Annotated in this window: 51 protein-coding genes (1 of these 51 cut by a window edge); 22 read left to right on the top strand and 29 right to left on the bottom strand. The window is 64.8% G+C overall.

Annotated elements, in window-relative coordinates; translation table 11 throughout:
- The 7 genes from AB4Y73_RS18300 to AB4Y73_RS18270 form a co-directional block, all read left to right on the top strand.
- A partial coding sequence (locus tag AB4Y73_RS18300; protein WP_441873707.1) for an HNH endonuclease signature motif containing protein occupies nt 1-546 on the top strand: 546 nt, incomplete at its 5' end.
- A gap of 218 nt (nt 547-764) precedes the next feature.
- Complete coding sequence (locus tag AB4Y73_RS18295) at nt 765-1,316, top strand: hypothetical protein (RefSeq protein WP_441873705.1); 552 nt, start codon at nt 765-767, stop codon at nt 1,314-1,316.
- Nucleotides 1,317-1,367: 51 nt separating this feature from the next.
- A complete protein-coding gene (locus AB4Y73_RS18290) occupies nt 1,368-2,402 on the top strand; it encodes a LacI family DNA-binding transcriptional regulator (protein WP_441873703.1) in 1,035 nt (344 codons plus the stop codon).
- A 184-nt stretch (nt 2,403-2,586) separates the two neighbouring features.
- Nucleotides 2,587-3,129, top strand: coding sequence for a 2,4'-dihydroxyacetophenone dioxygenase family protein (locus AB4Y73_RS18285; RefSeq protein WP_441873701.1), 543 nt, complete (start codon nt 2,587-2,589; stop codon nt 3,127-3,129).
- A gap of 296 nt (nt 3,130-3,425) precedes the next feature.
- The gene (locus tag AB4Y73_RS18280; RefSeq protein WP_441873699.1) at nt 3,426-4,382 is read left to right on the top strand and encodes an alcohol dehydrogenase catalytic domain-containing protein; all 957 of its coding nucleotides are present in this window, start codon (nt 3,426-3,428) and stop codon (nt 4,380-4,382) included.
- Nucleotides 4,383-4,457: 75 nt separating this feature from the next.
- Complete coding sequence (locus AB4Y73_RS18275; RefSeq protein ID WP_441873697.1) at nt 4,458-5,810, top strand: MFS transporter; 1,353 nt, start codon at nt 4,458-4,460, stop codon at nt 5,808-5,810.
- Nucleotides 5,807-6,637 carry an SDR family oxidoreductase gene (locus AB4Y73_RS18270; RefSeq protein ID WP_441873695.1) on the top strand — a complete coding sequence of 277 codons (831 nt, stop codon included), beginning with the start codon at nt 5,807-5,809 and terminating at the stop codon, nt 6,635-6,637. Before AB4Y73_RS18275 ends, AB4Y73_RS18270 begins: the two co-directional genes overlap by 4 nt.
- A gap of 64 nt (nt 6,638-6,701) precedes the next feature.
- Here the strand turns inward: AB4Y73_RS18270 and AB4Y73_RS18265 are convergent, their stop codons facing one another.
- Both AB4Y73_RS18265 and gluQRS read right to left on the bottom strand, forming a co-directional pair.
- Complete coding sequence (locus tag AB4Y73_RS18265; protein WP_441873693.1) at nt 6,702-7,337, bottom strand: HD domain-containing protein; 636 nt, start codon at nt 7,335-7,337, stop codon at nt 6,702-6,704.
- Between the two features lie 26 nt (nt 7,338-7,363).
- Complete coding sequence (gene gluQRS / locus AB4Y73_RS18260; RefSeq protein ID WP_441873691.1) at nt 7,364-8,263, bottom strand: tRNA glutamyl-Q(34) synthetase GluQRS; 900 nt, start codon at nt 8,261-8,263, stop codon at nt 7,364-7,366.
- Nucleotides 8,264-8,599: 336 nt separating this feature from the next.
- On the opposite strand from gluQRS, the gene AB4Y73_RS18255 reads away from it, so the two are divergent.
- On the top strand, nt 8,600-9,067 hold the full coding sequence (locus tag AB4Y73_RS18255; RefSeq protein ID WP_441873689.1) for an Lrp/AsnC family transcriptional regulator: 468 nt from the start codon (nt 8,600-8,602) through the stop codon (nt 9,065-9,067).
- Between the two features lie 85 nt (nt 9,068-9,152).
- On the opposite strand, the gene AB4Y73_RS18250 is transcribed toward AB4Y73_RS18255, so the two are convergent.
- Nucleotides 9,153-9,608: an Lrp/AsnC family transcriptional regulator gene (locus tag AB4Y73_RS18250; protein WP_441873687.1), complete on the bottom strand. Its 456-nt coding sequence runs from the start codon at nt 9,606-9,608 to the stop codon at nt 9,153-9,155.
- 104 nt (nt 9,609-9,712) lie between these two features.
- On the opposite strand from AB4Y73_RS18250, the gene AB4Y73_RS18245 reads away from it, so the two are divergent.
- Complete coding sequence (locus AB4Y73_RS18245; RefSeq protein ID WP_441873685.1) at nt 9,713-10,366, top strand: LysE family translocator; 654 nt, start codon at nt 9,713-9,715, stop codon at nt 10,364-10,366.
- An 11-nt stretch (nt 10,367-10,377) separates the two neighbouring features.
- Here the strand turns inward: AB4Y73_RS18245 and AB4Y73_RS18240 are convergent, their stop codons facing one another.
- The 6 genes from AB4Y73_RS18240 to AB4Y73_RS18215 form a co-directional block, all read right to left on the bottom strand.
- Nucleotides 10,378-10,737 (bottom strand): nuclear transport factor 2 family protein, encoded by a 360-nt coding sequence (locus tag AB4Y73_RS18240; protein ID WP_441873683.1) that lies wholly within the window; start codon nt 10,735-10,737, stop codon nt 10,378-10,380.
- A 55-nt stretch (nt 10,738-10,792) separates the two neighbouring features.
- A complete protein-coding gene (locus AB4Y73_RS18235) occupies nt 10,793-11,758 on the bottom strand; it encodes a hypothetical protein (RefSeq protein ID WP_441873681.1) in 966 nt (321 codons plus the stop codon).
- 33 nt (nt 11,759-11,791) lie between these two features.
- Complete coding sequence (locus AB4Y73_RS18230; protein WP_441873680.1) at nt 11,792-12,292, bottom strand: DUF456 domain-containing protein; 501 nt, start codon at nt 12,290-12,292, stop codon at nt 11,792-11,794.
- Between the two features lie 143 nt (nt 12,293-12,435).
- The gene (locus tag AB4Y73_RS18225; RefSeq protein ID WP_441873678.1) at nt 12,436-13,635 is read right to left on the bottom strand and encodes an NAD(P)-dependent malic enzyme; all 1,200 of its coding nucleotides are present in this window, start codon (nt 13,633-13,635) and stop codon (nt 12,436-12,438) included.
- 291 nt (nt 13,636-13,926) lie between these two features.
- Complete coding sequence (locus AB4Y73_RS18220; protein WP_441873676.1) at nt 13,927-14,535, bottom strand: TetR/AcrR family transcriptional regulator; 609 nt, start codon at nt 14,533-14,535, stop codon at nt 13,927-13,929.
- A gap of 102 nt (nt 14,536-14,637) precedes the next feature.
- The gene (locus AB4Y73_RS18215) at nt 14,638-15,942 is read right to left on the bottom strand and encodes an MFS transporter (RefSeq protein WP_441873674.1); all 1,305 of its coding nucleotides are present in this window, start codon (nt 15,940-15,942) and stop codon (nt 14,638-14,640) included.
- A 133-nt stretch (nt 15,943-16,075) separates the two neighbouring features.
- Here AB4Y73_RS18215 and rraA point away from each other — a divergent pair, with 133 nt between their 5' ends.
- The 3 genes from rraA to AB4Y73_RS18200 all read left to right on the top strand — a co-directional run bounded on the left by rraA (nt 16,076) and on the right by AB4Y73_RS18200 (nt 20,040).
- Nucleotides 16,076-16,570, top strand: a complete 495-nt coding sequence (rraA, locus tag AB4Y73_RS18210; RefSeq protein WP_441873672.1) for a ribonuclease E activity regulator RraA — start codon at nt 16,076-16,078, stop codon at nt 16,568-16,570.
- Between the two features lie 177 nt (nt 16,571-16,747).
- Nucleotides 16,748-18,397 (top strand): MDR family MFS transporter, encoded by a 1,650-nt coding sequence (locus tag AB4Y73_RS18205; RefSeq protein WP_441873670.1) that lies wholly within the window; start codon nt 16,748-16,750, stop codon nt 18,395-18,397.
- A 203-nt stretch (nt 18,398-18,600) separates the two neighbouring features.
- Complete coding sequence (locus tag AB4Y73_RS18200) at nt 18,601-20,040, top strand: sugar porter family MFS transporter (RefSeq protein ID WP_441873668.1); 1,440 nt, start codon at nt 18,601-18,603, stop codon at nt 20,038-20,040.
- Between the two features lie 82 nt (nt 20,041-20,122).
- Here AB4Y73_RS18200 and AB4Y73_RS18195 read toward each other — a convergent pair whose 3' ends face one another.
- Both AB4Y73_RS18195 and AB4Y73_RS18190 read right to left on the bottom strand, forming a co-directional pair.
- Nucleotides 20,123-20,419 carry a hypothetical protein gene (locus tag AB4Y73_RS18195; protein WP_441873666.1) on the bottom strand — a complete coding sequence of 99 codons (297 nt, stop codon included), beginning with the start codon at nt 20,417-20,419 and terminating at the stop codon, nt 20,123-20,125.
- Between the two features lie 129 nt (nt 20,420-20,548).
- The gene (locus AB4Y73_RS18190; RefSeq protein ID WP_441873711.1) at nt 20,549-21,100 is read right to left on the bottom strand and encodes a GNAT family N-acetyltransferase; all 552 of its coding nucleotides are present in this window, start codon (nt 21,098-21,100) and stop codon (nt 20,549-20,551) included.
- A gap of 125 nt (nt 21,101-21,225) precedes the next feature.
- Between AB4Y73_RS18190 and AB4Y73_RS18185 the strand changes: the two genes are divergently transcribed.
- On the top strand, nt 21,226-22,698 hold the full coding sequence (locus AB4Y73_RS18185) for an amino acid permease (RefSeq protein ID WP_441873664.1): 1,473 nt from the start codon (nt 21,226-21,228) through the stop codon (nt 22,696-22,698).
- 308 nt (nt 22,699-23,006) lie between these two features.
- Here the strand turns inward: AB4Y73_RS18185 and AB4Y73_RS18180 are convergent, their stop codons facing one another.
- From AB4Y73_RS18180 to AB4Y73_RS18150, 7 genes are all read right to left on the bottom strand, one after another.
- Nucleotides 23,007-23,765 carry an iron ABC transporter ATP-binding protein gene (locus tag AB4Y73_RS18180; protein ID WP_441873662.1) on the bottom strand — a complete coding sequence of 253 codons (759 nt, stop codon included), beginning with the start codon at nt 23,763-23,765 and terminating at the stop codon, nt 23,007-23,009.
- Nucleotides 23,762-24,730 (bottom strand): iron chelate uptake ABC transporter family permease subunit, encoded by a 969-nt coding sequence (locus AB4Y73_RS18175; RefSeq protein ID WP_441873659.1) that lies wholly within the window; start codon nt 24,728-24,730, stop codon nt 23,762-23,764. Before AB4Y73_RS18175 ends, AB4Y73_RS18180 begins: the two co-directional genes overlap by 4 nt.
- Before the next feature lie 67 nt (nt 24,731-24,797).
- A complete protein-coding gene (locus tag AB4Y73_RS18170) occupies nt 24,798-25,805 on the bottom strand; it encodes an ABC transporter permease (protein WP_441873657.1) in 1,008 nt (335 codons plus the stop codon).
- Nucleotides 25,806-25,847: 42 nt separating this feature from the next.
- A complete protein-coding gene (locus tag AB4Y73_RS18165; RefSeq protein ID WP_441873655.1) occupies nt 25,848-26,798 on the bottom strand; it encodes a siderophore ABC transporter substrate-binding protein in 951 nt (316 codons plus the stop codon).
- A 293-nt stretch (nt 26,799-27,091) separates the two neighbouring features.
- Nucleotides 27,092-28,255, bottom strand: a complete 1,164-nt coding sequence (locus AB4Y73_RS18160; protein ID WP_441873653.1) for a mannitol-1-phosphate 5-dehydrogenase — start codon at nt 28,253-28,255, stop codon at nt 27,092-27,094.
- Nucleotides 28,255-30,363, bottom strand: a complete 2,109-nt coding sequence (locus AB4Y73_RS18155) for a PTS mannitol transporter subunit IICBA (RefSeq protein ID WP_441873651.1) — start codon at nt 30,361-30,363, stop codon at nt 28,255-28,257. The genes AB4Y73_RS18160 and AB4Y73_RS18155 overlap by 1 nt, the downstream gene beginning before the upstream one ends.
- Nucleotides 30,364-30,412: 49 nt before the next feature.
- Nucleotides 30,413-31,141: a TetR/AcrR family transcriptional regulator gene (locus tag AB4Y73_RS18150; protein WP_441873649.1), complete on the bottom strand. Its 729-nt coding sequence runs from the start codon at nt 31,139-31,141 to the stop codon at nt 30,413-30,415.
- Between the two features lie 160 nt (nt 31,142-31,301).
- On the opposite strand from AB4Y73_RS18150, the gene ptsP reads away from it, so the two are divergent.
- Together ptsP and AB4Y73_RS18140 are read left to right on the top strand one after the other, a co-directional pair.
- Complete coding sequence (ptsP, locus tag AB4Y73_RS18145) at nt 31,302-32,987, top strand: phosphoenolpyruvate--protein phosphotransferase (RefSeq protein WP_441873648.1); 1,686 nt, start codon at nt 31,302-31,304, stop codon at nt 32,985-32,987.
- 58 nt (nt 32,988-33,045) lie between these two features.
- Nucleotides 33,046-33,324: an HPr family phosphocarrier protein gene (locus AB4Y73_RS18140; RefSeq protein ID WP_441873646.1), complete on the top strand. Its 279-nt coding sequence runs from the start codon at nt 33,046-33,048 to the stop codon at nt 33,322-33,324.
- Nucleotides 33,325-33,375: 51 nt separating this feature from the next.
- Here the strand turns inward: AB4Y73_RS18140 and AB4Y73_RS18135 are convergent, their stop codons facing one another.
- Entirely contained in the window at nt 33,376-34,158 is a 783-nt protein-coding gene (locus AB4Y73_RS18135) for an alpha/beta fold hydrolase (RefSeq protein ID WP_441873644.1), read from the bottom strand.
- Between the two features lie 48 nt (nt 34,159-34,206).
- Between AB4Y73_RS18135 and AB4Y73_RS18130 the strand changes: the two genes are divergently transcribed.
- Entirely contained in the window at nt 34,207-34,632 is a 426-nt protein-coding gene (locus AB4Y73_RS18130) for a helix-turn-helix domain-containing protein (RefSeq protein ID WP_441873642.1), read from the top strand.
- Here the strand turns inward: AB4Y73_RS18130 and AB4Y73_RS18125 are convergent.
- The gene (locus AB4Y73_RS18125) at nt 34,629-35,846 is read right to left on the bottom strand and encodes a PucR family transcriptional regulator (protein WP_441873640.1); all 1,218 of its coding nucleotides are present in this window, start codon (nt 35,844-35,846) and stop codon (nt 34,629-34,631) included. The genes AB4Y73_RS18130 and AB4Y73_RS18125 overlap by 4 nt on opposite strands.
- 233 nt (nt 35,847-36,079) lie before the next feature.
- On the opposite strand from AB4Y73_RS18125, the gene ald reads away from it, so the two are divergent.
- Nucleotides 36,080-37,198 (top strand): alanine dehydrogenase, encoded by a 1,119-nt coding sequence (gene ald, locus AB4Y73_RS18120; RefSeq protein WP_441873638.1) that lies wholly within the window; start codon nt 36,080-36,082, stop codon nt 37,196-37,198.
- A gap of 181 nt (nt 37,199-37,379) precedes the next feature.
- On the opposite strand, the gene AB4Y73_RS18115 is transcribed toward ald, so the two are convergent.
- The 7 genes from AB4Y73_RS18115 to AB4Y73_RS18085 all read right to left on the bottom strand — a co-directional run bounded on the left by AB4Y73_RS18115 (nt 37,380) and on the right by AB4Y73_RS18085 (nt 47,219).
- Entirely contained in the window at nt 37,380-38,912 is a 1,533-nt protein-coding gene (locus AB4Y73_RS18115) for a S8 family peptidase (protein WP_441873636.1), read from the bottom strand.
- A gap of 164 nt (nt 38,913-39,076) precedes the next feature.
- Nucleotides 39,077-40,147, bottom strand: coding sequence for a Gfo/Idh/MocA family protein (locus tag AB4Y73_RS18110; RefSeq protein WP_441873634.1), 1,071 nt, complete (start codon nt 40,145-40,147; stop codon nt 39,077-39,079).
- A 133-nt stretch (nt 40,148-40,280) separates the two neighbouring features.
- Nucleotides 40,281-42,002, bottom strand: a complete 1,722-nt coding sequence (locus AB4Y73_RS18105; RefSeq protein ID WP_441873632.1) for an ABC transporter family substrate-binding protein — start codon at nt 42,000-42,002, stop codon at nt 40,281-40,283.
- Between the two features lie 49 nt (nt 42,003-42,051).
- Nucleotides 42,052-44,289, bottom strand: coding sequence for a dipeptide ABC transporter ATP-binding protein (locus AB4Y73_RS18100; protein ID WP_441873630.1), 2,238 nt, complete (start codon nt 44,287-44,289; stop codon nt 42,052-42,054).
- A complete protein-coding gene (locus AB4Y73_RS18095) occupies nt 44,286-45,260 on the bottom strand; it encodes an ABC transporter permease (RefSeq protein ID WP_441873628.1) in 975 nt (324 codons plus the stop codon). Before AB4Y73_RS18095 ends, AB4Y73_RS18100 begins: the two co-directional genes overlap by 4 nt.
- Nucleotides 45,261-45,262: 2 nt before the next feature.
- Nucleotides 45,263-46,246 (bottom strand): ABC transporter permease, encoded by a 984-nt coding sequence (locus tag AB4Y73_RS18090; protein ID WP_441873626.1) that lies wholly within the window; start codon nt 46,244-46,246, stop codon nt 45,263-45,265.
- A gap of 364 nt (nt 46,247-46,610) precedes the next feature.
- Complete coding sequence (locus tag AB4Y73_RS18085) at nt 46,611-47,219, bottom strand: TetR/AcrR family transcriptional regulator (protein WP_441873624.1); 609 nt, start codon at nt 47,217-47,219, stop codon at nt 46,611-46,613.
- A 119-nt stretch (nt 47,220-47,338) separates the two neighbouring features.
- Between AB4Y73_RS18085 and AB4Y73_RS18080 the strand changes: the two genes are divergently transcribed.
- The 5 genes from AB4Y73_RS18080 (at nt 47,339) to AB4Y73_RS18060 (ending at nt 51,346) form a co-directional block, all read left to right on the top strand.
- On the top strand, nt 47,339-47,908 hold the full coding sequence (locus AB4Y73_RS18080) for an NAD(P)H-dependent oxidoreductase (RefSeq protein WP_441873622.1): 570 nt from the start codon (nt 47,339-47,341) through the stop codon (nt 47,906-47,908).
- Between the two features lie 237 nt (nt 47,909-48,145).
- Nucleotides 48,146-48,997, top strand: a complete 852-nt coding sequence (locus AB4Y73_RS18075; RefSeq protein WP_441873620.1) for a GerMN domain-containing protein — start codon at nt 48,146-48,148, stop codon at nt 48,995-48,997.
- A 63-nt stretch (nt 48,998-49,060) separates the two neighbouring features.
- Nucleotides 49,061-50,365: an aminotransferase-like domain-containing protein gene (locus AB4Y73_RS18070; protein ID WP_441873618.1), complete on the top strand. Its 1,305-nt coding sequence runs from the start codon at nt 49,061-49,063 to the stop codon at nt 50,363-50,365.
- A gap of 52 nt (nt 50,366-50,417) precedes the next feature.
- Nucleotides 50,418-50,846: a universal stress protein gene (locus AB4Y73_RS18065; protein WP_441873616.1), complete on the top strand. Its 429-nt coding sequence runs from the start codon at nt 50,418-50,420 to the stop codon at nt 50,844-50,846.
- 152 nt (nt 50,847-50,998) lie between these two features.
- Nucleotides 50,999-51,346 carry a hypothetical protein gene (locus AB4Y73_RS18060; protein WP_441873614.1) on the top strand — a complete coding sequence of 116 codons (348 nt, stop codon included), beginning with the start codon at nt 50,999-51,001 and terminating at the stop codon, nt 51,344-51,346.
- 14 nt (nt 51,347-51,360) lie between these two features.
- Here the strand turns inward: AB4Y73_RS18060 and AB4Y73_RS18055 are convergent, their stop codons facing one another.
- Together AB4Y73_RS18055 and AB4Y73_RS18050 are read right to left on the bottom strand one after the other, a co-directional pair.
- Nucleotides 51,361-51,990: a phosphatase PAP2 family protein gene (locus AB4Y73_RS18055; RefSeq protein ID WP_441873612.1), complete on the bottom strand. Its 630-nt coding sequence runs from the start codon at nt 51,988-51,990 to the stop codon at nt 51,361-51,363.
- Nucleotides 51,983-52,114 carry the final stretch of a 2-oxo acid dehydrogenase subunit E2 gene (locus AB4Y73_RS18050; protein ID WP_441873610.1) on the bottom strand. It continues 1,362 nt past the right edge of the window, so 132 of the gene's 1,494 nt are visible here — the last part of the coding sequence; the start codon falls outside the window, past its right edge — the gene reads right to left on this strand; the stop codon is at nt 51,983-51,985. Before AB4Y73_RS18050 ends, AB4Y73_RS18055 begins: the two co-directional genes overlap by 8 nt.

Raw genomic sequence — 52,114 nt, 5'->3', positions numbered from 1 at the left:
ATCCCCACCGCCATGCGCCAATGGCTCAGACTCCGCGACGGCAAATGCCCCTTCCCCGGCTGCACCAACCAATCCCTGGACAACGACGCCGACCACCTCCTCGCCTGGGCCAACGGCGGAACCACCGGCATCACCAACCTCGGCCAACCATGCCGCAAGCACCACCGCCTCAAACACACCACAACCTGGACACCCACACCCGCCACCAAGAACGAACCACCCGGCTGGACCTCACCCACCGGCCGCCACTACCAAACCGAACACCCCGACTGGGAACCACCCACCTGGCCAGACCAAATCCTGGACCAACTTCCCCACCAGGAGTGTGGTCCTTCCATGCCTGAATCCCTAGTGGAGTCCCCAGCGGGGTCGTTGCCCGAAAAACTGATGCCGGCAGATCCGGTACCTGAGTGGGCGTGGCTGTTGCGGCGTCGTCTCAGGGAGCCCGAGCCGGTTCCGTATGCGTCCATACCGGACCTGCTTTGGCTGACTGAACAGCCGCTGGAGGGAACCGGCGCGCGTTCGCCCGGAGGCGGCACAGGCTGATGAGGTCGTCAGGCAAGTGCTGCATCCCCCGTACGATTGCCTCTGCCCCCGTTCAGTCGACAGGACGCCTCTTTGGGATTCGCTTCGGACTGCGTAGGATCGGCCGCATGGGCATGCCGGGCACACGCAGTCGGGAGAAGTTCTTCCGACGGTGGGTTCTTGCCGTTACAGCCGGGGAAACTCTCGGATTCATCATTCCAGCCGTAGTTGGTGGAGTGTTGACCCTCGTCGCGGCGCCCGCCTCCGCCGTTTACCCCCTGATGATTGCCGCCGGAGCATGCGAAGGAATCCTGCTCGGGTTCGGACAATGGATCGGATTTGGCTCGTCGGTGGTACCGCGTGCTGCCTGGCTCACAGCTACCGGCACAGGTGCTGCCCTCGCGTGGTCCATCGGTATGCTGCCGAGTACTCTCGGTGGCGTCGACTTCGGTTCTCCCGCCGCTCTCCCGCTGATCATCATCGGGGCGGTGATGCTACTGGTCTCGATTCCGACCCTGCAGTGGCTTGTCCTCCGCAGGGTCGTCCGGCAGGCTTTTTGGTGGATTCCTATCAACGCAGGCGCGTGGGCTGTAGGCATCCTATGGACCCTGGCACCGTCCCCGTTCATCGACGAGAACACCGCCTTTCCTACGTTGTTGGGGTCATACCTCCTGGCAGGAATGCTTATGGCTGTCACTGTGGCGTCGCTGACGGGCTTCGCTGCCCGGCGCATCGTACCGGTCACGGGCGACCCGGAAGCAGAAACCCGTGAGGCCGGCTTCCCCGGCTAACGTCCGTCGGTCCGCACGGCACCTTCGTCTTAAACGGATAAGCTGTGGGTTATGGTGACGGCTGCGCGATCAGGTCCAGATAAGAGCGCGCGAGTCACCATCCGCGACGTTGCACAACGGGTGGGTGTTTCATCCGCGTCAGTGTCCTATGCAATGAGCGGGCGGCCCGGGGTTAGTGGCGATCTTCGCGATCGCGTCCTCGCGGCTGCAGAAGAACTGGGGTATCGCCCCAATAAGGTCGCCCAGCAATTGCGCCGCGGACGGACAGATGCCGTTGGCCTGCTTTTCGCCGACATCGCAAACCCGTTTTACCCTGATCTTGCCAGCGGAGTGATCGCCGCGGCCACCGTGGAGGGCTTCGAGGTATTCGTCTCCAACGTCGGCATTAATGGGGAGCGTCAGACCGAAGCGGCAATGGCACAGCTTGACAGGAATTCGGCCGGCCTGCTCTTCACCTCTGTAGCCGATCAGGACCGCGACTTGCTTGAAAGTCTCACCCGACGCGGCGTCCCCTTCGTCCAGTTGCATCGAGTGCTCGAGGGAACTGCCGCCGATTCGGTGGTAGTCGACAATCTGGCTGCGGCCAGGGAGCTAGCACAACATGTGGCGGGGACGGGCCGGAAACGAGTGGCCGTGCTCGGCGGTGCCGGCGCGTCAAGTGTTTCCCGAGACCGTGAGCAGGGCTTCCGGCAGGGCCTGGCGATGGCGGGAGCGACCATTGTGAACGAGGACGGGCTGTGGGGGGCGCTGACCCGGGAATCCGGCGCCGCTCGCGCCCGGGCGCTATTGAGTACCGGGCAGCAGGTTGATGCCGTATTGTGCGGCAACGACATGATCGCGGTGGGTGTACTCGACGTCTGCCGGGAACGAGGGCTCCGGGTACCGGAGGATTTGGCAGTCGCCGGATTCGACGATATGAGCTTTTCCAGCGCCGGCCCGCTGCAGCTGACCACCGTGACGGTCCCCCGCGAAATGATGGGCCGGCGGGGCTTCGAACTGCTGCTTCGCAGAATCCAGGGACACGACGGTCCCCCCGAGCGGGTAGTCCTTCCCCATACCCTTCAGGTCAGGGAGACAACGGGCTAAGCCACACCCGAATGTGACCCAGGCAATAAAAAATCCTCGATTGCCCTTGCGCACCTTGCCAACCGTGTGAATAATTAACTTAATCGATTCAGCAAGCCGAATTCTGGCCGGGCTGGAACTTAATCGATTCAGTTCCTGATTCGATGCGACATCCACATCGGATCCCAAACTTCTAAGGAGAAGAATGACTGCGAATGCTGCTGAAGCAACCCTGGAGGAGGCCGCCGTTCCTTACCGCGGTGAGCAGCCCTATGGCATCATCGACGACGTCATCGTGCCCGGCGCTCTCGACCTGGACGCGGACGAGCGCCTGTGGGTTCCCCAGTCCAAGGACGTGTCCTTCCGCCCGCTGATTCTCTCGGCCAGCCAGGGATATTTCGTCAACATCCTGCGCGTGCGCAAGTCCGGGATCCTCTCCCGCCACAGGCACGCCGGGCCGGTTCACGCGATCACCCTGAAGGGCCGCTGGCACTACCTTGAGCACGAGTGGTGGGCCGAAGAAGGCACGTACGCCTTCGAAACCCCGGGCGACATCCATACGCTCGTCGTCCCTGACGGGGTTGAGGAAATGGCTACCTTGTTCCACGTCACAGGTACCTATATCTACGTGGATCCCGACGGCAACCCGACGGGCATTGAGGACGTCTTCACCAAGATTGCCCTTGCCCGGGCACACTACGAAGCCGTAGGCCTTGGCGCCGACTACGTCGACCAATTCATCCGCTAAGAGGCTTCCTCTCCTCTCGGGGCCCGGAAGGCGATTCCCGGAAGCGCCACTAAACGGCCGCAACCCGGAGCCGAGTCCGGTGCTGCTCCCACGGCCACTACGGCCAGGAGCGGCACCGGACGGCATCCGGATACACCATAGACGCTGTAAACCTGCCCCGCCCTGCGCGGCGCCGACAGACCAGCCGTTATCACCCACTGCGGAACTTCGAAGGAGAAGAAACCGATGAACAAATTCCTGCAAGGCTGACCGTGAAAGTCCTTCGAAAACAAAGCACCTCACCTCAAGACGTGCAAGTGCAGGAACATCCCAAGCCCGAGCCGGCTCCCGGAGAACTCCTCGTCCAGACACTGGCCTGCGGCCTCTGCGGCAGCGATGTGCATGCATGGCGTCAGGACACGGGTTACGAATGGTTGCATTGCCCGGTGACACTGGGGCATGAAGCGGTCGGTGTCGTTGTAGGTACCGGAGCCGGAACAGGTAGCCATTGGATCGGTCAACGCATTGTGCCCATTGCCATCGACGGCTGCGGATCCTGCGATCTGTGCCGCCGAGGAACTCGCCAACTCTGCCTGGACCGAACCGTACTGGGACTCTCATTTGACGGAGCTGCCGCAGATCTTTTCTCCATCCCTGAATACCGCGCCGTGCCGGTGAACAATGATCTACCGGCTGCGGTTCTCGCCCTCACGGAGCCCCTGTCCGTGGCCCTGCGGGCGGTGACACGCCTGGAGCAATCTATACCGGCGCAGGCGCGCGTCATGGTCAGCGGTCCCGGACCGATAGGCCTCATGGCCGCGCTGCTCCTGAACCAGCGCGGCCATCGGGTTACGCTTCTCGGCGCTGCACGCGACGAAGAGCAGCGCCTGCCCCTAGCCCGGTTACTTGGTCTAGAAACCAGCGTGGCAGAGGAGGGGACCCCGGCAGGGCTGCACGGTTGGCTGGAAGCATCGGGCGCGGCCCCGGCGTTGTCCACTGCGGTGGCAAATATCGGCCCGGGCGGAACCATCGTCGTCGCCGGACTGTTCCCGTCTATCCCGGCCGTGGACATCAATGTGCTGGCCAGGAACGAGATCCAACTTGTCGGGAGCTACGGCTCAGTCGCCGACGACTACCGGAACGCGCTGGCAGCGCTGGAGGCAGCGCCTGAGATGTGGGCGTCACTGGTGACGACCTTCCCGCTGATCGAGGGCATTCGAGCGCTCCAGGCGGCCGCCGACGCCGAAGCCGTCAAGGTCGTACTCCTTCCCTAACGCGCCTGCAGGTCAACGCTGACCATAACCAGACGCCATCATCAAGCATCGTGACACATCCAACGGAGGACCCCCATGGTTAACGCACCCACCCAGACGTCCGTCACCGCCGCACGGACACCCATCCGCAAGGTCGTATTTGCCAGCCTTATCGGAACGGCCATCGAATGGTACGACTTCTTCCTCTACGGATCAGCCGCAGCGCTGGTCTTCGGAACGGTATTTTTTCCCAGCCAGGACCCGGCAACCGGAGTGCTCCTAGCCTTCGGCACCTACGCCGTCGGCTTCGTCGCCCGGCCCCTTGGCGGCATCATCTTCGGTCACTTCGGAGACCGGGTCAGCCGCAAGAAGATGCTCGTCATCAGCCTGGTGCTCATGGGGGCGGCCACTTTCGCCATCGGCCTGCTGCCCACCTACGCCATGATCGGAGTTGCCGCTCCATTGCTTCTCGTCTTCTGCCGCCTGCTCCAAGGCTTCGCAGTGGGCGGCGAATGGGGCGGAGCTGTCCTCATGGCTGCCGAACACGGCGACGACCGGCACCGCGGATTCTGGTCCTCATGGGTCCAGGCCGGCGTGCCGCTGGGCAACCTGATCGCCGCAGTCGTGCTGTGGATTCTGGCCGCAATGCAGTCAGACAACGATTTCTTGGCGTGGGGCTGGCGCATCCCCTTCCTTCTGAGCGCCCTGCTGGTGCTTGTCGGGCTATGGGTTCGCCTGAGTATCGAGGAGTCCCCCGTCTTTGCCGAAGCTAAGAAGGCCGCATCCCTGCGCGAAAAGACCAAGGCCCCAATCTTCGAGGTCCTGCGCAAATACCCTCGTGAGGTTGCCATCGCCATGGGCATGCGCCTGGCCGAAAACATCGCCTACTACATTTTCAGCATTGTCGTCATCACCTACATGGTCACCTATCTGGGAATGCGCAAGGACGTCGCTATTGCCGGCGTGCTGATCGGCTCCGTGGCCCAGTTCGTGCTCACTCCGATCATCGGATCCCTCTCCGACCGCGTTGGCCGCCGGCCCCTGTACCTGGCCGGAGCGGCAGGCACGGGTCTTTGGGGCTTCGTCTTTTTCCCGCTCATCAACACCCGTAACGACGGGCTTATCATCCTTGCCATCGTCGTCGGCCTCGTCTGCACCACGTTCATGTACGCGCCACAGGCAGCATTCTTCTCTGAACTGTTCGGCACCAGCGTCCGCTACAGCGGCGCCTCCCTTGGCTACCAGCTGGCATCGGTCTTCGCCGGCGGGCTGGCACCCCTCATCTCCATCGCCATCCTCGGCAGCGTGGACCAGAAAAACACCCTCGGTGTCAGCATCTACCTCGGCGTAGCGGCAACAATCACCTTCATTGCAGCACTTGTGGCAAAGGAAACCGCCAAATCGTCACTGCGGCACGACCGCGTGCTCGAGCCGGAGACCACGAAATGACGCCCGCAGGAACCGGTTCAGCAACAGGAAACACCGCAACCCTTACCGCCGGACAGCCGCTCATGGCGAACCCCTTCTCCCTGCACGGCAAAACCGCCCTCATCACAGGCGCCGGCAGAGGACTGGGCAGCGCGGTAGCCACTGCCCTGGGACGTGCCGGAGCAGAAGTCATAGCGCTGGACATCTCGCCTCTGAACGAATTCAAGGACGAACTGGAGGGGCAAGGCCTCAAGTGCCGGATCCGGTCGCAGAATCTCGGCAATCTCTCGCCGCACCAGGCCGCTGAAATCATCACCTGGGCCAAGGAAACCGGGAAAGGGCCCGATATTCTCGTCAACAACGCCGGACTGATCCGGCGCGGCCCTGCGCTCACAACCACCCTCGAAGACTGGGAATCCGTGATCGGTTTGAACCTGACTACACCTTTTGTGCTCTCCCAAGCGTTCACCCGCTCCCTGATTGACGAGGACAAGCCAGGAAGCATCATTAACATCCTCTCCATCAATGCCTTCCAAGGAGGCGTCGAAGTACCCTCCTACGCGGCATCCAAACACGGACTCCTGGGAGTGACCCGCGCCCTCGCCAACGAGTGGGCCCCGCATGGAATCAGGGTCAACGGCATAGCCCCCGGATACATGGAAACAGAGCTCACTGCAGCCCATCGAGAAGACCCCGCGCGGTACCAGGCCATGCGCAGCCGCATGCCTGTAGGCCGCTGGGGACAACCCGAAGAAATCGGCGGCGCCGCGGTCTACCTTGCGTCCGCGGCCTCCACCTACCTATCAGGAACCGTCATAAACGTCGACGGGGGCTGGCTTTCCCGCTAAGCCGGACGCCAGGCTGTCCAGCACGATAGCGCCGGCTCGCTGTGACGCTCCGGCTACCCGGGAGTCATCTTCGGCGAAATCCCTCTCCTCCGTCCGGGGATTCGTCGAAGGTCAGGTTTTCGTAGTCGGTGTCGTCTTCCTCATCCAGGCGGTCGTCAAGTTCCTCCAGGAGCCACGGGTTTACGCGGGCGAGGATATTGCGGATCTCCTCAGTTTCCACGGCGGCATAAAGCACCGGCCGCGCATCCCGGTACTTGGTGACCGGCGGCTTGTCCGGCCACTTCTCGGCAAGCGCTTTGACGCGTTCGGGCAGGGAGTTGTGGGCGTTGTCCGCGATCTTCACCAGGGCGGCGTCGTGGTCCTCAGCGATGTACCGGATGCCTGCCTGGTAGTCGTCCGGGTTGTCGTGCAGCCGGTTGGTAACCCGCTCAATGATGTCCGCTGCCCGCTCAGAGACACCCATCTCCAGAAGTGCCTGCCGGGTGATGGGAGTGTCCTCCGCGATGTCGTGAAGGTAGCCCGCAATCCGGATGTCGTCGTCGAAATCGGCGAGCGAATCCCCTACAGCAATGACATGGTCCCGATAGGGGCGCTTCAGCTTGTCCTTCTGCCGGTTGTGGGCAACCTCGGCCAGGACCTTCGCGGTCTCAACGGTGAATCTGGGTGTGGCGCTGTGCTCGGGGAAGTCCTGGGGTGACATGGTTCCAGCCTACGGCCCCTCACACCTCAGGGGGCAACGGCCCCCGGCATGCCGCGCCACACCCACGGCTCGCGGGGAAGGTCGGCCGGCCTGAACGCGGAGAGCGCAGCCTCCAGCGTCCCGGCGGGCAGGCCCAAGGACTGCAGGATGAGGTCGCGGACGTTGGCGGCGGTCGCGCCTTCTCGGGAAAGGTCCGCGAGGGTCACGGCACCGTCACGCTTGGCCAGCCGGGCGCCGTCGGAATTCACCACCAGCGGCACATGCGCATATTCCGGAACCGGCATATGCAGCAGGCTAGCGAGGTACGCCTGCCGTGGAGTGGACGGCAGGAGATCGTCGCCGCGTACTACTTGATCTATTCCCTGGGCGGCATCATCCACCACCACCGCCAAGTTATAAGCGGTCACACCGTCGTTGCGGCGAAGGACGAAATCATCCACCACGCCGGTGAACTCGCCGCAAAGGACGTCGAGCACGGTGTATTCCGTGACGTCCGCCCGGAGCCTGATAGCCGCAGGCCGGGTGGACCGTTTGTATTCCAGTTCAGCCGGATCAAGGTTGCGGCAGGTGCCCGGATAGGCGCCCTGCGGTGCGTGCGGAGCCGACGGTGCTTCCTGGATTTCGCGGCGCGTGCAGAAGCACTCGTAGGTGAGCCCCGCAGCGGTCAGCCGCTCAATGGCTGCGTCGTACACCGCTGTGCGGTCTGTCTGGCGAACGACCGCGCCGTCCCAGGTCACGCCGATAGCTGCCAGATCGCGGAGCTGCTCGGCTTCCGCGCCGGCACGTGCACGGTCCAGGTCCTCCACGCGCAGCAGGAAGTCCCGGGCCGTGGAACGGGCGAACAGCCAGGCAAGAATGGCGGTGCGGAGATTGCCTACATGGAGTTCACCGGAGGGGCTGGGGGCGAAGCGCCCGGCACGAGTCATGGATCAACCCTACGCAGAGTGACGGGGTCACACCGACAACACAAGAGCCCCTCAGCTACCGATGACGCCGAAAGATCGGACGCCCGGGAGTTAGGGGCTCTTGTCGTGTTTGCAGAATGACCGTGGTGTGAACAAGTGTCATCAGCGGCGGCCTCCTTGCGGGAGGCGGTGTCCAGTTTCCGGGTGGTGTGCCGGGGAGCCTGTCAGCCAGCGGGACCGGCGGTAGCCGTTTGCCTGCGTGTTGCCACCATTTGAGCAGATACCCTACAGTTGGCACAACCGGCAGTCGAACCAGTAGTCAGACTGATCAATGTATGCCGTAGAAACCGACGGGAAATGATCAGATTGCAGGAACTGGATGCCACGGACAAGCGGATTCTTAACGCCCTCGACGACGATCCCCGCGTGCCGATCATGGTCCTGGCCCAACGGCTTGGCCTGGCGCGCGGGACGGTACAGTCCCGCCTGGAGCGGATGACGGCGTCGGGCGCGCTCCGTCCCAACAGCAGCCGTGTTCTGCCTTCCGCCCTGGGACGCGGGGTGGCGGCCGCCGTGAGCGCCGAACTGGACCAAAGCCATCTCAACGAAGCCATCGCCGCACTCCGTGAGATCCCCGAGGTCCTCGAGTGCCACGCCCCCGCCGGCGACACCGACCTGGTGATCCGCGTTGTGGCAACCAGCCCGGATGACCTCTACCGCGTGTCAGAAGAAATCCGCCTCTGCCCGGGGATCGTCCGCACGTCAACCAGCATGTTCCTGCGCGAGGTCATCCCCTACAGGACCACGAGGCTGCTGAAGGGCTGAACCCGAACCAAGCGGCGGCAACGCGGGGTCACTCAAGGCTCGAAGAAGGGCCTCCGAATGGGCATTAAGTGACCCTGCGTTGCTGTTAGACCGGCGGCCCGGCGTTTGACTTGAGGTTCTTCATCACCAGGGTGGACGTCAGCCGCTCCACCCCCGGCAGCGAGGTCAGCTCCGCGTCGTAGAACCGTTGGTAGGCCGGCAGGTCCTCGGCGATGACCTTCAGCAGGTAGTCCGGCGAGCCGAAGAGCCGCTGAGCCTCCACGATGTTGGGTGTATCCGACACCCGGTTTTCAAAGATCTCCATGGTGGAGCGGTCTACCTGGCGCAAGGTGACAAACACGATCGCCTCGAACCCCAGTCCGACGGCGGCCGGATCGATGTCCGCCTTATAGCCACGGATCACTCCCGAAGCCTCAAGGTCACGGAGCCTCCGGTGGCAAGGAGCCACCGTCAAACCCACCTTGGCGGCCAGTGCCGTGGCAGTCATTCGCCCATCCTCTTTGAGGTGCCGCAAGATATTCCTATCGATATGGTCAATCACGCAATAATCTTACCCAAGAGACGTCAGCAGCGGCGAAATAGGTAAGCACTTATGGCCGCAAAGTTCATAGGCTTTGTCCTGTAGCCATCGGACAGGAGCCCGCCATGAATCCCCAGTTGTTTTTCGCCTTCGTGCTTGTGGCGGCTGCCCTCGCCTGCACCCCCGGGGTGGACTGGGCCTACTCCATCAGCGCAGGGCTGCGGCAGCGCAGCTTTGTTCCGGCCGTGGCCGGACTTTGCGGCGGCTATGTCCTGCACACCCTCCTGATGGTGGTGGGCCTGGCGGCCCTGCTGTCCGGAATGCCCGGACTCCTCGGCTGGCTCACCGTAGCCGGGGCGGGATACCTCCTGTGGCTGGGCATCAGCACCCTCCGTTCCTGGCGCGGAGCCTCCTTCAGTGCGGCAGACGCCGTCGGGAAGCCCGCCAACCAACTCCGCACTTTCCTCCAGGGCATGGGCACCAGCGGCATCAACCCTAAAGGCCTACTCTTCTACGTTGCGCTGGTGCCGCAGTTCGTCAGCCCGGAAGCCACTCTTCCGCTGCCCGTCCAATCCGGGCTGCTGGGTCTGACGTTTGTGGTCCTGGCCGGAGCCGTGTACACCTGCGTGGCGCTGCTGGCCCGCAAACTCCTGAAGTCCCGCCCCGGCGCCGCCCGTGCAGTGACGCTGGCCAGCGGCATCATCATGGTCCTCCTCGGCGCGGCGCTCCTGGCCGAGCAAGTGGTCCCGCTGGTTGCCGGGTTCACGCAGCAGGCCTAGAACTTGCCCTCTTAGACGCCGCGCTCCATGAACCATTCGGTGAACTCGGAGGCACGCCCGTCAGGTTCCAGCCGGATCACCCACAGGTTGTCATAGCTGGGCCGGTCACCCAGGTAATGCGTGAAGCCCTGAACGAAGGCCAGCCCGCCGTCGGTGCCCAACAGGCTCCAGTCAAAGGTCCATTCGTCGGGCTCGTCCCGCGCCGTCAGCCAGCGGTCCACAATCTGCTCGCCGCCCCGCCACGGATCCTTGTCCTCAGGCCGGGTGGCGTAAACGGCGTCCTCGGTGAAGAGCGCCCGGATATCGTCGGGCTCGTTGCTGGTCCACGCGGCGATGTACTTTTCCACCCAGGACCTGGCTGCGTCGTTCATGCCTCCGTTGTACCCCTGCACGGGGAACCCCACAAGGCGCCCCCGGGTTTGACGCCTATTTCCCGTCCAGGTTTTCCCACTCCTGCTCCCACAGCCGGCGCTCGTCCACGTCCTTGCGGATCACCTCGAAGGTTTCCAGCTCCGCGGGCCGGCCGCGCAGCCAGTCCCGCGGGTTGAGGGACCTCCGGCCGTTGTCCAGCACCAGCAGGGCCCGATCCGTCAGGGCGTCGTTGCGGAGTACTGGGTCCGTCTTGCGACGGCGGAGCACCTCCTGGAGCGCCTCCTGCGCCTTCGCGTGGGCGCCAAGCCGCCGCAGTGCACGGCCGCGGAGCAGCAGCAGCGCAGCCGACAGGTCATCGGAATTCAGCAGCCCCTCAGTCCAGATCACTACTTCCTTGTCCCGCCCCAGCGCGAACGCCAGCGCGCACCGGGCCAGGGCTGACGGCAATGACGGCGGCAACCCGGTTACCGTCTGCAGCGCCGCTTCCAGCTGCCCCGTTTCCCGCAGCGAGTGCGACAGCGCCAGGAAGACGGACTCCTGCCCGAACAGCACCGGGACCTGGATGCGTTCTGCGACCTCCACCCGGGTGACCACCCGCGTCAGGTAGGTTGCCGCGTACTGGTTGGCGTCGTCGTTGTTCCTGATGGACAGGCCCCGCTGGAGGAGCTCGGAAGCGCGCAGGTAGCCGCCGTGCTGGTAAGCGAGGAGGCCGGCCATGACGGAACAGAGCCCCGCCCAGCCGGGGTAGGTGCGGCCCAGGACGATCAGCCTTTCGGGTTCCTTGCTGTTGAAGATGGCGTCATGGACTGCCCTGACCGCCTTGCCTGGCATCAGCTTGAGCCGGGGGACGTCGCCGTCCACGGCCAGGAGCGCCGCATCCCGCCCGCCCAGCACGCCGTGGATCAGCCCGCCCACACTGCCTGCGAGCTCCCGGACGGGCGTCTGGAATTGCACGTTTCCGAATGGCGTCAGGTCACGGGTATCCCGGTAAATCGGTCCTCTGGCATCCCCCACGCTCATCCCTCCATGCTACGTGGCAGCCCTGCCCGGACCCTACGTAACAGCGGCGATCCAGAGTCCGATCACCCAGGTGCTGGCAGCCAGGCAAGCCAGCCCGAACTCGGCAAGCATGCCCAGGCCGGTGGCCTTCAGGGCGGCCCAGCTGGTGGTGGTTGCCGTGCGGAGCTGCCGGGTCCGGCTCAGCTCGCTGAGCAGCAGGCCGGCAGCGAATCCGACGAAGAGCCCCACCACGGGGATGATGAACATGCCGATCACGCCCGCAATCAGGCCCACCACCACGCTCCGGCTGGGAATGCCGTGTTGCTTGAGCTTCCGGCCGGTCAGCACGGCGCTGGCCGACATGCCGGCGACCACAAAAACCATTCCCACCGCGAAGATCACCCAGCCCAGCGTTCCGGCGCCACCCCAGATGGCCCACGCCAGCAGGCTAAGGCCGATCAGGAAGCTGCCCGGCAGCACCGGGATGATGGTGCCGGCGACTCCCACCAGGATGGCAACGCCACAGAGGATGCTTACAACGGTTTCGGAGTTCATGAGCCCCAGTTTAGGGTGGCCCGGTCAGGCTACCGGAACCCGCCTCCCAGGCTCGCCGCGCGCCTTAACCACCGACGGCGGTGCCTCCCCTTCGAAAGGGAGGCACCGCCGTCGGGCGTTATGGCAGTGTGTCGCGGCGGAGGTTACTCAGCTTCCACAGCGGCGGCGACGGCGGCCGTTACCGCCGGTGCAACGCGCGGGTCCAGCGGGCTGGGCACGATGTAGTCCACCGAGAGATCGGCTTCGGCGAGTTCGGCGATGGCGCGGGCCGCAGCCAGCTTCATGGCCGGCGTGATCCGGCGGGCGCCGGCGTCCAGCGCGCCGCGGAAGATTCCGGGGAATGCCAGGACGTTGTTGATCTGGTTGGGGAAGTCGCTGCGGCCGGTGGCCACAACGGCGGCGTACTTGGTGGCCACCTCGGGAAGGACTTCGGGGTCCGGGTTGGAGAGGGCGAACACGATGGAGTCGGCGTTCATCAGCTTCAGGTGCGCCTCGTCCAGCTTGGAGGAGGAAACCCCGATGAACACGTCCGCACCGAGCAGCGCTTCGCCCGGTCCGCCCGTGACGCCGCGCGGGTTGCTGCGCTGTGCCATCTCCGACTTCTTGCTCTGCGCGTCGGCCGCGATGTCCGCCCGGTTACGGTTGATGACGCCCTTGGAGTCGAGCAGGACAACGTCCTCGATCCCTGCGGTGAGCAGGATTTCGGCGACGGCGATGCCAGCTGCGCCCGCGCCGGAAACCACTACGCGGAGCTCGGCGAGTTCGCGGCCGGTGACCTTGGCGGCGTTGGTCAGGGCGGCGAGTGCCACCACTGCGGTGCCGTGCTGGTCATCGTGCATGACCGGGCAGTCCAGCGCCTCGATGAGCTTCTCTTCCAGCTCGAAGCAGCGCGGGGCCGAGATGTCCTCGAGGTTCACGGCGCCGAAGCTGGGGCGGAGGCGCACCAGGGTTTCCACGATCTCGTCAACGTCGGTAGTGTTCAGGACCAGGGGAATGGAATCGAGTTCGCCGAAGGTCTTGAAGAGGGCGGACTTGCCCTCCATGACGGGCAGTGAGGCGCTGGCGCCGATGTTGCCCAGGCCAAGCACTGCGGTGCCGTCGCTGACCACTACCACCAGGCGCTGCGCCCAGGTAAGGGTCTTGGCGAGCTCCGGGTTGTTGTGGATGGCACGGCTGACATCGGCTACACCGGGGGTGTAGGCGATGGAAAGGTCGCGCTTGTTGGACAGCGGGACTGTGCTGGTGACCGACAGCTTGCCGCCCTGGTGGGCGTCGAAGATCTCAGCTTCGGTCAGCGCTGTGGCTGCGGAATTGTCGGTCGGTGCGATTGCGTCAATGGACACTTCATTGTCTCCTGGGGCTAGCCGTGGGCGCACGGCGCAGAATGGCTCAAGCGCAGGGAGGCTCAAGATGGTGGGGTTCGGCGCTTCGCGGGCCCAAGGGTAACGGGTCCGGGGTGAAGTCCTTGCAGCTGCGGGTTGCCAGCCACTCCGGTATTGCAATAGTAAACAGCGCTGGAGGTCGAAAACGGCGATGAAATTGGTACCGCCGCGTACTAAATCGATTTAGCGGCCTACTTTGTGATCTACATCACCCCATAAAGGCGTATTTAATCGTCTATTGGTCTAGACCAGTTACGCCGATCGGTGGGCTGCGCGGGCGTTCGGCGTCACCGGAGCAAGCAGGGTGCAGGCCTTCTTCAGGTCCTCTTCGGCCTCAAACAGCGAGAGACGGCGGTTGCGGACGGACTGGACCAGACCAGTGACCGTCAGCAGGAGCACGCGGGCCGCCACGGCGTCGTCGGAAGCTATGGCTACCGCCTTCTCGCTCAGCTCGTCAATCTCCTGCAGGAGGTCAGTGGTGTCCTTGCCCTTGAGGTACACGCCGCGAGTCAGGCACTGTTCGACCGCCGGCTGCATGACCCGCATGTGGAAAATCTCCATGACCACGCCGGCGAGTGCCCGGCCACCGAAGCTGGCAGCGGAAGTGCGCACCCTCGCCTGGAGCTCATCCAACTGCTGGCGGTACAGGGACAGCATGAGGTGGGTTGGTGACGGGAAATACCGGTAAACGGTCCCCAGCGGGACGCCGGACTTTTCCGAGATTTCCGCGAGGTCCACGGACTCCAGTCCCTTGCGGGCAAACCCTCCGGCGGATTCGAGGACGCGCGCATAGCGCAGCCTCTGGCGCGGAGTGGCGGGGCGGGCGGCCATGGGCGGATGGTCGGGAAAGGTCTCGGGCATCAGCATTCCGGGGTAGTGAATTTATATTGCAGCGGCCGGTTGATCCCCATCCCGTGCCGCCCTGCAGTCCGCCTCAACTATACGGCACCGGGCAATGGCGCCTTAGGCAACGCTTCTGATCTTGACCACGAACACGGCTCCCAGCAGGCCGATGACAGCCGCCGTGGTGAACAGCGTGACGTACCCGCCAAATTGCGTCACAGCGAGGAAAGCCAGGCCCGTCGCGAACACTTGCGGCAGCGAGGCGGCCACGTTAATGACCCCCATATCCTTGCCACGGTCCGCCGCCCGCGGGAGCACCTGCGTCAGCAGCGCAAAGTCAACGGCAAGGTAGGCGCCGAACCCCACGCCTAGGATGGCAGCGCCAACCAAGGCGCCGGTCCACACGGGGAAAAACGCCATGGTGAGGCCTGCCATGGCGATCATGACTGAGGAGCCGATCACGAAGGGCTTGCGCTTGCCCACCCGGTCGCTCCACGGCCCGGCGATCACCGCAGTAACCATCACCAACACCGCATAAATGCCGGTCAGGATCAGGACTCCCAACGCCGGGTTCTCAAGCTTGAGGACGTCGCCGAGGAAAAAGATCAGGTACACAATGGTCAGCTGGTTGCAGACGTTGACCAGGAAGCGGGTGAGCCAGGCCCAGGCGAAGTCAGGGTGGCGGGCCGGGCTGATCCAGAAGCCGCGGAGGAAGCTGCCCCACGAGAACGGCGGGCGGAGCTCCCTGGGCAGCGGCGGGTCATTCCGGTGGAACAGGTACGGCACCACGGAGAAAAGCAGGGCGGCCGCACACATGGTGTAGCCCACCATGAAATTTCCCGAAACCACCGCCCCGAAGACTGCGCCCAGGAGGATGCCCGCCGTCTGGCCCAAGGCCGCCAGTCCCCCCACTCCACCGCGCTGCAGCACCGGCACCCGGTCCGGGATGGCGGCGGTGATGGCCGCATAGGCCGCATTGGCGCCCAGCTGGACCAGACACCAGAACAGGACCATCAGGGCAACAGCCGTGGCACCGGACATCCCCAGCAACGCAGCCGTGGCCAGGACGGCACCGGCCAGGACCCAGGGGGAACGACGGCCGAAACCCGAGACTGTCCGGTCGGACAGCGCCCCGAAGAGCGGATTGGCCACCAGGGATACGGCAGCACCGCACCCAAGCACGAGGGAGGCGATGGCTTCCTTGTTGGTTTCGTCGATGCCAATGGCCTGCTCGGCGATAAAGACATTGATGGGCCCGAAGAAGGCGGCATTGATACCCACGTTGACCAGCACCAACCCGGTCACCCATCGCGCGGTGACCTTCTGCGTCGGTTCGGCGAGCGCCGCCGTCGGACTTTCCGCTGCTGCCCGCGGATCCGACGCCGGGCTGGGATCCGGTGCGGCGGGTGTGTCGGGCAGGCTCATGGCAGGTTCCCCCTGGAACGGTTGGTGATGCTGCGAATCAGACTATCGTGGGCTTCATCGCCCCGCTTGTCATATGTCACACGCGGGCAGTGGGGCGCCCCGAACATGACACACCGGACACTTGGAGACGCAAATGAACGCACCCGCACCGAGCCCCAACAAGACGGTCAACACTGCCGACCTCTACGACGAGCGCGGCGATGAACTGGCATCCGTGCCCCTCCAGTTCCAGTCCCTGGGCGGCCGTTCACACTTCAGCGGCCCGGTCCGGACCATCCGCTGCTATCAGGACAATGGCCTGGTGAAGTCCACGCTGGCCACGCCGGGCAACGGTGCGGTCCTGGTAGTGGACGGCGGCGGGTCCCTGGGCACAGCCCTGATGGGGGACATGATTGCCGAGAGCGCCGTCGCCAACGGGTGGGCCGGCGTCGTTATTAATGGCGCCATTCGCGACCGCGAAGCGATTGCTGCGCTGGACCTCGGCGTCAAGGCGCTGGGCAGCAATCCGCGCAAGAGCGCCAAGGCAAGTGCCGGCGAGGTTGATGTGGATGTGGTGATCGACGGCGTGACTTTCCGTGCCGGCGTCACCGTCTGGTGCGATCCGGACGGCATCCTGGTGGAGCGCTAGTCCCCTTCCTCATCCAGTGGCGAGATCTCGGCGCTTTGGCGCCTGCTTGGCGCGGAGATCTCGCCACTCGATTCCGGGCGGACAGGAAATACCGGGCTCCCGGGAACAAACAGGGAAGTAACATAGTTACTGAAAGCAACTATAAGCTTTGATCCCGTTTTCTTCCTTGGAGAAGCCATGTCCAAAACATCCGCTGTGCGTGCCGCCGGCGAAACCCTGACCCAGCGTCAGATCGTCACCGTGATGGTGGGTCTTATGCTGGGCATGTTCCTGGCATCCCTTGACCAGACCATCGTGTCCACCTCGATCTACACCATCGCCAACGACCTCGACGGGCTGTCCCTCCAGGCGTGGGCCACCACGGCCTACCTGATCACCTCGACCGTCAGCACGCCGCTCTACGGCAAACTGAGCGACATCTTTGGCCGCCGCCCGCTGTACCTGACCGCCATCCTGATCTTCCTGGCCGGGTCGCTGTACGCCGGCTCGGTGCACTCCATGACGGAACTGGCCATCGCCCGCGGCGTGCAGGGCCTCGGCGCCGGCGGCCTGCTGGCCCTCGCGCTGACCATCATTGGCGACATCGTGTCCCTGAAGGACCGGGCGAAATACCAGGGCTACTTCATGTCGGTATTCGGCATCTCCTCGGTCCTGGGCCCCGTGGTGGGCGGCGCGTTCGCCGGGTCCGCCAACATCCTGGGCTTTGACGGCTGGCGCTGGGTGTTCTTCATCAACCTGCCCATTGGACTGGCTGCCCTCACCGTGGTGTTCCTGTTCCTGCACCTGCCGGCCAAGCACGTGAAGCAGAAGATCGACTACTGGGGCGCGGCGGCCATTACGCTCGCCATTGTGCCGCTGCTGCTGGTGGCTGAGCAGGGACGCAGCTGGGGCTGGGCATCGCTGAATTCCTTCCTCTGCTACGGACTCGGCGTTGTGGGCATTGTTTGGTTCCTGCTGGCCGAAAAGCGCGCCGGCGACTACGCCCTGATCCCGCTCAGGCTCTTCCGGAACACCACGTTCGGGCTGTCCTCGCTGCTGAACTTCATCATCGGCATCGGGATGTTCGGGGCGATCGCCATGCTCCCGATGTACCTCCAGCTGGTCAAGGGACTGACGCCCACACAGGCCGGACTCATGATGATCACTTTCACCGTGGGCATCCTGACAGGTTCCATCACCGCCGGACGGACCATCTCGGCGTCGGGCACGTACCGGATCTTCCCCATCCTGGGCACGGGCATCCTCACCGTTGCCGCGGTGACGATGGGCCTGTCCCTCGGCGTGGACACCGGTCTCTGGGTTCCCGGCGTGATCGCAGTGTTCTTCGGCATGGGGCTGGGCTTCTGCATGCAGCCGCTCACTTTGGCCATGCAGGTTTCCGTGCCGCCGAAGGACATGGGCGTGGGCACTTCATCCGCGGCGTTCTTCCGGTCCATGGGCGGCGCGGTGGGTACTGCCGTGTTCATCTCCATGTTGTTCAGCCTTGCGGCAAGCCAAATCGCGGACAGCATGAAGTCGGCCATGTCCAGCGCCGACTATCAGGCCGTCCTCAGGGACCCGGCCGTGGCCGCGGACCCCGCCAATGCCAAGCTGTACGAGTTCTTCCAGAACGGCGCGTCGAACGATTCGCTGAACGACACCAGCTGGCTCCACTCCGCCAACAGCGTGCTCACCCGTCCCATCACCGAGGGTTTCGCCTACGCGATCGACACCGTCATGATCACCGCCGCCGTGCTCACGGGCATCGCATTCCTCATCAGTTTCGCGCTCCCGAAGAAGAAGCTGACGGACCCGAAGGCGGCCAAGGAGCCGGTGTCAGCGCACTGACACCCCTGTACCGGACCTGAGGAGCACGACGACGGCGGGCCGGCCGCCGTCGTCGTGCTGCCTTTCCGCGGGAGGGCCGCCAAGTGGAACGCCGGGCGGTGTCGTGCCACACTGTTTAGCGCGCGTGCGCCGGTCATTCGAGCCGGTACCGCAGCCGACGACGTCCGCACCGCGACCACCCACCCCCAAACCCAGGGAGCAGTATGCCCACCGTCCAGGAGCAGACAACCGCAAAAATACCGCAGCGGGTGATCTGGCTGGCACTCGCAGGTGCGGTGGGCGGTTTCCTGTTCGGCTTCGACTCCTCCGTGGTGAACGGGGCCGTGGATGCCATCAAGGATGAGTTCGCGCTCTCCGAAGCCGTCACGGGTTTCGCCGTGGCAGTCGCTCTGCTGGGCTGCGCCGCCGGCGCGTTCCTTGCGGGTAGGGTTGCCGACCGCTACGGCCGCATCCCCGCCATGAAGCTCGGCGCTGTCCTGTTTCTGATCAGCGCGATCGGGACGGGCTTTGCGTTCGGCGTTTGGGACCTGATCTTCTGGCGGCTGGTGGGTGGCCTGGGCATTGGCCTGGCATCGGTGATCGCGCCGGCCTACATTTCCGAGATCTCGCCGCGGCAGGTCCGTGGCAGGCTGGCCTCACTGCAGCAGTTGGCCATCACCACGGGTATCTTCGCCGCGCTGCTGTCCGATGCCCTCTTTGCCACGACTGCCGGCGGCGCGGACCAGGCGTTCTGGCTGGGCATGGAGGCCTGGCGCTGGATGTTCCTCGCCGCCGCTGTTCCTGCCGTGGTTTACGGGGTAATCGCCTACACCTTGCCGGAATCCCCGCGGTTCCTGGTGATCCAGGGCAAGGAGGATGAGGCCCGGAAGGTCTTCGACTCCATTGCCCCGGCAGAGGACACCGACCGGCACATCCGCGAGATCCAGGACGCCATCGAAGAGGACAAACTGGCCGGCCAGAAAGGCTCGCTTCGCGGCAAGACGTTCGGCCTGCAGGCCGTGGTCTGGGTGGGCATCATCCTCTCCGTCCTGCAGCAGTTCGTGGGCATCAACGTGATTTTCTACTACTCCACCACCCTGTGGAAGGCCGTCGGCTTCCAGGAGAAGGACTCGCTCACCATCTCCGTGGCCACGTCCGTCACCAACATCCTGGTGACCCTGGTAGCCATCGCCCTGGTGGACCGGATCGGCCGCCGCCCCATTCTCCTTGCCGGCTCGATCGGCATGGCGGTCTCACTGGGCGCCATGGCGCTGGCCTTCTCCTCGGCAGTGGGTTCCGGCTCGGAGATCTCGCTGCCCGGGGCCTGGGGTCCCATTGCCCTCGTGGCGGCGAACGTTTTTGTGATCAGCTTCGGTGCTTCCTGGGGACCCCTGGTGTGGGTCCTGCTCGGAGAGATCTTCCCGTCCCGGATCCGCGCCCGCGCCCTGGGCCTGGCAGCTGCTGCGCAATGGGTGGCCAACTTCGCCATCACGCTGAGCTTCCCGGTCATGGCCGCCGCTTCACTGCCGCTGACCTACGCCATGTACGCGCTGTTCGCGGCGGCATCGTTCTTCTTTGTGATGTTCAAGGTGCCGGAAACCAACGGCATGTCCCTCGAGCAGGCCGAGACTTTGTTTGTGCCGAAGGGTTCCATGAAGGCGTGACCGCGGCCCTACGCGCGGCTCTCTCACGTGCTGCGCGACGGCGCGTGCCCGCCTGAGGCAGCCACGCGCCGTCGGACTGTCTTCAGGCGCCGTTCCCGGCGGTGAAGTAGTTGTGCACCTCGTGGAAAGTCATCTTCGGCGGACCAGCAAACCCGGCCTCCCCGGTGAGCGGAACCATCTTGTCCCGGGCAAAGGCATCGAACTTCTCGCGGCTCTCCCAGACGTCCGTGACCTGCAGGCCTTTGTCCGTCATCGTTGCCCAGTGAGAGATGGATCCTTCAGGGCCGGGTCCGCCCGGGGTGAGCCCCATTAACCTGTTGACCTGGTCATATTGGTCAAGGGTGGTGCCCTCAAACTCCATGATTATTGCGACCGCCATAACGACTCCTTTGTCGGACAGGCCCGCCCACAATGGCAGCCTGCGAACGGATAGATAGAGCCTTGTCTACGCCGGGTGCCCCGCACCGTCAAGAGGCGGCGAAAGCCGCTGCACCCCACCGCGCCCGGGTCAGATCGTGAGCTTCATGCCCTCATGGCTGGCATCAAAGCCGAGGCGCTCGTAGAACCGGTGGGCGGCCGTCCGTGACTTGTGCGTGGTCAGCTGCATCAGCGTGCAACCACGACGCCGGGACTCCTCGATTGCCCACCGCACCATCAGGTTCCCGATGCCCAGGCCGCGGCGGCTCCGGGCCACGCGGACGGCCTCAATCTGCGAGCGCCAGGCACCCTGCCGTGAGATACCGGGCAGGAAACTCAGCTGGAACGTGGCCACCACGGGACCTTCTCCGGTGCCGGGTGCAACGGTCCCGTGCGCACCAGTCCCTTGCGCAGTGGTCCCTTGCGCAGTGGTCCCTTGCGGCACCAACTCGCCGACCACCAGCAGATGCGACGGGTCGGCGTCGATCGCTTCGAAAGCACGCTCGTACGGCGCCATGTCCTGGCCCTGTTCACGGGTGCTGCCCATGGCATCATCTGCCAGCAGGGCAACAATGGCGGGCAGGTCGGTGGGTGACGCAAGGCGGAGGCGGAAGGTGCCGCCGTCGACGTCGGCGGTCAGCAAAAAGGTGGGCGCATCAGGGTTCCGGGTCACGCCACCAGCATTCCACAGCCGTCGGTGTACGGTGGTAAAGCTGATTTTGTAACCGCCGTCACCCTTACCGGCGGACCACACGAAGGATTTTGCACATGTCTGACCAGACAACCACGGGGCAGAGAACTGCCTCCAGCCGGGACAGCGAACCCCACCTTTCACGCTCGCTGAGCAACCGGCACATCCAGCTCCTGGCCATCGGCGGCGCGATTGGCACCGGCCTGTTCATGGGCTCCGGCAAGACCATTTCCGTGGCCGGCCCGTCCGTGATCTTTGTGTACATGATCATCGGCTTCATGCTGTTCTTCGTCATGCGCGCCATGGGCCAGCTGCTGCTGTCGAACCTGAACTACAAGTCCTTCAGTGACTTCGCCGGCGATCTGCTGGGCCCCTGGGCCGGCTTCTTTACCGGCTGGACCTACTGGTTCTGCTGGGTGGTGACGGGCGTCGCCGACGTGATTGCGATCGCCGGCTACGCCAACGAGCTGTGGCCCGGTATCCAGCTGTGGATCCCCGGCGTCGCCACCATCGTGATCCTGCTGCTGCTCAACCTGCCCACCGTCAAAGCGTTCGGTGAGACCGAGTTCTGGTTCGCCCTCATCAAGATTGTTGCCATCGTGTCGCTGATCGTTGTGGGCCTGGTGATGATCTTCACCGGCTTCACCTCCAGCGCAGGCACAGCAAGCTTCACCAACCTGTGGAGCCATGGCGGGTTCTTCCCCAAGGAGTTCATGGGCTTCGTGGCCGGCTTCCAGATCGCCGTCTTCGCGTTTGTTGGCATTGAGCTCGTCGGCACCGCCGCCGCCGAAACCAAGAACCCGGAGCACAACCTGCCCCGCGCAATCAACGCCATTCCCCTTCGCGTCATGCTCTTCTACGTGGGCGCCCTCATCATCCTGATGTCCGTCACGCCGTGGACCGAGTTCCGGGCCGGCCACAGCCCGTTCATCGGCATGTTCTCCCTCGCCGGGCTTGGCATGGCCGCGATGGCGGTCAACCTTGTGGTGCTGACCTCTGCGATGTCGTCCGCCAACTCCGGAATCTACTCCACCTCGCGCATGGTGTTCGGACTGGCCCAGGACGGCGACGCCCCGAAGCTCTTCGGCCGCCTCTCGAGCCGCAAGGTTCCGCAGAACGCCTTGTTCCTGTCCTGCGTGCTGCTGCTTGCCGGCGTAGCCCTGCTCTACGCGGGCAAGGACGTTGGCGTGGCGTTCGACATGGTCACCACCGTTTCCGCCGTCTGCTTCATGTTCGTGTGGTCAATCATCCTGGCCAGCTACCTGGCCTTCCGGAAGCGCCGGCCGGAACTGGCCAAGGCCTCAACCTTCAAGCTGCCCGGCGGGATTCCGATGGTATGGGTGGTCTTCGCGTTCTTCGCCTTCCTGCTTTGGGCTCTCACCACCCAGCCGGACACGCTGACGGCACTGCTGGTGACCCCGGCCTGGTTCGCAATCCTGGGCGTGGCGTATGCCGTGGTCCGGCGGACGCCGCTGCACCAGGCGCGCGTGGCTGAGTGGAAGGCAATGGCCGACGCCGAAACCTCCGCCGCCGCCATGTCCGCAGCCTGACCCGAACCCTCACCCCACCCCACCCCATCCGCGAACGCCCCACCCGCGGACGCTCTCTCACTTAATGTGGGTTTTCCGGCAACCCTCTCTCACTTCCCGTGAGAGGGGGTTTGCCGTTTTCACTGGACGTGCGGCGTCTGCTGCTGCCCACGGACCTGGCCCCGCCGACTTCGGCCAGAAACGAAGCCGACGTCGGCACTCACGTAAGTGCCGACGTCGTGCGTTTAAGTGCGAGAGCGTTACCGTAAAACCCGCATCGAGTGATAGAGCGTTACCGGAAAAGCCGCATTAAGTGAGAGAGCGTAGGGTCAGGCGAAGTAGACCCCGATGCGGTTGCCGTCGATCTCTTCAATGCGGATGTCGATGTCGTAGACGTCGTGCAGCATTTCGGCCCGCATGATCTGCGCCGGGCTCCCCTGGTGGACAAGGCGGCCGTTCTTCATGACCAGGATGGTGTCCGAATAGCAGGACGCGAAATTGATGTCGTGGACCACCAGCACGATGGTTTTGCCCAGTTCGTCGGCCAGCCGGCGCAGCAGCCGCATCATCTCCACGGAGTGCTTCATGTCGAGGTTGTTAAGCGGCTCGTCCAGGAGCAGGTATTCGGTGTCCTGCGCCAGAACCATGGCGATGTAGGCGCGCTGCCGCTGGCCGCCGGAGAGCTCGTCCACAAACTTGTCCGCCATGGTGCCCAGGTCGAGGTGCGCAATGGCTTCCTCCACCTTGGCCAGGTCCTCCACGGTGGGCCGGCCGCCCGAATGCGGGAACCGGCCGAACGCCACCAGGTCGCGGACGGTCAGGCGCATGGTCAGGTGGTTCTCCTGGCGAAGGATCGCCATGGTGCGGGCCAGGTCTCGGCTGGGGGTGGCCGCGACGTCAAGGCCCCCCACACACACCGCGCCGCTTTCCAGCGGCTGGAGCCGGCTGATGAGCGAGAGCAACGTGGACTTGCCGGCGCCGTTGGGGCCGATGATGGACGTGATGCCGCCGCGGGGAATCACGCAGCTGACGTCGTCGAGGACCTGCTGGCCGCCGTAGCTCTTGGAGACGTTCCGGACGTCAATCATTTCAGCGAGCCTTTCAGCAGGAGGTAGAGGAAGAGGATGCCGCCGGCGAACTCGATGACCACGCTCAGCGCGGTGGCAAAGCCGAACACCCGCTCCAGGATGAGCTGGCCGCCCACCAGTGCCACAGCCCCGATCAGCACCACGATGGGGATGAGCCGGGCGTGGTTGAAGCCGCGGCAGAGCTGGTAGCCGAGGCTGACCACCAGCAGGCCGAAGAACGTCACGGGGCCCACCAGCGCGGTGGACACGGCAACCAGCAGGGAGCAGGCCAGCAGGATCCGCATGACCACGCGGCGGTGGTCCACCCCCACGTTGATGGCCAGCTCACGTCCCAGTGCCAGGACATCCAGCGTGTGCCGGGCGCGCCACACGGCGACGCAGACGGCAGAGATAATCACGGCGGAGACACCCAGCAGCGCGGGATCCACGTTGTTGAAGCTGGCGAAGAACAGGTCCTGCAGGATGATGAACTCGCTCGGTTCCATGAGCCGCTGCAGGAGCGAGGAGAAGCCCCGGAACAGGCTGCCCAGGATGATGCCCACCAGCAACAGGAGGTGCAGCGACCGGGTGGCGCCGGTGAACATCCAGCGGTACAGCAGCGCGCTGAAGGCAACCATCAGGACAACTTCGACGGCGAACTGCAGCGTGGGAGGCGCTGCGGTGACCGCCGCGGCACTCACGGTGAAGACGAGCGCCGTCTGCACCAGGATGTAGAGCGAGTCGAAGCCCATGATGGAGGGCGTGAGGATCCGGTTGGCGGTGACGGTCTGGAAGAGCAGTGTGGAAACGCCCACCGCCACAGCCACCAGCAGCATCGCGGCCACCTTGAGGGCGCGCCGCGGAAGCACGTAGCCCACATTGCCCTTGAGGTCGCTGAACAGGAAAAACACGACGGCGGCGAGAGTGGCGGCGAGCAGTATCCCGATCACCACCCGGGGCGGGGCGTTCCGGATACGGTTTCGCAAGCGCGCTCCGGGACGAATGGCGGGTGGCTTCCCGCCAGTCCGGGCTGGGACGGCGGGAACGGCTGTTTCAGGCATTGCGTTTCCTCAGGATCAGGATGAGGAACAGGATGGCTCCCACTACGGACATCACCATGCCCACGGGGACCTCATACGGGTAGCGGATGGTCCGGCCGATGATGTCGCAGACCAGCACAAATCCCGCTCCGAAAAGGGCTGTCCACGGCACCGAGCGGCGCAGGTTGTCGCCAAACAGAAGCGAGACAATGTTGGGGACCACCAGGCCGAGGAACGGCACGGCGCCCACGGTGGTCACCACTACGGCGGAGATCAGCGACACTATGACCAGTCCCAGCCGCATGGTGCGGTTGTAGTTCAGGCCGAGATTGGTGGTGAAGTCCTCCCCCATGCCGGCCACGGTGAAGCGGTCGGCGGCGAGCAGCCCCGCGAGCATAAGGGCGGCCACAATCCACAGGAGCTCATAGCGCCCGCGGAGTACCCCGGAGAAGTCGCCGATCATCCAGTTACTCAGGGTCTGCAGCAGGTCGTAGCGGTAGGCGAAGAACGTGGTGATGGCCGCGATGACCCCGCCCAGCATGATGCCCACCAAGGGGATCAGGAGGGTGTTCCGGGTGGGCAGGCGACGCAGGATGGCCAGAAACAAAGCCGTGCCCAGGACAGCGAAAACGCTGGCGACGCCCATCCGAAGGAGGATCGGCGCCGTCGGGATGGCAACTGTGACCACCAGGATGCCCAGCGTGGCGGATTCGACGGTGCCCACGGTGGAGGGCTCCACAAAACGGTTCCGGGCCATCAGCTGCATGATCAGCCCGGCCACCGCAACCGCCATGCCGGCGAGGACAACGGCCAGGCTGCGCGGCACCCGGGAGATCCAGAAAATCTCGACGGCGGCCGTGTCGCCCGCGAGCAGTCCGGGCAAGGACACGTCGCTGACGCCGACAAACATGCTGACGATGGCGAGGGCCAGCACAGCGGCGGCGGCCGCAGCCAGCCCCGCGTACTCGCGGGACCGGCTGCGGCTTACCGGCGCGGTGGTCCGCACGGCCGTGGCTGTCATGATCGAAGGTCAGTCTCTACAGGCTCAGTCAGTGGCGGGGGCTCAGGCCACCGACTCGGCGACGGCATTAACCATTGCCCCCACGTTGTTCAGGCCATAGCCCACGATGTACCAGGCAGCGGGGTCCAGGCTGATGATCTTGTTGTTTTTGGCGGCGTTGGTGGACTGGACCAGTTCGTTGTCCAGGACTGGGTTGGCAGCGGCGGCTTCGGAGCCGATGGCGGTGTCGCGGTTGATCACATAGAGGAGGTCCGGGTTGACCTGCTTGATGTATTCGAAGGAAACGGACTCGCCGTGGCTTCCCTCGGCCTTGACGTCGGCCGCGGTGGGGACGCCCAGGACGTCGTGGATGAGGCCGAAGCGGGAGCCGGCGCCGTACGCGGTTACTTCGCCGCCGGAGGTCAGAACGATGAGGCCCTTGCCGGCATCAGCGGCCTTCGTTTTGGTTTCGGCGATGGTGGCGTCCACGCCGGCCAGCTTGGCATCGACTTCCGCCGCCTTGTTGAAGATGGTGCCCAGCTTCTTTGTTTGGTCCTTAAAGCTTTCCATCGGGTTCGCGGCAGCGATGGACAGGTCGATGGTAGGGGCGATTTTGCTCAGTTCCTTGTAGGCCCCGGCGGTGCGGCCTGAGATGATGATGAGGTCCGGGGCGCCGGCGCTGACGGCTTCGAAGTCGGGTTCCTTGAGCGAACCGATCTTCCCGTACTTGGCATCCGCGTATTTCGAGAGCGATGCCGGGTAGCTGGCCTCGGGCACGCCCGCAGGCTCCACGCCAAGCGCATCGAGGGTGTCCAGGACGCCGAGATCGAACGTGAACACCTTCTTCGGGTTGACCGGCACGTTGGCCGTGCTGCCCTGGGCGTGCTCCACCGTGATGCTGGCAGCGCCCTCGGAGGCGGGCGTCGCGGTGGCGTTGCCGCCGCACGCGGTCATGGTCAGAAGCGCGGCTCCCGCAGCCAGTGCCCCCAGGTAGCTCGAAAGCCTTTTCTTCACGTCAATCTCCAGTCCGCTAATAAGGTCACGTATTTGTTGCCTAATGCCCTTGAACTCTATAAGTAAGGTAAGGCTAACTTCAAACGCCAGCCAGCGAGGGGACAAATCGTGAGCGGCATCACAACGCACGACGCCGGCACTCGGGTGAGTGCCGGCGTCGTCCTTCAGTGCGAGAGGGTTCCCCGAAAACCCGCGTTAACTGCGAGAGGGTTGCCGAAAAAGCCGCATCAAGTGAGAGAGCGTTCGTGGGTGGGTTGGGGTGGGTTGGGGGTGGTGGGGGGTGGGTGGGAGCGCTAGGCCGGGGCGTTGGCCCCTTCCGCCTGGCGCTCCTCCACCAGGGTGGACACCGCAGCGAACAGCGGGTGTTCGGGCGCCAGCCCGGTGATCCGCTCGGTGGCTTCAGCTGGCGAGGATGACGCCAGGATCTGCGCGAGTTCGGTGGCCTCGACGTCGGCGGGATCATTGAAGCGCAGGGCCGCAGCGATGGCACCCAGCAGCGCCTCCGGGACGATCCCGCGCTCCGCCAGCTCAGCAGCCGGGCCGATGAACCGCTCGTGCCGGCTGAGTTTCCGCATGGGCGCGCGGCCCACGCGGGTCACGGTATCTGGCAGGTGCGGGTTGGAGAACCTGACCAGAATCTTCTGGACGTAGGCTTCCTGCTCATCGTTGCTGAAGCCGTGTTTGGCCACGAGCAACTGCTTGGTCTCCTCCAGCACCGCCCGGACATCCTCCGCAACGTCCTGGTCGGCCATGGCATCGGAGATCTTCTCCAGTCCGGCCTCGAACCCGAAGTACGCCGCGGAGGCGTGCCCGGTGTTCACGGTGAAGAGCTTCCGCTCGATGTAGGGCGAGAGATCGTCCACGAAGGTGGCGCCCGGAATGACCGGCGACGCATCGCCAAAGGCACTCCGGTCGATGACCCACTCGTAGAACGTTTCCACCGTGACATCCAGGCCCTGCCCGGGTTCCTGGTTGGGAACGATACGGTCCACGGCGGTGTTCGCAAACACCGCCAGGGAATCCAACGAGCCAGCGGCGGCGTCCCAGAGCCCAGCCACTTCCGCCCGCAGGATGTCCGTGGCATTGATGGCATTCTCACAGGCCATCACCTGCAGCGGCGACAACCCGGCGTCGCGCGCGGCGATGCCCTTGGTGATGGCGGGCGCCACGAACTTCAGGATGTGCGGACCCACGGCGGTGGTGACGATGTCCGCCGTCGCGATTTCCCGCACCAGCTCCGCTTCCTGGGTGGCTGAATTCAGCGCCCGGAAATTGTCCACGGTCCGGACGGTGGGGTTCTCCCCCACCTCGTTGACGTTGTAGCTGTCGGCTGCCGCCAGTTGCTCAATGAGGGCCTCCGCGACGTCGGCGAACACCAGCTCATACCCGGCCTGATGCAGCAGCAGCCCCACGAACCCGCGGCCGATGTTCCCGGCGCCAAAATGTACGGCCTTCACTATGCGTTGACCTTTCCGAACAGGTCCAGGACTTCGTCCACGGTGGTGGCCGCCTCCAGCTGGGCCACCTGGGCCTTGTTGGTGAAGACCTTGGCGATGGAGGACAGGATGTGGAGATGCTCGTTGTTGATACCGGCCACGCCCACCACAAACTTCACCTGCTTCCCGTTCCAGTCGATTCCGTCGGGGTAGCGGATGACGGACACAGCGGACTTCATGATGTGGTCCTTGGCGGCGTTGGTGCCGTGCGGGATGGCCAGGAAGCTGCCCATGTAGGTGGAAACGGACTCTTCGCGTTCGTGCATCGCTGCGATGTAGTCCTGGTCCACGGCGCCGCGGTCCAGCAGGAGCCGGCCCGCCTCGTCGATGGCGGCGTCGCGGCTCGTAGCCCGGCCGTTGAGAATGACGCTGTCAGCCACCAGGATGTCCGACGGCGCTGCTGTCTCCTCAGCCTCGGCCGGCGCGGTCCCGCCCTCGGCAGCAGGTGCTGCGTCAACCGGGGCGTCGGCCACGTGCGCTCCATGGCCCGCCGCGGCGGCGCCTGCACCCATACCGGCAACACCGGCACCTGCTGCGCCGGCAACTCCGGCAGTGTCAGCACCGCTGCCCGCGGCCTCCGGTGTGTTGCTTTCCCTGACCAGCTCCACGATCTCGTCGTACCGCGGGCTGTTCATGAAGTTGTCCACGGAGAAGTGCGCGGCACTGGCGGTAGCCGGCTTGGCGCGTTCGGTGAGGTCCTGGTGGGTGATCACCACGTCGTACGTGTCACTCAGGTTGGCGATGGCCGAATTGGTGACCTTGACGTCCGGGAATCCGGCAGCCTTGATCTTGTTCCGCAGCACCGAGGCGCCCATCGCACTGGAGCCCATGCCGGCGTCGCACGCAAACACGATGTTCTTGATGGGACCGGCCAGGACGGCCGTACCCACGCCGCCACCTGCACCGGCGCCCGTCAGGACCGAGGAGACGGAGCTCTTCTTGCCCTTCATGGCCTCCATCTTGGACGTTGCGTCGTTGAGATCCACCTCGTCGCTGTGCTTGGTGGTCTTCAGGATCACGGAGGCCACCAGGAAGGAAACCGTGGTGGCAAGAATTACCGCGAGGATCACGCCGACGTAGCTGTCACGGGATGTCTGGGCGAGCACGGCGAGGATCGAGCCGGGGGCTGCCGGCGCAACAAGCCCGGAGCCGGTGATGGCCAATGTGGCAATACCGGTCATTCCGCCTGCGATCGTGGCCAGGATCAGCAGCGGGCGCATCAGGACGTACGGGAAGTAGATTTCGTGGATGCCGCCGAGGAAGTGGATGAGCGCCGCGCCGGGAGCTGAAGCCTTGGCCACACCCTTGCCGAAGAACATGTAGGCCAGCAGGATGCCCAGGCCCGGGCCGGGGTTGGCTTCGAGCAGGAACAGGATGGACTTGCCCTGCTGTAGCGACTGCTGGATGCCCAGCGGGGTCAGCACGCCATGGTTGATGGCGTTGTTCAGGAACAGCACCTTGGCTGGCTCGATGAAGATGCTGGTGAGCGGGAGAAGGCCGTTGTTGACCAGGAACTGGACCACGTTTCCGGCGCCCGTGCTGAATGCCTGCACCAGCGGAGAGATGCCATAGAACCCCAGCATGGCCAGGAATGCGCCCCAGATGCCGGCTGAGAAGTTGTTCACCAGCATTTCGAAGCCGGGCCGGATCTTGCCGTCCCACAGGGAGTCGATCTTCTTCATGGTCCAACCGCCGAGGGGACCCATGATCATGGCGCCGATGAACATCGGGATTCCCGCACCAACGATGACGCCCATGGTGCCGATGGCGCCCACCACGCCGCCGCGGACGTCATAGACCATCCGGCCACCGGTGTAGGCGATCAGGAGCGGCAGCAGGTAGGTGATCATGGGACCAACCAGGCCAATGTTCGGCTTCCCGTCGGTTTCGCCGAAGCCTCCCAGCCCCGGCACCGGGATCCAGCCCTTTTCGATGAAGAGGGCGGTGATGAGGCCCCAGGCGATGAATGCACCGATGTTGGGCATGATCATTCCGGACAGGAACGTCCCGAACTTCTGGACGCCGACCCGCACGCTGGTGCGGGGTTTTGCAACTGTCTCTGTTGCCATGTGATTTCCTAACCGTCATTCCTGCTGCTGCGCAGGATGGGTCCGATATTTACGACGACGAGCTGGTGGAGATTCGATGGAGCCATTCGAGGAACAACTTGAGTTCCGAGCTGGATAGCTGGTCTGAGTGCGATGCCTGGAGTGCGGCGTTCAGGGCGATCGCGGCCACCACCACCGAGGACCTCCCCGAGTCTTCCGGGGATGCTCCTGCGGCCTGCTCCGTGGATACCGCAAAGATCATGGCGTCCCGGGTCATGGTGGACAGTTCAAGGTTCCGTTCAGCCGCGGGCTCCGCTATCAGCATGAGTGTCACGCCAACGTTGGCGGCCAGGATGGACCTGGCTGCCTCCCGCGGCTGGACGTTCAACTGGCCCGCGGCAGCTGCCTTGGTCAGCATTTCCTCCAGCAGCGCCTCGGCATCGGCAACGATGGCGGGGCGGCTTTCCGGGCGGATATTGCCGAACATGACCAGGTAGAGTTCCGGTTGCTTGAGCCCGAACAGGACGTGGTTGTCCCACATCCGCCGGATATCCTCCAAAGGCTGTCCGGACGGGGCGAAATCTCTCTCGCCCGCAACATACTCCTCAAAACCCGCGGCGACTACGGCGTCGAAAAGACCTTCCTTGTCACCGAAGTGGTGGTACAGGGTGGGCGCCGTGACACCTGCCAGCTGCGTGATCTGGCGGGTGGAAACGGCTGCCCCGGCTGAATTTGCCAGCAATTCGGCTGCTGCTTTGAGCAGTCGCATTTTGGGGGGAAGCTGGCCATCCAAACTCATAGCCGCTACCCTATCACCTATAGCATTGCTATATGAACTGAATCACATACAATTTTTTCAGGCACGTTTCCACCGCCGCACGCAGTAGTCGCGGCACCCCGGCATGGCGCCGGGGCTGTTCCGGGGCGCGCCTGCTACCGGCAGAGAATGAGGACCTTCAGTGCAGACCTTTTCAGGAGTAGGCGTCAGCCCCGGCCGCATCATCGGCACCATCCGCCAGATGCCCAAACCGATCAGCGAACCCCCTGCGGGCGAGCAACTCGCGGCCGGTACTTCCGCCGAAGAGGCCACCGCAGCACTGAAGGCGGCGTCCCAGGCCGTGCACGACGAACTGAAGGCCCGTGCCGCCCATGCCACCGGTGACGGCAAGGCGGTCCTGGAAGCCACTGCCCTGATGGCCAAGGACACCATGCTGATCAAGGGCGCGGCCAAGCTCGTGGCCCGCGGCACCTCAAGCGAGCGTGCCATCTGGGAGTCCGGTTCCTCGGTTGCGGAAATGCTCCACAACCTCGGCGGCTACATGGCTGAACGCGCCACCGATGTCCTGGACGTCCGCGCCCGCATCGTGGCCGAGCTCCGGGGCGTGCCCGCGCCCGGCATTCCCGCCTCCAACACTCCCTTCGTCCTGGTGGCAGAGGACCTGGCACCGGCCGATACCGCCACCCTGGACCCGAACAAGGTCCTTGCGCTCGTCACCGCAGGCGGCGGCCCGCAGTCCCACACCGCCATCATCGCCCGTTCCCTGGGCCTTCCGGCCGTCGTTGCCGCGGTAGGCGTGGACGAACTTCCGGACGGCATCGAAGTGTTTGTGGACGGCGCCGCCGGTAGCATCACCTCAGAGCCCGACGACTCCTTCCGCGCAGCAGCGGAGGCATGGGCAGCAACAGCTTCCCTGCTGTCCGAGTTCACCGGCACGGGCACGACGGCGGACGGTCACCTGGTGCCGCTGCTCGCCAACGTCGGCGGCGGCAAGGACGCGGAAGCCGCCGCGAAGCTGGGAGCCCAGGGCGTAGGGCTGTTCCGCACCGAGTTCTGTTTCCTGGAACGCGACACCGAGCCCAGCGTGGAAGAGCAGGCGGCTGCCTACAAGAGCGTCTTTGACGCCTTCCCGGGCAAAAAAGTGGTCCTGCGAACCCTCGATGCCGGCGCTGACAAGCCACTTCCGTTCCTGACCGACTCAACAGAGCCGAATCCTGCGCTCGGCGTCCGCGGCTACCGCACAGACTTCACCACCCCCGGCGTCCTGGACCGCCAGCTGGAAGCAATCGCACTGGCGGAAAAGCAGTCCGAGGCGGACGTGTGGGTCATGGCCCCCATGATCTCCACGGCCGAAGAGGCAGCACGCTTCGCCTCCATGTGCGCAGACGCCGGCATCAAGACCCCCGGCGTCATGGTGGAGGTTCCATCCGCCGCGCTCACCGCCGAAGCCATCCTTCGTGAAGTGGGATTCGCGAGCCTCGGCACCAACGACCTCACCCAATACGCCATGGCCGCAGACCGCCAGCTGGGCCCGCTCGCCAACCTAAACACTCCGTGGCAGCCGGCAGTCCTGCGCCTGGTGGGACTCACCGTGGAAGGCTCCCGCGCGGAAGGCAACAACAAGCCCGTGGGCGTCTGCGGTGAGGCAGCCGCCGACCCCGCCCTCGCCGTCGTACTGACCGGGCTGGGGGTCAACACGCTGTCCATGACGGCGCGGTCCCTCGCCGCAGTGGCCGCGGTCCTGAAGACGGTCACTCTCGCCGAGGCGCAGGAACTGGCCAAGCTGGCGCTGTCCGCACCGAGCGCTACCGAGGCCCGCGCCTGGGTGCGGGAGAAACTTCCCGTGCTTGAGGAGCTCGGGCTTTAAGCAGCGCTCCGACACCGTGCCGTTGCCCACCATCGCCAAAGCATCAACAGGAGGAACCATGCCTGAACGCATTGCCACCATAGCCAGCCGCTCCGGGCTGCACGCCCGCCCCGCCGCGCTCTTCGCCGAGGCGGCCGGGGACGTGGGAGTGGAGGTCACCATTGCCATGCAGGGCGAGCCGGAAGAGGAGGCGCTGGACGCTTCCAGCATCCTGTCCCTCATGACGCTGGGGGCGGCCAAGGGCGACGTGGTGGTGCTGCGGGCCGACGGTGACGGTGCCGACGCGGCGCTGGATTCGCTGGTGAAGCTCCTGGAAACGGACCTCGACGCCGAATAGATCGCACCAAAAAGGATTACGACGCCGGCGCTCACCCGAGGCGGGTGCGCGTCAGGCGGTGACGCCGAAACCTTCCGCGGCCCTGGCCCAGCTGGTGATCGCTGCGGCGGTCGGGCCCGTGGCGGTGTGCTGGAAGACGTGGCCGTGGCCCGGAATCTCGGTGAGGCCGCCTTGGGGCGCCTGGGCTGCGAGCCGCTGGCACCACTCGCGGCCGGCCACGGGATCCTGGCTGCCGCGCAGCACCAGCAGTGGCTGGTTGACCCCCGGAACCCGGGCCTCCATGGGGTACTGCATCATCACGGGCAACTCGGTGAGGTACCAGCGGGGGCCTGCACGGAAGTAGTCGGAAAAGACAATGGCATTTGAGGACAGGCTCTCGCTGAACATGGCATCGCGGGTCAAAGCCAGGGCCTGCCGCGCAACCGACTTGCGGCGAGGGTCCACTACCGGGCCCATCAGCACCACTCCGCCCACAAGGTCGGGTTCCTGCAGTGCGAGCTCAACGGCATGCTGGGTCCCCATGGAATGACCGATCACCACGCAGGACGTCACGCCGGCATCGGCAAGCGCGGCACGGACAAAGGCCGCGTATTCCCCAACCGGGACCTGGCGCGTGGGCCTGGGCGCATCGCCGAACCCCGGCAGGTCGAAGGAGTGGACGTCGGCAACCAAAGCCAGTTCCTGGTGCAGGCGCGCGAGGTACCGGTGGGAAACGCCGATCCCGTGCAGCAGGACGTAAGTCCTTCGGGGAGTATCGGCGGCAGGCCCCACTGACGAGTACAGCCGGCCTGTCAGGCCGCCGGCCTCAATATCCCTGCCACCAGTGAGTTTCACCCAGCGAGCATACCGCCCGCGCCTGCCGCTGCCGGTTAGGGTGGGGGCATGGCACTGATTGCTCCCCGGATGACGGCCGGCCTGCCGGCGGAAGATGCAGGCAAGCTCCGGCAGGCGCTGGAAGGCGGCCACGACATCACCGTCTTCGTGGATGGCACTGTCCACCGGCTGACGCCCCAGGCGAGGGACGCCGTCGTCGACCTCCTCAGCCGGTTCGGCCGCGGCGAAGCGGTGACCGTCAGCAGCGTGGAGGAAATGCTCACCACCTCCCAGGCCGCCGAACTCGCCGGCATTTCGCACACGTATTTGCGCAACATGACCGATCGCGGCGAGATTCCGGTGGAATACCGCGGCACGCACCGTCGTATCAGGCTGGCCGCCATCATGGCGTGGCTCGAGCAGCAGAAGCACGGCGAGCAGGCGAAGCAGGCTGGGCAGGTCAGGAAGACCGGGCAGTCCGCCGAAGCCAGTTAGATCCGCGGACGTTCCGCCCAGCGGCGCATTTTCAGAGCGGCGTGGAGTTCCAGCCGGGGCATGCCCTTCAGGGGGTCGACGCCGAGAAGCTGGCGGATGCGGCCCAGCCGGTTGTAGACGCTGCTGCGGTGGAGGTGGAGTTTGGTGGCTACGTCCTGGACTGAGCCGTCGTTGTCGTAGATGAGCTCCAGGACGGGGAGGAGCTCGTTGTTCCGGTCGTGGTCTTCCAGCATCCGGACGTAGACGGATCCGGTGTCGGTCCAAGCGCCGGCTCCCCCGCCCGCTGATGCCAGCAACTGGTAAACGCCGGTGGCCCGGCAGTCCACCAGTTCGCCGAGCTGCGGGTCCACGGCGGCCGCCTGGGCTGCCTGCCGGGACTGCCGGTAGGCCTCGGCGAGCTCGCGCGGCCGCGCAAACCCCTCGCTGATGCCCAGGATGATGCGGTGCACCGGCCGGCCGGAGCGTTTGGCCAGCTCAAGCTGGTAGTGGACCAGGACCTGGGCATGGTTGGCGCGCCCCACAGACTCGGTGAACAGCACCACCGAGTGGGTTTCCGTGCCCGCGCTGAACAGCGCCATGTCCACCCCCACGGTGGCCTGCAGGGCTGCCGAGCGGTGGATCAGCGTGGAGGCAATGGGGTCGGGGCCGCCGGCCCAGCCATCGGCGTCGAGCACGGTCACCATCTGCCAAGGACCCTTGCCTTGGATTTCCTTCCAGCCCGCCACGGCGGCCACCGCGTTGGCCTCGCCGGAGCAGGCCGCCAGGAATTCCCGTTCACGGCTGCGCCTGAACTCCGACTCGGCTGTGTTGGAATCCAGGAGGAGGCCGGAAAGCAGCTCGATCTCCCGGGTCACCTCCGGCAGTTGGGAGACGATCACCGCCGGGTTCTCCTCGGCCGAGTCCTGCTGCACCCAGAGGTAGCCCACCCGGAACCCGCGCACCATCAAGGGAACACACACCCGGCCCAGCATGCCCAGGTCAGCATTTGCGGGGATCACCACCGGGCGGACCGCCGTCGCAATGCCGTGGGACAGCTGCCACGCACTGACATCTGCCGGCACTCTCTTGCTCAACAGGAAGTTCACCCGGACCTGGTCCGCGTGCGACTGGTTGGAGCTGTAGGCGAGCAGCAGGCCGTCCAGGTCTTCCAGCGAAAGTCCCCGCCCAAGCTTCTGGGCCACCTGCTCCACCAGCTCTTCCACGTCCTGCTGCATGGGCTAACAGTACTGCCCTATGGCTCCTTCGGGCGAACGGACACGAGGCGACACCTGACGTTCTCACGCTCGTCATTTGTCGAACTTCAGATTTGAAAATCGCCGGAATGACGCGGCGATCCAATGCTCGCGAATCCGGATCGCTGTCAGCTGGATCACAGCCGGATTTATTCTGGAATCACAACCTTCCCCGCAATTTCAGGCCTACCCGGTCCGAGAACATGGAGCCCAAAATGATCATCGGTGTCCCCAAAGAGATCAAGAACAACGAATTCCGCGTCGCCATCACTGCCGCCGGTGTTCACGAGTTCCGCACGCACGGACATACCGTCCTGGTTGAGCGCGGGGCAGGGCTGGGTTCGGGAATTACCGATGAAGAATACGCCATCGCCGGCGCGGAGATCGTGGCCGACGCTGACGACGTCTGGGCCCGGGCCGACATGGTCATGAAGGTCAAAGAACCCATCAAGGCCGAATACCACCGCTTCCGCAAGGGCCTGATTCTCTTCACCTACCTGCACCTCGCGGCAGAGCCCGAGCTGACCCAGGAACTCATCAACTCCGGCGTCACCGCCATCGCGTACGAGACCGTTCAGGAAGGCCGTGCGCTGCCCCTGCTGGCCCCCATGTCTGAGGTGGCCGGTCGCCTTTCCGTGCAGGTGGGCGCCACCTCCCTCATGGCGCCGGCCGGCGGCAAGGGCGTGCTCCTCGGCGGGGTACCGGGCGTCCGCCCGGCGAAGGTGGTAGTCCTGGGTGCCGGTGTTGCCGGCACCAACGCCGCGGCCATGGCCCTGGGACTGGGCGCGGACGTGACCATCCTGGACATCAACATCAACCGCCTCCGCGAACTGGACGCCCAGTACTCCGGCCGCCTCAAGACCGTGGCCTCGAACAAGTACGAGATCGAAAAGTCAGTGGTGGATGCGGACCTGGTGATCGGCTCCGTCCTGATCCCGGGCGCGAAGGCCCCCAAGCTGGTCAGCAACGAACTTGTGGCCCGGATGAAGCCCGGCTCCGTGCTAGTGGACATCGCCGTGGACCAGGGCGGTTGCTTCGAGGACACGCACCCCACCACGCACCAGGAACCCACGTACAAGGTGCACAACACCATCTTCTACTGCGTGGCGAACATGCCCGGCGCCGTGCCCAACACCTCAACGTACGCCCTGACCAACGTCACCCTGCGCTACGCCGTGGCACTGGCCAACCTCGGCGTCAAGGCCGCTTTCGACCGCGATCCCGCCCTCGCCGCCGGCCTCAACATTGCAGGGGGCCACGTGGCTCACCACTCCGTCTCCGAGGCCCACAACCTGCCCCTCGTGGCGGACTGGCACGAGCTGGTGTCCGCGTAGTCCTCGCCGTCCTGCTGCGCGGGACGACACACATCCTCTGCGTGCTGCTCCTTCGTCGCTTTGACGCACGCTGCCGGATGCCTGTCGTCCCGCGCCAGTCTCCACACGCAGCGGGTCCCCGGCCTGACCTTCCAAACCGGAAGCCCGCCGTCGTGCATCAGACTCTTCGTTCAGTTGGAACCTAGCCGCCGATCGCGCGGAGGGCGTTTACCTGACCGTGACCGTTGAACGAGTTGTAGCCCGCGCCGCCATTGCAGACTTGGGGTGCACCGTTGTCCACTGCCGGGAACGGCGCGTAGACACTCATGTCCGCCGGGCAGGCCAGGTTGTCCGCGGTGTTGGTAATGCGGGACGCCACAGCGCCGGGCGCGCTGATTCCTGAGCTGACCACCAGCGCCGCAACACCGGCTACGTGCGGTCCGGCCATGGATGTGCCCTGCAGGTAACAGTAGCGGGCGCCGCCATCCACCACCGGGCGTGAGCACGGTGCCGTTGCCGGCCATGCGGAGAGCACCCGGCCGTTCGGAGCGGCGGCGGTCCGCTGGAGCATCGAGTCGCCGCCGGGAGCGATCACACTGATCGCACCGGAGCCATAGCTCGAGTAGAACGACTTAAGCAGCTTGTTCCCGTTGGCGCTGACGCCAATCACGCCAGGGACCTCCACCGGAACCACGGCACAAGCATTGGTGATATCGCGCGCCACCGGGGTGGTGTCATCCGGGCTGGTGCGGTCCTGGGTGGGATGGGCGAGGTCGTCTGACTGGTTTCCGGCCGAAGCCACGATGGTGGTGCCGTTTTGCTGGGCGAACTTGATGGCACGGCGTTCGGCCTCCCAGATGGCCCGCTGGCCTGGGTCATTCTTGCAGTTGAAGAGCCAGGGATCCGCAAAGTAGCTGTTGTTGGTGACCTGGATGCCGTTGGATCCGGCCCACATGAAAGCGCAGACTACTGCCTCGGGGTAGAAGAGGCCTGCGGCGTTGCCGGCCTTGATCCCCGCAATCTTCACGTTGGGGGCGACCCCCACCATCCCGATGCCGTTCTTGGCCGCGGCGATGGTTCCTGCCGTGTGGGTTCCGTGGCCGTTGTCATCCATCCATGCCGCGGGGCTGGTGTTCGGTACGCCGCCCACGCAGGAGACACTCTTGGAGAAGTCGACGTTCGGGGCAAGGTCCGGGTGGGTGTAGTCCAGCCCGGTGTCGATGTCGCCGACCACCACCGAGCTGCTTCCAGCGTTGATGGCGCGGGCTGCCGGAGCCTGGATCTGGTTCATGTCCCACTGGAGGCCGCCAAGGGCGTCTTCTCCCGGTGCGGGCGTTCCGGGTTCGATGGCCGCGGCGTCCGCGGTGTCCTGGTCAGCTTCGACTGCCACCCCGAGGCCGGCAGTGGAAGCGGCTCCCTGGACTGCAGAGTCTGCCCCTCGCAGGGCGGCGTCAAAACCGGCCCGGTCCGACTTCACAATCGCCACGCCGATCTGGGGATAAGCCTGGACCACAGTGCCGCCGGCGTTGCGCACCGCCGACAGTGATTTGTCCGCCACGCCGTTGCCTTTGTACAACACGATGTAGGTCTGCATTCCGCCCTGCGCCGTTGTCAGGGTTCCGGCTTGTGATGCCTGCCCGTCGGCCGAGACCGCCGCGGGGGCTGCGGCGGCCGACAGGCCAATGGCAAGCGCCAAAGCCCCAGCGGAAGCCACAAATTTGGTGAATCCTTGCATGGTCTAGCTCCATTTCTGCCAGCGGCAAAAGCGGTAGCCACGTCCACTGGCAAGAGTCCTGGTTCACGATCCTGAGGGCTGTTGCCCGGATCCTTACGGGTACCCCGCCCAGCAATGGGGTAACACCCGCAACACCAGACCCTAGTGACTCACCTCACACAATTTCAAGGGTTCGCGGATGCGGCTTCGCGGGCTGACTCGATGATTGTCAGGACGTCGACGGCGTCTGCCGGGTTTACGGGCAGCGGCAGCGCGGACCCTGCGCCGCCGTCGAGGATTTTTTCCGCGAGGATCCGGTAAAACTCCGGGTAGGCACCTCGCTCCGTCGGCAGCGCGTCGAGGTGGCCGTCACGGCCCAGCTTCCCTGACCACTCGGGTGCCTCGACGCCGTAGTCGGCATCCAGCGGCCCTCCGCCGGCCACAATGTAGGGCTCCTGGGGATCCACGCCATGTTTGGTGAAGGCCCCGGTGGAGCCCAGAATGCGGAACCTCGGGCCCTGTTGGGCGCACAGCATGTTCATGGCCAGATGGCTGAGGACTCCCGACTCGTGCCGCAGGACGACGAACGCGTCGTCGTCGGCCTTCTCCTCGGGGCGCCGGATCTCAAGTTCCGCATGAACCACCCTGGCCGGGCCGAACAGCTGCAGTGCCTGATCGATCAGATGCGTGCCGAGGTCGAACAGCACGCCGCCGCCGTCCGCCGCCGTGGCACTGGCCTTCCATGCCTTGGAAATCGCCGGCGACCAGCGCTCGAAGCTTGACTCGAAGCGCGCGACACTGCCCAATGCTTCCCCGGCCAGGAGCTTACGGACAGTCAGGAAATCGCCGTCCCAGCGCCGGTTCTGGAACACCGTGAGCACCCGGCCCAGCCGCTCCGCCACGGCGATCAGTTCCCGGCCCTGGGCGCTGCTGATAACGAATGGCTTGTCCACCACAACGTCCAGTCCCGCCTCCAGCGCCGCCTTCGCCAGCGGAAAATGGGTAGCCGGCGGGGTCCCCAGCACCACAAGGTCAAGATCACCGGCGAGCTCAAGGACAGCATCGCCGTCGCGCACTGTTTTGACGCCCGGGTACCGCTGCGTCGCCGCAGACTGCCGGCCGGCGTCGGACGTTGCGATGACGTTCAGCGAGTAGCGGGGATCCGCCGCAATGAGCGGCGCGTGGAAGACGCTGCCCGAGAGGCCGTAGCCAACGACGGCAGTCCGGATGGTGCGTTCAGGTTCAGTCGAGGTCATAGGCAGTACCGTACCCCTAACGCCCTCTCACATAATGTGTGCTAAAACCAAACGCTCTCTCACTTTCGTAAGGAAAGTGAGAGAGCGCCGGCAGAAACCCCACATTAAGTGAGAGAGCGTTACAGGGAGGGTATTACTTCTTCTTTTCCCAGCCGAGGGTGCTCCAGTCCGGCACCTGGGACAGGCTCTGGAACAGGGACGGGCCGTAGTTGGCCAGGCCGGTGCGGACGAAGGAGATCTGCGGGCCGTTCATCACCACACCCATGGAGAAGTACTTCGCCATGTGCTCCTTTTCAACGTCCATCGCTGCCTTGTTACGGGCGGCGTTGTCCTCGATGGAGGCCAGGTCGGCGATCTTCTTGTCCAGTTCCGGGTCGCCCAGCTTGTTTTCGTTGACCTTGGAGTCGTAGTACTGCTTGACGGCATCGGTCGCATCCGGGCCAACCGTGTAGCCCGAGATACTCATGTCGAACTCACGGGAGCCCAGGACCTTACCAAAGTCAGCGGAGGCGCGCTGGTCGATTCCCACGTCCATGCCGCCGGCTTTGAGCTGGTTCTGGAGGGTCTGCGCGAAGGCCAGGGTGGTGGGGTCGTCGCCGAAGTTGCTGATCTTGAAGGCCGCGGGCTTGCCGTCCTTCTCCATGACGCCGCTTGCGTTCGCCTTGTAGCCAGCGTCCGTGAGAACCTTCTTGGCGGCGTCCGGGCCGGTTTCCTTAACGGGGTAGTTGTCCTGGTAGTAATCGGAGAAGGGCAACAGCATCATGGAACCTGAGCTGGGCTCTTCCCAGTTCAGGCCGTTGAAGCGCACCTTGCGGAGGGCCTCACGGTCGACTGCCGCGAAGATCGCCTTGCGGACGGCCACATCCGAAATTCGCTGAGCGTTGATGTTCATGCCGCCGGCGAACAACCGCTGGCCGCGGCGGACCTCAGAGTTGGCGCTGCCTTCAAGCTGCTTGTACAGCGCGATGGTGTTCGCGGACATGGCATCGATCTCGCCGTTCTTGAAGGCCGCGATCTGGGCGCTGGTTTCCAGCTGGCGGAACACCACCTTTTCCAGGACCGGCTTGGTGCCCCACCACTTCTCGTTGGGAACCAGCGAGACGGTCTTGGCCGCGGTGTCGTACTGCTCCACCTTAAAGGGACCGGCCATCCACTCCGGATGCATGTTGCCCACAAAACCTTCGTTGAAGATTGCCGGGGTGTTCACTGCCGGGTGGATAAGGCCAAAGAAGAGCGCGTCCAGCGGGTATACCGGCTGCTTGAGCTTGACGATCACTTCCTTGGCGCTGCTGCCGGCCTCTACGGACTCAACAAATTCGTAGGCTCCGGAGCTGACAATGTCGTAGCCGGCATCCGGGCTCTTGAGGACGTTCCAGGTGTTCTGGAACGCCTTGACATCAATGGGGGTGCCATCGTTAAAGGTGGCCTTGTCATTGACCTTGATGGTGATGGTCTGCTTGCCGTCCACCACCTTGCTTTCCACAGATTCGCAGAAGTCCTTGTTGGGGGAGGACTTGCCCTCGAAGTTGACCTTCCAGCAGCCGCCGATGCCGCCGCCCGTCACCGCCACGGGGTTGATCGAAGCCATCAACGCCGAGTTGTCGGAGCTGTTGCCGTTGTTGGAGAAGCCGTTGAAGTCCGGCCCAATGTTGCCCAGCGGCAGGGTGACCTTGCCGCCCTGCTCAAGATCCGCGGCTGGTTTCTCGTTGATGCTGATGAGCTTGGACAGATCGCTGCCCGCTTCCTGCCCCTTGGCCGTTTCCGGGCCGGAGGGAGTGCCCCCGCCGCCGCAGGCCGTCAGCGTCAGGGCTGCGGCAATGGCCGCGGCTCCGCCGATCTTGGTCAGATTCCTCATTGTTGTCCCTTCATAGGTGCGGGTGGTGCTTGTGATGGGTCTGTTAAACCTAGGGTGCACTGGGGTCCGCCGCCTCGTGGACCACGAGCATGTCCTCATCCAGTTCGCCGTCCGGGTAGAAGCAGGCGAACTGCTGGTCCAGGGCAACCGTGGGGCCGGCTTCCAGGGCTTGCACTGCCGGCGAGGGCCGGACAGCTTCGAGTGGCGGCTCAAGGGTCAGGCACTTTTCCTGTTTCGCCGCCGGAAGTGCCGCGAAGACGGGGCACCGCGTGGCGAAGTTGCAGCCCTTGGGGGCATCCAGCGGGGACGGCAAATCCCCCCTGAGGATGATCCGCTCCCTGGTGCGCTCGAACTGAGGGTCCGGAACGGGGATGGCGGACAGTAGCGCCCGGGTGTACGGGTGGCGGGGGTTGTCAAAGACCCTGTGCACCTCGCCGATCTCCACAATCTTGCCGAGGTACATCACCGCCACCCGGTTCGAGATGTGCCGGACCACCGAGAGATCGTGGGCCACCATCAGGTAACTGAGGCCCAGTTCGGCGCGGAGCTTGTCCAGCAGGTTGATGACTCCGGCCTGCACGGAAACATCCAGCGCGGACACCGGCTCGTCCAGGACCACCAGCTTCGGATTCACGGCCAGGGCCCGGGCAATGCCCACGCGCTGGCGTTGGCCGCCGGAGAACTGGTTGGGGAAGCGGTTGACATGGTCAGGCTGCAGCCCCACAAGCTTCATCAGTTCCATGATGCGCTTCTTAATGGCCTGTTTATCCATGCCCGCGTTCTGGAGCGGCTCGGCCAGGACCTCATAGACCGTGAAGCGGGGATCGAGTGCCCCGGTGGGGTCCTGGAAGACCATCTGCATTTCCCTGCGCATGGCACCCTTGGACTTGGCATCGGCGGCCTGTTTGTTGCTGATGCCGCCGATGACCACCTCGCCGTCCTGGTCCTGGTGGAACTCCATGATTTCCAGGAGGGTGGTGGTTTTCCCGGAGCCGGACTCCCCCACGATGGAGAAGCACTCCCCTTCCCGGATGTCGAAGCTCAGGCCGTCCACTGCTTTAACCGTACCGATGCGCCGTTTGAGGAGGGCGCCCTTGGTCAGCGGGAAGTGCTTCCGGACGTCCTTAAGCTCCAGGACGGTTGAGCGTTCGCTGCGGGGGATGGCGTCGAACCGGGAGACGGGAACCGGCGGGGCCGAGAAGATTTCCAGGACGTTGACACCTGCGCCGAGTTCTTCGGACCTGATGCAGGCGGCCTTGTGCGCGGCGTCGCCGTCGGCGGGCAGCAGGGGCGGCTCCCCGGCCAGGCAGGCGTCGGTCACCAGCGGGCACCGGGGGGCGAAGGCGCAGCCGGTGGGGGTGTGGAGCAGGTTGGGCGGGATGCCGTCGATGGGTACCAGCGTGGATTTCTCCGATACGTCAACCCTGGGGACGGCCCCGAGCAGGCCCATCGTGTAGGGCATGCGCGGGTTGTAGTAAATGTCGTCCACGCGGCCGGTTTCCACCGGCTTTCCCGCGTACATGACCAGGATGTCGTCGGCCATCCCCGCCACCACGCCAAGATCGTGCGTGATCATGACGACGGCGGCGCCCGTCTCCTCCTGCGCCGTATGCAGCACCTCAAGCACCTGGGCCTGGATGGTGACGTCCAGTGCCGTCGTCGGCTCATCAGCGATCAGGACGCGCGGGTTGTTGGCGATGGCGATGGCAATCATCACGCGCTGGCGCATGCCGCCGGAGAACTCGTGCGGGAAGGCCTTGAGCCGGTTCTTCGGGCTGGGGATGCCCACCATGGCCAACAGTTCGACGGCGCGTGCCTCTTTAGCCTGTTTGCTCATGCCGGGGTTGTGGATGGTGAGGGCCTCGGTGATCTGGGCTCCGACCGTGTAGACCGGGGTCAGGGAGGACAGCGGGTCCTGGAACACCATGGCGATGTCATTGCCGCGGTAGGCGCACATGGCCTTGTCGCTAAGGCCCAGCAGTTCCCGGCCCTTGAGCCGGACTGAGCCGGAGATCTCCGCGGTGGACGGCAGCAGGCCCATGATAGCCAGCGACGTGACCGACTTGCCGGAACCGGACTCCCCCACGATTCCCAGCGTCTTGCCGGGCATCAGGTCAAAGTCGACACCGCGGACCGCGTGCACTGAGCCGTTTTCGGAGTTGAAGCTGACCTTCAGCTCCCGGACGGAGAGCACAGCGTCCGACGGCGAGTGGAGACCCGCGACGTGAAGCCGTTCGGCCGTTGCGCCGGCCGGGTCAGCCGGGCCGATGGTGGTTTCGTTGCTCATTTGCCGGTCCTCTGTCCGCTCTTCTTTTTTGCCCGGCCAACGGAACTGGAGCTGGGGTCGAAGGCGTCACGCAGGCCGTCGTTCATCATCGCCAGGGACCCCGTGAGCAGGAACATCACCGTCAGCGGAACCCAGAACATCCATGGGAAGGTTTGGACCTGGGATGTGGCGCCGCCGATCAGCACGCCCAGGCTGACATCGGGAAGTTTGATGCCGATGCCGATGAAGGAGAAGGCCACCTCCGCGAGAATGGCGCCGGTGACGCCGCGGGTGATGTCCAGGACAAGCAGCGAACCGATGTTGGGAACCAGGTGCCGCCAGACGATCCTGCGCGGCGGGACGCCCATGTACTGGGCGGCCTTGACGAAGTCACGCTGCATGAGTGACATGGACAGGGAACGGATCAGCCTGGCCGTGCCCATCCAGCTGAAGACCAGGAGCACGATGATCAGCAGGAGCCAGCTGGGGAGGTTCTTCTTCAAAGTGTCCCCGCCACCGCTGGTGGCCACGGCCACCACCAACAGGGCCGGCATCATGATGAGCGCCTCAAGGACAAAGAGCATCACTTTGTCCACTTTCCCGCCGAAGTAGGCCATGGTGCAGCCGTAAACGGCAGCGATCAGGACGGACACGAGGCCCACAATCAGGCCGATGAGGAGGGAGATGCGGGTCCCCTCAACGGTCATGGCGTAAAGATCGATGCCTGCCTGGGAGGTGCCCAGGAAGTGGTCACCGGAGGGCGGCATGCCGATGTTGAAGGGATCGATGGTTTCTTTGTCCCACGGTGTGAAATAGCCGCCGACGAAAGAGAAGATGGTCAGGGCCAGGAAGATCGCCAGCCCTGCGACCGCGGTCCTGTTCCGCATAAAACGGCGGAAGATGATGGTGGATTTGCCGATGACGGCGTCGGCGCTCTCCAGGTGTGCGTCCTGCGCGACGGCTGCCGCATCAACGGCATTGAGGTTGGTCATGGCTACTGCACCCGCACTCTCGGGTCGACAAGCGTTGTGGCGAAGTCCGCGAGGATGGCACCGATGGCGAAGATGACGGAGCCGTAGGCCAGGGTGGCCGTTGCGGCATTGACGTCCTGCAGCGAAATGGCGTCGATGCTCCACGAGCCCACGCCGGGCCAGGCAAAGATCTTCTCCGCGAAGAAGCCGCCGGCGAAAATGGCGGGGACGGTGAAGGCGATGCTTTGGGCCACCGGGATGAAGGAGACCCGAAGGGCGTGCCGGGAAATGGCCTGATTACGGGTCAGCCCTTTGGCTCGGGCGGTACGGACGAAATCCGCGTTGACGTTGTCCAGCAGGTACTGCCGCTGCGCGATCTGGTAGGAACCCCAGCCCACCAGCGTGATGGCAATGGTCGGAACCGCATAGTGCGCCAGCATGTCCACAAACTGCGCCCAGCCCGGTGCCATGCCGGGCGTGGAGATGCCGGTGACGAAGAAGACGCGTGCGCCCACAGTCTCGTTGATATTGATGGCACCGAGCTGCACCAGGAAGTAGGCGATGGGTGCCGGCACGATGTACGCGAGATAGCTGTAGGAGGTGATCACCCGGTCCTGGAATTTGTATTGGCGGGCGGCCGAGTACACACCGAGGGCGACGCCGATGACCAGCGTCAGGATGATGGCGGCGAGGAACAGCCGGGTGGATATCCAGACGCGTTCGCCGAACTCAGCGTTAATAAAGGCGCCGTTGGGGCTGCGTCCCCAATCCCAACGCGTGACGATCGAGGTGAGCCACTCAAGGTAGCGGTCCCAGGGGCTGAGATCCGGGTCCAGGCCCTTCAGGCGCATGGAATTGGCCACCTGCTCGGGGGTGGGGCGGGGAATCCGCTCCTGTTCCAGCAGGGCCGGTTTGAGGGAACTGACCGCCAGGAAGTATCCGGCCGAAGTGGTCAGGAAGATCATAAAAACGTAAGTGATGCCGCGTTTGGCTAGGTACCGGAGCATGTGCGGTCTACTTCAGGCTCGAAGCCGCCGCCTGGACTGCGCAAGAACATCCCAGGGGTTCGCCCCGGGTTGGCCACCGAGTGCTTGCCTTGACTGCATCCATGTTCCAGATCCTTCCAATTTCCCGGCCGCCCCGCGGGTCTCGCGGCTCCCGGGTGTTCACCAGCGCACCGCTGGCCCCCAGCGACCGTCGCAAGCCAGCCCGGGTAGTGGACTATGTTGCGGGTCACATTCCAGAGGAAACTACCACATAGACGAAGCCGGAAAGACGCTAACTGACGGAAACCGCCCGCCCCGTATCAGATCGTTATGAACAACTCAGGAGAATCGATTTGACTGGACGATGACAGCCAATGTGGCTATTCTAACGGCCGCCGACAACCCGCGTGACAAGTTCACGCCACGTAGACATGAGCCGCTCGGGCGCCAAGCCCTGCACCCGGACCGCATGCAGCAGCCGCTCCGGGTCAAGGGTGGAGATGAGCGTCATGGCCATCAGCGCAGGGTCCGCCGCCATGCCTTCCTCGCGCAGCAGCACTTCGACATGGCGCTGCCACAGCAGTGCCGCGGGCACCTCATACCTGCTCTGCACTGAACTTTCCGCAGCGCGCACCAGATCCCCGTGCTCAAGGACGTACTCGATCCGCGCCGAACCAAAGGCGATCAGCCTCTCCAGGCCTGGAGCCCCGGGCCCCAGTGGTGGCGGACCAAACATGAACCGGGCCTGGAAAGCGGCTTCGGAGTCGCTCAGCAGGGTCATCATCAGGCCGGTCCGGCTACCGAACCTTCGGAAAACAGTTCCCTTGCCCACCCCCGCCCGCCCGGCCAGCCTGTCCATGGTGAGGGAATCCACGCCGCACTCGGCGATCAGTTCACGGGCAGCATCCAGCAGGCGCTCCCGGTTCCGCGCCGCATCGCTCCGCTCCGTGACTGGGCCGGCAAGCGATCCTGGCCGCAATGGGATGTAACTCACAGTCCACATCCTAGCTGCCGGGAATATTAATCGGACCGCAGTCCGTTTAGATCTCAGAGGCAGTAAAGCCCCCTTACCACCGGCCGGTGGCCCACCCCGGCCCGACTACAGGAGTTCGTATGTCAAAGAACACCGTCCTTACCCTTGTTGGCAGCCTGCGCGCCGAATCCACCAACCAGAAGCTGGCAGAAGCCATCCAGCTCAACGCTCCGGAGCAGGTTGACGTTGTCATCCACGAAAGCCTGGGCAACATCCCGTTCTACAACGAGGACATCGACGTCGAGGGCCAGGTTCCCGCAGCAGCAGCAGCCCTGCGCGCCGCAGCCAACGAGGCCGACACCCTCCTGCTGGTCACCCCGGAGTACAACGGCACCCTGCCCGCAGCACTGAAGAACGCCATTGACTGGCTGTCCCGCCCCTACGGCGCAGGCGCCCTCACCGGCAAGCCCACCGCCGTCGTGGGTTCCGCGTTCGGTCAGTTCGGCGGCGTCTGGGCCCAGGACGAAGCCCGCAAAGCCGTCGGCATCGCCGGCGCCCAGGTCCTCGAGGACGCCAAGCTCGCCGTTCCCGGCTCCCTGGTCCGCTTCGCCGAACTGCACCCGAAGGACGACGCCGAAGTTGTTGAACAGATCAAGGGCGTCTTCGATGTAATCACCGCCGCGCAGCCGGCAGCCCAGCCCGCAGCTTAAGACTTCCGCTGGCGCGAGCCAGAATGCCGCCGATGCCCCGGACACCACCAGGTGCCCGGGGCATCGGCCTGTCCTGACGTCTCTTGTTACCTCGCAGGCGTCCGCTACGTGACCAACTCTTGGCCGAACCGATACCGGGCCTGCACTCTCACGGCCAGGAGACCGCCGTAGCGTTAATTGCACGGTACGCAGCGGGTAGGTGCTCGTGATGCAGGGTGATGGGAATACGGCGCGGACATGGCAGGCAGGCGGAGGGCCGGGGGGCTGATTGCGACGACGGCGGTGCTGACGCTGCCCCTATGGCTGGGCTCTTGCACTCCGGGCCCGGCTCCTTCCGTCGGTGGCGTCCCCGCCGGGATCACCGCGGTTGAACCCATAGAGACGCCCGGGGCAGTTCCGGTACCGGCTCCCCAGCCGCAGGCACCTCCCCCGTCCGTGGCAGCGTCGACTGAAACCGGGACCGCCACGCCGCAGTTCCCCAACCAACAGTCCCCCTGGCCCTCCGGCCGCGCGGGCACTCCAGAAACCGGCAGCAGTACAGGCCAAGCGCCCGCGGCGGGGACTGGACCCGGCGCGGGGACTGGACCGGGCACGAACGCCTCCACCGCACCAAGGCCGTCGCCCGCACCTGAGGTCTCCGCCCCGCCGCCGGCCACATTGTTCGAGCGTCCGGATGCCAAGCAGGCCACCGGCAGGCCGGTCACCGCTTACTACGTACTGCTGGATGACGGCGGTGCGAAAGGTGTGCGCTTTGGCTGCAATGACAGCCTGGCAGGCCTGCGCCGCTCCGCTGCCGGACCGGCCGATCCGCTGCCCGCCGCCATGAATGCGCTGCTGGACGGATCCGCCGAGCCTGCGCCCGGGCTCTATAACGCCCTGTCAGCCTCAACCCTGACGTTCCTTTCCGGCACGTTCGACGGCTCCACCGTTACCGTCTACCTCTCCGGCGTGCTCCGGCCGGGCGGAGTGTGCGACATCCCCAGGGTCGAGGCGCAGCTCACGCAAACCGCCGTGGCGGCAGTCGGCGCCATCCGCGCGGACGTCTACGTCAATGGCGTGGGACTGGCGGACGCCCTCAGCCTCAAGTGACGCGTCGGGCATCTATGCAACAGATGTTGCCCTATTAGCAACCTGCGGCTGTATCCTGAGCATGTGACCCACGAAACGCTTGACGCTGCAGCAGCGCCGCTTCCAGCCGAAGCCATTGACGCCATCGAGCGCGCGGCAACGTCCGCCCACCGCTCGGCCCACCCACATGAGGCCCTCTTTTCCGCGCGCGCAGCCAACATTAAGCAATCCGCTGTCCGCGACGTTTTCGACATCTCCCTGCGCCCGGGCCTCGTGTCCCTCGCCGGGGGCAGCCCCTATCTGCAGTCCCTCCCCCTGGAACGCCTGGCCGCCACCGCTGCCAACATCATCGCCAAGGACGGCCTGACCGCCCTGCAGTATGGCGGCGGCCAGGGCACGGAAGAACTCCGCACCCAGATCTGCGAGGTCATGGCCGCCGAGGGAATCCTGGACGCCCTCCCGCAGAACGTGGTGATTACCGCCGGCTCCCAGTCAGCCCAGGACGTGGCCACCAAGCTCTTCTGCAATCCCGGCGACGTAGTGCTGGTGGAGAACCCCACGTACGTGGGAGCCCTCAACACCTTCGAGGCGTACCAGGTGGAGGTCGCCACCGTTGAAATGGACGACGACGGCCTGGTGCCTGAGCTGTTGGAGGCCAGGATCGCAGCACTCCAGACTGCCGGGAAAAACGTCAAGCTGCTGTACACCATTCCCAACTTCAACAACCCTTCCGGAATTACCCTGGCCGCGGGGCGCAGGCAGCGGATAGTAGATATATGCCGCAAAGCGAATATTATTGTGCTTGAAGACAACCCGTACGGTCTCCTTCGGTACCAGGGCCAGCCGCTGGAGCCCCTCCGCGCAGCCAACCCCGCCGATGTGATCTACCTGGGCTCCTTTTCGAAGATCTTTGCCCCGGGCCTGCGCATCGGTTGGGCACTGGTGCCCGAACACCTCCAGCGGCGCTACTACCTGGCGTCGGAGTCCGTTACCTTGTGCCCGCCCGCGTTCAATCAGATGCTGGTGTCCGCCTACCTGCGGGACTATGACTGGAGGGGCCAGATCGAAACCTACCGGGGCCTGTACGCCGAACGCTGTGCGGCGATGCTGACTGCCCTCGAAACACACATGCCCCCAGGCGCTACCTGGACCAGTCCCGAGGGCGGCTTCTTCGTGTGGGTGACCCTGCCGGAAGGCGTGGACACCTATCCCCTCCTGCAGCAGGCCATCGACGCCGGCGTCGTCTTTATCCCGGGGGCTGCCTTCACTCCGTCCGATGAACCCTCCAACAAGCTGAGGCTGGCCTTCAGCGCGGTCCCCCCGGCCGCCATCGAGGAGGGCGTCCGACGCCTGGCCGGGGTACTGCGGGAAAGCCTCGCGGCGTTGTAACGTTGGCGAGACTGAGTACGGCCAACTTCATCTCTAGCAAGGAGTGCAAAGCATGAGCGGAATTATCGTTGTAGGCGTTGATGGCAGCGGAACTGCCAAGAAGGCAGCCGAATCGGCCCGGGATCTGGCCGTCGCCATCGGAGGCTCACTGCACGTGGTCTCAGCCTTCGACAGCGACCGCACCGAAGTTTTCGGTTCCGGCAGCGATCAGTGGATCGTTTCCGACGCCGACGGCGCTGAACACGTGGCCAAAACTGTGGCCGATTCCCTCGCTGGTAGCGTCAAAGTGACCTACTCTGCCGCCCGCGGCAAGCCGGCAGAAGCCCTGATCAACGAAGCCGAACGCCTCGGCGCCAAAATGATCGTGGTGGGAAACCGCCGGATGCGCGGCATCGGCCGCGTGCTGGGCAGCGTCGCCAACAGCGTCGCGCACAACGCCACCTGCGACGTCTACATCGCCAACACCTACGACGCCGACTGACAGGCAGCCGGACACCATGCACCGCCACCGCGCACGTGCATGGTGTCCGTTCTCACCCCTTTTCGGCCGGATTCAGCCACCACCGGACGATAAAATGGAAGTGCCCTCAACGGAGCGGACAATCACTTTCCACTTCAGTAAAAGGGGCCCCCTTGCTCACTCTCCAGCGCCGGCAGCTTGTTGGCCATGACATTCTCCTCGCCCGTCACGGCAATCACATCTGCTCGATGCGCCTGGACCGCGGCACCGGGCGGGTCGTTGCGCTCCTGGATGACGGCTCCGTGGACAGCGCGCCCAACCTCATCGCCCCGGACCTCCGCCTGCCGGCCACCATCCGCAGTGTCCTGTACGAGGACCGGAAGTTCTTTGCCGGCGTCGCAACCGTCGCCGTGATCCTCGGCGGCCTGCTCTTCGGAACATCGGCGGCCCTGACCGGAACGTGGGCGGGGAGCCCCGAAATGCTCGAGATGCTCACGGCCTACTCCGCCTACGGGTACTAAATAACGGCCCTCAGTTATAGAAGCCAGCCCCGCAGGATCACCCACAGTCCGGCCATCACCAGGCCGCCGAACAGGGAGCCCGCAACCACCTGGGCGAGGGTGTGGGCGCGCAGGACAACTCTGGACCAGCCGACGGCGGGAATCAGCACCATCAGCGGCAGCCACGCCGGACCGAGCATGAGAACGAAAATTGCCGCCGCGGACGACACCGCGGCTGCGTGCCCGCTGATCTTCCAGAACGGGCTGACGGCTGCCAGCACAACGATCCCCGCCACGATGCCGAGCACCATCACCACGACACTGCGCGGCGACCCGACGGCAGCCAACACCACCAGTCCGGCGATGACACACACCAGCGCCATGAGCAGCACGGGCGCCCGCTGGTGACGGTCGCTGACATGGTGGTCCGTGACCTTGCCCAGCCGCACGAGGATGAGCAGCAGGAAAAGAGGCAGCACACAGACAAAGAGGGCAGCAAGTGCCCCGTAGCCAATGGTCCCCGGGAAACCCGGCTCGATCACTGGGCTGACGAGCAACTGCAGCGTCACCACCACCGGCGGCTGGAACACCTCGGTCAGCCATCTTGCGGCCCGGTTCCTGGCACGGATCGAGGCCGGGCTCGCTGCCTTGGAATCCCTAGTCAAGGAGGAGCGCCGGCTCCTCGAGGATGGCAGCGACGTCGGCCATGAAGCGGGCGGACAGGTCACCGTCAACCACGCGGTGGTCGAATGACCCGCCCAGGGTGGTGATCCAGCGCGGAATGACTTC

It is taken from the genome of Pseudarthrobacter sp. TAF60_1 (assembly GCF_052113505.1).
Lineage (GTDB): Bacteria > Actinomycetota > Actinomycetes > Actinomycetales > Micrococcaceae > Arthrobacter.
The sequence above is the reverse complement of the archived record's forward strand: the minus strand, read 5'-3'. Positions and strand labels throughout refer to the sequence as shown.

Bases quoted from the DNA above. Each gene is read 5' to 3' on its own strand.
- AB4Y73_RS18290 (WP_441873703.1), top strand. From the start codon at position 1,368: ATGGTGACGGCTGCGCGATCAGGTCCAGATAAGAGCGCGCGAGTCACC.
- AB4Y73_RS18285 (WP_441873701.1), top strand. From the start codon at position 2,587: ATGACTGCGAATGCTGCTGAAGCAACCCTGGAGGAGGCCGCCGTTCCT.
- AB4Y73_RS18275 (WP_441873697.1), top strand. From the start codon at position 4,458: ATGGTTAACGCACCCACCCAGACGTCCGTCACCGCCGCACGGACACCC.
- AB4Y73_RS18270 (WP_441873695.1), top strand. From the start codon at position 5,807: ATGACGCCCGCAGGAACCGGTTCAGCAACAGGAAACACCGCAACCCTT.
- AB4Y73_RS18265 (WP_441873693.1), bottom strand. From the start codon at position 7,337: ATGTCACCCCAGGACTTCCCCGAGCACAGCGCCACACCCAGATTCACC.
- gluQRS (WP_441873691.1), bottom strand. From the start codon at position 8,263: ATGACTCGTGCCGGGCGCTTCGCCCCCAGCCCCTCCGGTGAACTCCAT.
- AB4Y73_RS18255 (WP_441873689.1), top strand. From the start codon at position 8,600: ATGATCAGATTGCAGGAACTGGATGCCACGGACAAGCGGATTCTTAAC.
- AB4Y73_RS18245 (WP_441873685.1), top strand. From the start codon at position 9,713: ATGAATCCCCAGTTGTTTTTCGCCTTCGTGCTTGTGGCGGCTGCCCTC.
- AB4Y73_RS18240 (WP_441873683.1), bottom strand. From the start codon at position 10,737: ATGAACGACGCAGCCAGGTCCTGGGTGGAAAAGTACATCGCCGCGTGG.
- AB4Y73_RS18235 (WP_441873681.1), bottom strand. From the start codon at position 11,758: ATGAGCGTGGGGGATGCCAGAGGACCGATTTACCGGGATACCCGTGAC.
- AB4Y73_RS18230 (WP_441873680.1), bottom strand. From the start codon at position 12,292: ATGAACTCCGAAACCGTTGTAAGCATCCTCTGTGGCGTTGCCATCCTG.
- AB4Y73_RS18220 (WP_441873676.1), bottom strand. From the start codon at position 14,535: ATGCCCGAGACCTTTCCCGACCATCCGCCCATGGCCGCCCGCCCCGCC.
- AB4Y73_RS18215 (WP_441873674.1), bottom strand. From the start codon at position 15,942: ATGAGCCTGCCCGACACACCCGCCGCACCGGATCCCAGCCCGGCGTCG.
- rraA (WP_441873672.1), top strand. From the start codon at position 16,076: ATGAACGCACCCGCACCGAGCCCCAACAAGACGGTCAACACTGCCGAC.
- AB4Y73_RS18205 (WP_441873670.1), top strand. From the start codon at position 16,748: ATGTCCAAAACATCCGCTGTGCGTGCCGCCGGCGAAACCCTGACCCAG.
- AB4Y73_RS18200 (WP_441873668.1), top strand. From the start codon at position 18,601: ATGCCCACCGTCCAGGAGCAGACAACCGCAAAAATACCGCAGCGGGTG.
- AB4Y73_RS18195 (WP_441873666.1), bottom strand. From the start codon at position 20,419: ATGGCGGTCGCAATAATCATGGAGTTTGAGGGCACCACCCTTGACCAA.
- AB4Y73_RS18185 (WP_441873664.1), top strand. From the start codon at position 21,226: ATGTCTGACCAGACAACCACGGGGCAGAGAACTGCCTCCAGCCGGGAC.
- AB4Y73_RS18180 (WP_441873662.1), bottom strand. From the start codon at position 23,765: ATGATTGACGTCCGGAACGTCTCCAAGAGCTACGGCGGCCAGCAGGTC.
- AB4Y73_RS18170 (WP_441873657.1), bottom strand. From the start codon at position 25,805: ATGACAGCCACGGCCGTGCGGACCACCGCGCCGGTAAGCCGCAGCCGG.
- AB4Y73_RS18155 (WP_441873651.1), bottom strand. From the start codon at position 30,363: ATGGCAACAGAGACAGTTGCAAAACCCCGCACCAGCGTGCGGGTCGGC.
- AB4Y73_RS18150 (WP_441873649.1), bottom strand. From the start codon at position 31,141: ATGAGTTTGGATGGCCAGCTTCCCCCCAAAATGCGACTGCTCAAAGCA.
- AB4Y73_RS18140 (WP_441873646.1), top strand. From the start codon at position 33,046: ATGCCTGAACGCATTGCCACCATAGCCAGCCGCTCCGGGCTGCACGCC.
- AB4Y73_RS18130 (WP_441873642.1), top strand. From the start codon at position 34,207: ATGGCACTGATTGCTCCCCGGATGACGGCCGGCCTGCCGGCGGAAGAT.
- AB4Y73_RS18125 (WP_441873640.1), bottom strand. From the start codon at position 35,846: ATGCAGCAGGACGTGGAAGAGCTGGTGGAGCAGGTGGCCCAGAAGCTT.
- ald (WP_441873638.1), top strand. From the start codon at position 36,080: ATGATCATCGGTGTCCCCAAAGAGATCAAGAACAACGAATTCCGCGTC.
- AB4Y73_RS18115 (WP_441873636.1), bottom strand. From the start codon at position 38,912: ATGCAAGGATTCACCAAATTTGTGGCTTCCGCTGGGGCTTTGGCGCTT.
- AB4Y73_RS18110 (WP_441873634.1), bottom strand. From the start codon at position 40,147: ATGACCTCGACTGAACCTGAACGCACCATCCGGACTGCCGTCGTTGGC.
- AB4Y73_RS18105 (WP_441873632.1), bottom strand. From the start codon at position 42,002: ATGAGGAATCTGACCAAGATCGGCGGAGCCGCGGCCATTGCCGCAGCC.
- AB4Y73_RS18100 (WP_441873630.1), bottom strand. From the start codon at position 44,289: ATGAGCAACGAAACCACCATCGGCCCGGCTGACCCGGCCGGCGCAACG.
- AB4Y73_RS18095 (WP_441873628.1), bottom strand. From the start codon at position 45,260: ATGACCAACCTCAATGCCGTTGATGCGGCAGCCGTCGCGCAGGACGCA.
- AB4Y73_RS18090 (WP_441873626.1), bottom strand. From the start codon at position 46,246: ATGCTCCGGTACCTAGCCAAACGCGGCATCACTTACGTTTTTATGATC.
- AB4Y73_RS18080 (WP_441873622.1), top strand. From the start codon at position 47,339: ATGTCAAAGAACACCGTCCTTACCCTTGTTGGCAGCCTGCGCGCCGAA.
- AB4Y73_RS18075 (WP_441873620.1), top strand. From the start codon at position 48,146: ATGGCAGGCAGGCGGAGGGCCGGGGGGCTGATTGCGACGACGGCGGTG.
- AB4Y73_RS18065 (WP_441873616.1), top strand. From the start codon at position 50,418: ATGAGCGGAATTATCGTTGTAGGCGTTGATGGCAGCGGAACTGCCAAG.